This window comes from Streptomyces sp. NBC_01013, from assembly GCF_045162765.1.
Lineage (GTDB): Bacteria > Actinomycetota > Actinomycetes > Streptomycetales > Streptomycetaceae > Streptomyces.
The window spans coordinates 1,723,545-1,779,310 of the sequence record NZ_CP108687.1; the positions used below are offsets into that span (position 1 = coordinate 1,723,545).

The 55,766-nt window shown below is 69.5% G+C and carries 55 protein-coding genes and 6 pseudogenes (2 of these 61 cut by a window edge); 38 read left to right on the plus strand and 23 right to left on the minus strand.

Annotation, left to right across the window (positions count from 1 at the left end; genetic code table 11):
- The 24 genes and pseudogenes from OG538_RS07285 to OG538_RS07400 form a co-directional block, all read left to right on the plus strand.
- A protein-coding gene (locus tag OG538_RS07285; protein ID WP_164179986.1) for a DUF6112 family protein crosses the window boundary here: on the plus strand, positions 1-14 show its 3' portion. It extends 295 nt beyond the left edge of the window; 14 of the gene's 309 nt are visible here — the last part of the coding sequence; the start codon falls outside the window, past its left edge; its stop codon occupies positions 12-14.
- Positions 14-694: a hypothetical protein gene (locus OG538_RS07290; protein WP_329923416.1), complete on the plus strand. Its 681-nt coding sequence runs from the start codon at positions 14-16 to the stop codon at positions 692-694. The genes OG538_RS07285 and OG538_RS07290 overlap by 1 nt, the downstream gene beginning before the upstream one ends.
- Positions 695-722: 28 nt before the next feature.
- Positions 723-2,131 (plus strand): annotated as a pseudogene (locus OG538_RS07295) (ATP-binding protein).
- A 134-nt stretch (positions 2,132-2,265) separates the two neighbouring features.
- Entirely contained in the window at positions 2,266-3,732 is a 1,467-nt protein-coding gene (locus OG538_RS07300; RefSeq protein ID WP_406091315.1) for an SCO6880 family protein, read from the plus strand.
- A 25-nt stretch (positions 3,733-3,757) separates the two neighbouring features.
- Positions 3,758-4,210: a DUF6238 family protein gene (locus OG538_RS07305; protein ID WP_406091317.1), complete on the plus strand. Its 453-nt coding sequence runs from the start codon at positions 3,758-3,760 to the stop codon at positions 4,208-4,210.
- Between the two features lie 26 nt (positions 4,211-4,236).
- Positions 4,237-5,742, plus strand: a complete 1,506-nt coding sequence (locus OG538_RS07310) for an ATP-binding protein (protein ID WP_406091319.1) — start codon at positions 4,237-4,239, stop codon at positions 5,740-5,742.
- Positions 5,743-5,774: 32 nt separating this feature from the next.
- A complete protein-coding gene (locus OG538_RS07315; RefSeq protein WP_406091321.1) occupies positions 5,775-6,470 on the plus strand; it encodes a hypothetical protein in 696 nt (231 codons plus the stop codon).
- A gap of 130 nt (positions 6,471-6,600) precedes the next feature.
- Entirely contained in the window at positions 6,601-7,164 is a 564-nt protein-coding gene (locus OG538_RS07320) for a hypothetical protein (RefSeq protein WP_358872407.1), read from the plus strand.
- Positions 7,165-7,261: 97 nt separating this feature from the next.
- Positions 7,262-8,032, plus strand: a complete 771-nt coding sequence (locus tag OG538_RS07325; protein ID WP_406091323.1) for a hypothetical protein — start codon at positions 7,262-7,264, stop codon at positions 8,030-8,032.
- Positions 8,033-8,057: 25 nt separating this feature from the next.
- Positions 8,058-8,555: a hypothetical protein gene (locus OG538_RS07330; protein ID WP_406091325.1), complete on the plus strand. Its 498-nt coding sequence runs from the start codon at positions 8,058-8,060 to the stop codon at positions 8,553-8,555.
- A gap of 158 nt (positions 8,556-8,713) precedes the next feature.
- Positions 8,714-9,439: a hypothetical protein gene (locus tag OG538_RS07335; RefSeq protein ID WP_329923401.1), complete on the plus strand. Its 726-nt coding sequence runs from the start codon at positions 8,714-8,716 to the stop codon at positions 9,437-9,439.
- Positions 9,440-9,530: 91 nt separating this feature from the next.
- The gene (locus OG538_RS07340; RefSeq protein ID WP_406091327.1) at positions 9,531-10,133 is read left to right on the plus strand and encodes a hypothetical protein; all 603 of its coding nucleotides are present in this window, start codon (positions 9,531-9,533) and stop codon (positions 10,131-10,133) included.
- A gap of 152 nt (positions 10,134-10,285) precedes the next feature.
- A pseudogene (locus OG538_RS07345) lies at positions 10,286-12,074 on the plus strand (type IV secretory system conjugative DNA transfer family protein).
- 27 nt (positions 12,075-12,101) lie between these two features.
- Positions 12,102-12,302 carry a hypothetical protein gene (locus OG538_RS07350; RefSeq protein ID WP_406091329.1) on the plus strand — a complete coding sequence of 67 codons (201 nt, stop codon included), beginning with the start codon at positions 12,102-12,104 and terminating at the stop codon, positions 12,300-12,302.
- Positions 12,299-13,471 (plus strand): DnaB-like helicase N-terminal domain-containing protein, encoded by a 1,173-nt coding sequence (locus OG538_RS07355; protein ID WP_406091330.1) that lies wholly within the window; start codon positions 12,299-12,301, stop codon positions 13,469-13,471. Before OG538_RS07350 ends, OG538_RS07355 begins: the two co-directional genes overlap by 4 nt.
- Positions 13,472-13,633: 162 nt before the next feature.
- Positions 13,634-13,735 (plus strand): annotated as a pseudogene (locus OG538_RS07360) (DNA methyltransferase); the annotation flags it as partial.
- A gap of 121 nt (positions 13,736-13,856) precedes the next feature.
- Positions 13,857-14,762 (plus strand): annotated as a pseudogene (locus tag OG538_RS07365) (DNA cytosine methyltransferase); the annotation flags it as partial.
- Between the two features lie 93 nt (positions 14,763-14,855).
- The gene (locus OG538_RS07370) at positions 14,856-15,455 is read left to right on the plus strand and encodes a DUF4913 domain-containing protein (RefSeq protein WP_406091332.1); all 600 of its coding nucleotides are present in this window, start codon (positions 14,856-14,858) and stop codon (positions 15,453-15,455) included.
- Positions 15,452-16,243 carry a hypothetical protein gene (locus tag OG538_RS07375; RefSeq protein ID WP_406091334.1) on the plus strand — a complete coding sequence of 264 codons (792 nt, stop codon included), beginning with the start codon at positions 15,452-15,454 and terminating at the stop codon, positions 16,241-16,243. Before OG538_RS07370 ends, OG538_RS07375 begins: the two co-directional genes overlap by 4 nt.
- Entirely contained in the window at positions 16,206-16,682 is a 477-nt protein-coding gene (locus tag OG538_RS07380; protein ID WP_329923392.1) for a hypothetical protein, read from the plus strand. The genes OG538_RS07375 and OG538_RS07380 overlap by 38 nt, the downstream gene beginning before the upstream one ends.
- Positions 16,679-17,344: a hypothetical protein gene (locus tag OG538_RS07385; RefSeq protein WP_406091336.1), complete on the plus strand. Its 666-nt coding sequence runs from the start codon at positions 16,679-16,681 to the stop codon at positions 17,342-17,344. Before OG538_RS07380 ends, OG538_RS07385 begins: the two co-directional genes overlap by 4 nt.
- On the plus strand, positions 17,341-18,012 hold the full coding sequence (locus tag OG538_RS07390) for a GIY-YIG nuclease family protein (protein ID WP_329923388.1): 672 nt from the start codon (positions 17,341-17,343) through the stop codon (positions 18,010-18,012). Before OG538_RS07385 ends, OG538_RS07390 begins: the two co-directional genes overlap by 4 nt.
- Positions 18,013-18,340: 328 nt before the next feature.
- Positions 18,341-19,339 carry a hypothetical protein gene (locus OG538_RS07395; RefSeq protein WP_406091338.1) on the plus strand — a complete coding sequence of 333 codons (999 nt, stop codon included), beginning with the start codon at positions 18,341-18,343 and terminating at the stop codon, positions 19,337-19,339.
- The gene (locus OG538_RS07400; RefSeq protein WP_401811947.1) at positions 19,332-19,733 is read left to right on the plus strand and encodes a hypothetical protein; all 402 of its coding nucleotides are present in this window, start codon (positions 19,332-19,334) and stop codon (positions 19,731-19,733) included. The genes OG538_RS07395 and OG538_RS07400 overlap by 8 nt, the downstream gene beginning before the upstream one ends.
- 174 nt (positions 19,734-19,907) lie before the next feature.
- On the opposite strand, the gene OG538_RS07405 is transcribed toward OG538_RS07400, so the two are convergent.
- Entirely contained in the window at positions 19,908-20,798 is an 891-nt protein-coding gene (locus OG538_RS07405) for a hypothetical protein (RefSeq protein WP_406091340.1), read from the minus strand.
- Between the two features lie 81 nt (positions 20,799-20,879).
- On the minus strand, positions 20,880-21,911 hold the full coding sequence (locus OG538_RS07410; protein ID WP_406091342.1) for a hypothetical protein: 1,032 nt from the start codon (positions 21,909-21,911) through the stop codon (positions 20,880-20,882).
- Positions 21,912-22,580: 669 nt separating this feature from the next.
- Here OG538_RS07410 and OG538_RS07415 point away from each other — a divergent pair.
- From OG538_RS07415 to OG538_RS07425, 3 genes are all read left to right on the plus strand, one after another.
- Positions 22,581-22,925 carry a DUF317 domain-containing protein gene (locus OG538_RS07415; protein WP_406091344.1) on the plus strand — a complete coding sequence of 115 codons (345 nt, stop codon included), beginning with the start codon at positions 22,581-22,583 and terminating at the stop codon, positions 22,923-22,925.
- Positions 22,926-23,024: 99 nt separating this feature from the next.
- The gene (locus OG538_RS07420) at positions 23,025-23,237 is read left to right on the plus strand and encodes a hypothetical protein (protein ID WP_406091346.1); all 213 of its coding nucleotides are present in this window, start codon (positions 23,025-23,027) and stop codon (positions 23,235-23,237) included.
- 100 nt (positions 23,238-23,337) lie between these two features.
- A complete protein-coding gene (locus tag OG538_RS07425) occupies positions 23,338-23,655 on the plus strand; it encodes an esterase (RefSeq protein ID WP_255305910.1) in 318 nt (105 codons plus the stop codon).
- A 475-nt stretch (positions 23,656-24,130) separates the two neighbouring features.
- Here OG538_RS07425 and OG538_RS07430 read toward each other — a convergent pair whose 3' ends face one another.
- Positions 24,131-24,640, minus strand: a complete 510-nt coding sequence (locus OG538_RS07430; protein ID WP_329923380.1) for a hypothetical protein — start codon at positions 24,638-24,640, stop codon at positions 24,131-24,133.
- 389 nt (positions 24,641-25,029) lie between these two features.
- Here OG538_RS07430 and OG538_RS07435 point away from each other — a divergent pair, with 389 nt between their 5' ends.
- From OG538_RS07435 to OG538_RS07445, 3 genes are all read left to right on the plus strand, one after another.
- A complete protein-coding gene (locus OG538_RS07435) occupies positions 25,030-26,247 on the plus strand; it encodes an IS110 family transposase (protein WP_406091349.1) in 1,218 nt (405 codons plus the stop codon).
- A gap of 259 nt (positions 26,248-26,506) precedes the next feature.
- On the plus strand, positions 26,507-27,418 hold the full coding sequence (locus OG538_RS07440) for a nucleotidyltransferase (RefSeq protein ID WP_406091351.1): 912 nt from the start codon (positions 26,507-26,509) through the stop codon (positions 27,416-27,418).
- 2 nt (positions 27,419-27,420) lie between these two features.
- Positions 27,421-28,059 (plus strand): hypothetical protein, encoded by a 639-nt coding sequence (locus tag OG538_RS07445; RefSeq protein WP_406091353.1) that lies wholly within the window; start codon positions 27,421-27,423, stop codon positions 28,057-28,059.
- A 65-nt stretch (positions 28,060-28,124) separates the two neighbouring features.
- On the opposite strand, the gene OG538_RS07450 is transcribed toward OG538_RS07445, so the two are convergent.
- The 10 genes from OG538_RS07450 to OG538_RS07495 form a co-directional block, all read right to left on the minus strand.
- Positions 28,125-28,529: a hypothetical protein gene (locus OG538_RS07450; RefSeq protein WP_406091355.1), complete on the minus strand. Its 405-nt coding sequence runs from the start codon at positions 28,527-28,529 to the stop codon at positions 28,125-28,127.
- Between the two features lie 106 nt (positions 28,530-28,635).
- Positions 28,636-30,420 (minus strand): relaxase/mobilization nuclease domain-containing protein, encoded by a 1,785-nt coding sequence (locus tag OG538_RS07455; RefSeq protein ID WP_406091357.1) that lies wholly within the window; start codon positions 30,418-30,420, stop codon positions 28,636-28,638.
- The gene (locus OG538_RS07460; RefSeq protein ID WP_406091359.1) at positions 30,420-31,085 is read right to left on the minus strand and encodes a plasmid mobilization protein; all 666 of its coding nucleotides are present in this window, start codon (positions 31,083-31,085) and stop codon (positions 30,420-30,422) included. Before OG538_RS07460 ends, OG538_RS07455 begins: the two co-directional genes overlap by 1 nt.
- Positions 31,082-31,306 (minus strand): hypothetical protein, encoded by a 225-nt coding sequence (locus OG538_RS07465; protein ID WP_406091361.1) that lies wholly within the window; start codon positions 31,304-31,306, stop codon positions 31,082-31,084. Before OG538_RS07465 ends, OG538_RS07460 begins: the two co-directional genes overlap by 4 nt.
- Before the next feature lie 103 nt (positions 31,307-31,409).
- Positions 31,410-32,477: a DUF2637 domain-containing protein gene (locus OG538_RS07470; RefSeq protein ID WP_406091363.1), complete on the minus strand. Its 1,068-nt coding sequence runs from the start codon at positions 32,475-32,477 to the stop codon at positions 31,410-31,412.
- A complete protein-coding gene (locus OG538_RS07475) occupies positions 32,474-33,040 on the minus strand; it encodes a WhiB family transcriptional regulator (protein ID WP_406091365.1) in 567 nt (188 codons plus the stop codon). The genes OG538_RS07470 and OG538_RS07475 overlap by 4 nt, the downstream gene beginning before the upstream one ends.
- Positions 33,041-33,178: 138 nt before the next feature.
- On the minus strand, positions 33,179-34,396 hold the full coding sequence (locus tag OG538_RS07480; RefSeq protein WP_406099985.1) for an IS110 family transposase: 1,218 nt from the start codon (positions 34,394-34,396) through the stop codon (positions 33,179-33,181).
- 315 nt (positions 34,397-34,711) lie between these two features.
- Positions 34,712-35,416 (minus strand): ATP-binding protein, encoded by a 705-nt coding sequence (locus tag OG538_RS07485; protein WP_406091367.1) that lies wholly within the window; start codon positions 35,414-35,416, stop codon positions 34,712-34,714.
- Positions 35,416-36,435, minus strand: a complete 1,020-nt coding sequence (locus OG538_RS07490; protein WP_406091369.1) for a hypothetical protein — start codon at positions 36,433-36,435, stop codon at positions 35,416-35,418. Before OG538_RS07490 ends, OG538_RS07485 begins: the two co-directional genes overlap by 1 nt.
- 1 nt (position 36,436) lies before the next feature.
- Positions 36,437-36,763: a hypothetical protein gene (locus OG538_RS07495; protein WP_030881889.1), complete on the minus strand. Its 327-nt coding sequence runs from the start codon at positions 36,761-36,763 to the stop codon at positions 36,437-36,439.
- Between the two features lie 440 nt (positions 36,764-37,203).
- On the opposite strand from OG538_RS07495, the gene OG538_RS07500 reads away from it, so the two are divergent.
- Entirely contained in the window at positions 37,204-37,650 is a 447-nt protein-coding gene (locus OG538_RS07500) for a Secondary metabolite protein (RefSeq protein ID WP_406091371.1), read from the plus strand.
- Between the two features lie 42 nt (positions 37,651-37,692).
- On the opposite strand, the gene OG538_RS07505 is transcribed toward OG538_RS07500, so the two are convergent.
- Complete coding sequence (locus OG538_RS07505; RefSeq protein WP_406091373.1) at positions 37,693-38,535, minus strand: helix-turn-helix domain-containing protein; 843 nt, start codon at positions 38,533-38,535, stop codon at positions 37,693-37,695.
- 440 nt (positions 38,536-38,975) lie between these two features.
- Here OG538_RS07505 and OG538_RS07510 point away from each other — a divergent pair, with 440 nt between their 5' ends.
- The 4 genes from OG538_RS07510 to OG538_RS07525 all read left to right on the plus strand — a co-directional run bounded on the left by OG538_RS07510 (position 38,976) and on the right by OG538_RS07525 (position 42,348).
- Positions 38,976-39,422, plus strand: a complete 447-nt coding sequence (locus OG538_RS07510; RefSeq protein WP_406091375.1) for a regulator component — start codon at positions 38,976-38,978, stop codon at positions 39,420-39,422.
- Positions 39,419-40,579 carry an MAB_1171c family putative transporter gene (locus OG538_RS07515; RefSeq protein ID WP_406091377.1) on the plus strand — a complete coding sequence of 387 codons (1,161 nt, stop codon included), beginning with the start codon at positions 39,419-39,421 and terminating at the stop codon, positions 40,577-40,579. Before OG538_RS07510 ends, OG538_RS07515 begins: the two co-directional genes overlap by 4 nt.
- A gap of 19 nt (positions 40,580-40,598) precedes the next feature.
- A complete protein-coding gene (locus tag OG538_RS07520) occupies positions 40,599-41,777 on the plus strand; it encodes a cytochrome P450 (protein WP_371626554.1) in 1,179 nt (392 codons plus the stop codon).
- A gap of 67 nt (positions 41,778-41,844) precedes the next feature.
- Positions 41,845-42,348 (plus strand): DUF6924 domain-containing protein, encoded by a 504-nt coding sequence (locus OG538_RS07525; protein ID WP_371626553.1) that lies wholly within the window; start codon positions 41,845-41,847, stop codon positions 42,346-42,348.
- A gap of 83 nt (positions 42,349-42,431) precedes the next feature.
- Here the strand turns inward: OG538_RS07525 and OG538_RS07530 are convergent, their stop codons facing one another.
- From OG538_RS07530 to OG538_RS07570, 9 genes are all read right to left on the minus strand, one after another.
- Positions 42,432-42,941, minus strand: a complete 510-nt coding sequence (locus OG538_RS07530) for a topology modulation protein (RefSeq protein ID WP_371626552.1) — start codon at positions 42,939-42,941, stop codon at positions 42,432-42,434.
- A gap of 197 nt (positions 42,942-43,138) precedes the next feature.
- A complete protein-coding gene (locus tag OG538_RS07535) occupies positions 43,139-44,269 on the minus strand; it encodes a hypothetical protein (RefSeq protein ID WP_371626551.1) in 1,131 nt (376 codons plus the stop codon).
- Between the two features lie 90 nt (positions 44,270-44,359).
- Entirely contained in the window at positions 44,360-46,429 is a 2,070-nt protein-coding gene (gene fxlM / locus OG538_RS07540) for a methyltransferase, FxLD system (protein WP_406091380.1), read from the minus strand.
- Between the two features lie 21 nt (positions 46,430-46,450).
- The gene (locus OG538_RS07545; RefSeq protein WP_399560648.1) at positions 46,451-47,716 is read right to left on the minus strand and encodes a lanthionine synthetase C family protein; all 1,266 of its coding nucleotides are present in this window, start codon (positions 47,714-47,716) and stop codon (positions 46,451-46,453) included.
- The gene (locus tag OG538_RS07550; protein WP_406091382.1) at positions 47,713-50,808 is read right to left on the minus strand and encodes a lantibiotic dehydratase; all 3,096 of its coding nucleotides are present in this window, start codon (positions 50,806-50,808) and stop codon (positions 47,713-47,715) included. Before OG538_RS07550 ends, OG538_RS07545 begins: the two co-directional genes overlap by 4 nt.
- Before the next feature lie 110 nt (positions 50,809-50,918).
- On the minus strand, positions 50,919-51,098 hold the full coding sequence (locus OG538_RS07555) for an FxLD family lanthipeptide (protein ID WP_028444064.1): 180 nt from the start codon (positions 51,096-51,098) through the stop codon (positions 50,919-50,921).
- 188 nt (positions 51,099-51,286) lie between these two features.
- Entirely contained in the window at positions 51,287-51,940 is a 654-nt protein-coding gene (locus tag OG538_RS07560) for a hypothetical protein (RefSeq protein ID WP_097930521.1), read from the minus strand.
- Complete coding sequence (locus OG538_RS07565) at positions 51,937-52,140, minus strand: DUF5999 family protein (RefSeq protein ID WP_406091384.1); 204 nt, start codon at positions 52,138-52,140, stop codon at positions 51,937-51,939. Before OG538_RS07565 ends, OG538_RS07560 begins: the two co-directional genes overlap by 4 nt.
- A 507-nt stretch (positions 52,141-52,647) precedes the next feature.
- On the minus strand, positions 52,648-53,229 hold the full coding sequence (locus OG538_RS07570; RefSeq protein WP_406091386.1) for a hypothetical protein: 582 nt from the start codon (positions 53,227-53,229) through the stop codon (positions 52,648-52,650).
- Between the two features lie 317 nt (positions 53,230-53,546).
- Here OG538_RS07570 and OG538_RS07575 point away from each other — a divergent pair.
- From OG538_RS07575 to OG538_RS07585, 3 genes and pseudogenes are all read left to right on the plus strand, one after another.
- A pseudogene (locus tag OG538_RS07575) lies at positions 53,547-53,765 on the plus strand (helix-turn-helix domain-containing protein); the annotation flags it as partial.
- 135 nt (positions 53,766-53,900) lie between these two features.
- The gene (locus OG538_RS07580; protein WP_406100450.1) at positions 53,901-54,974 is read left to right on the plus strand and encodes a DNA-binding protein; all 1,074 of its coding nucleotides are present in this window, start codon (positions 53,901-53,903) and stop codon (positions 54,972-54,974) included.
- 29 nt (positions 54,975-55,003) lie between these two features.
- Positions 55,004-55,766: pseudogene (locus OG538_RS07585) on the plus strand (dihydrofolate reductase family protein) (it continues 424 nt past the right edge of the window).

A 55,766-nucleotide genomic window follows, 5' to 3' on the forward strand; every position in this document is an offset into this window, starting at 1 on the left:
CGCAGGTCCACTGATGGCTCAGCACTCCTCCCACCCCGGCGGCGCATCTCGCGTGCGCCGCCGGGCGCTGCTCGGCACCGCCGCCCTGGCAGTGCTCGTCGCCCTCGCCGGCCTGGCCGCCTACCTCACCCGCGAGGGCCGAAGCCCCTCCGATACTGCGACGCCACCGCCGAGTTCGCCCACGGCGTCCTCCTCGTCCGCGGCACCGTCCGGGCCGCACATCCGGCCCCGCACTCTCCCCGTTCCGCCGAAAACCCACGACCCGATCACGTACGGGAAGGCCGCCGCAGCAGCGCTGTGGTCGTACGACACCCGCGCGTACTCGCAGCCCGAGCTGCGCAAGGCGCTGCGCGGCTGGCTGACCACGGAGTCGAAGTACGCCGATCCGGCCTCCGTCGACCAGGTGGTCCCCTCGGCCGTGCTGTGGAAGGAGATGGCCGCCAACAAGCAGGTCGCCACCGCCAAGATCAACGAGGGGCACTTCCCGCACGCCTTCACTCAGGCCCTCCAGGACGACCCCGGGGCGATCACCCAGGCGTACGTCTACGCCGTCACTGTCTCCGGCAAGCAGTCGATTCGCTGGAAGGGCTCGGCCGCCGGCGGCGCGGAGAGCCGGTCCACCACCCTCGCGGTCCAGTGCCGGCCCAACCACTCCTGCGCCCTGGTCGGCGTCATGCCGTCCGTCGCGCCTTGACCCTCGCCCCAGAACGGAGGTACGACCCATGGGAGTCTGCGACTTCCCGCTGATGGACAAGGTGTGCGGCGCCGTCGACTTCGCCACCAACCCCGCGGCACCGTCACCGACGGTCTCGGCGCGTGGATCGCGAAGTCGGCGGGCGAGCTGGCATCCAGCGCGGCCGACCTGGCCGCCAAGGCCGTCAACAAGACGACGGCCATCGACCTCAACGCCGGGTGGTTCCGCGACAACTACGAGCTGCTGCTGCCCATCGGCCTCGTCCTGACCGTCGGCATCTTCTGCATCCAGCTCATGACCGCGGCCTGGCGCCGAGACGAACGTGCCCTCGCCAAGGCGGCGTTCGGCACCATGACCGGAGTCCTCTTCAGCTTCTCCGCCATCGCTTTCACGACCGTCGCCATCACCCTGGTGGACGCGCTGTCCGACGGCCTCTTCAAAGCCGCCAACACCTCGATCGACGACGCGATCCGTCGTGTGATCAAGGTTGATCAGATGGGGGCCATGTACGGCCTCGGCTGGGGTGTGCCCGCGCTGGTGGCCTTCGGGTGCGCGATCGGTGCCTTCCTCTACTGGGGCGTGATGGTGGCCCGCAAGGTCGGCGTCCTGATCATGGTCGCGCTCGCGGTGTTCGCCGGGGCGGGCGGCGGCTGGGAGGTCGCGAAGCGGTGGCGGCGCGGCTGGATCGAGGCCACCGGCACCCTGATCGTCTCCAAACTACTGATGACCGTCGTCTTCCTCATCGGCGTCTCCGCCATGGGCAAGACCGACGCCAGTGACGGAATGGCGGCCCTGTCCGATGCGATGGCCGGCATCGTCGTGATGGTCCTGGTGTTGCTCTGCCCCTACGCGACGTACAAGTTCGTCCACTGGGCCAGCGACGGCGGCGGCCACGACGACATGCACCGCACCGGTGTCGCCGGCATGGCGGTCGCCGCAGGAGCCGCAAAGACCGCAGGCAGCCTCGCGCTGCGGGCCGGTACCGGCGCCCCCGCTCCGCAGGGTCCGAACCAGGTCCCGGGCGCGGGCACCGATGGCGTCGCCTCCGGCATCAACCCCTCCGGCGGCAGCCTCAGCAAGGAGGGCATCGACGCCGGGCCGCCCAAGCAGCAGACCCGCTTCCGGTACGGCGAAGACCCGGACGCGAGCGGCGACAAGGGACGGGCTCTGATCCAGCGCCCCGGGATCCCGCCACTGATCACACGTCCTAGCGAGGACGAACCGGAAGGGCCCAAGTCGACTGCCTAAGGCGTTGCGGGCGGCTCCGGTCACCTCGCAGCCGCATCGGCTCCGGGCGGCGACATGACCTCCATGCCGCCAGCCGACCCCGGACCTTCGGCCTCGGGCACTCCAGCGTCCGCGTCCGGACCGTCGGCCACCGGCTCCGCGACGCCGACGAACTGGGTGTATCCCACCCAGCCGCCGTCGGGTTCCTGACCCACATCCCCGGGGGGGGCGGGCCGCACTCCACGGCCCGCCCCCGCCCCCCACCAGCAGGAAGGTTCCGCCATGACGTCCAGAAGAGCGCCGCGCGCCCCGTCCTCCGCCCGCTCCCACCGTCTGGAACCACCATGTCCGGCAAGCACCAGTCCTCCGCTCCCACCGTGAAGTTCCCGCACCGCAGCAGGCGCGGCGTCCTGCTCGGCCTGTCCGTCCCGCAGTTGGCCGTCGCCGGACTCACTGGCCTTCTCCTTCTCGCCGTGATCCTCGCCCGCGGTGTGGTCGGCGCCCTCCAGCTCATCCCGCTGTGGGCCGTGATCGCCCTGCTCGTCTTCGTCCGCCACCGAGGCCGTGCTCTGGCGGACTGGGCCCCGATCGTCGTCCGGTACGCGCTGCGCCGGATGCGAGGCCAGCTCGTCTGGCTCACCCGGCCCTCCCGCCGGCCGACCCGCGAGGGACTCCTTCACCTTCCCGGCACCGCTGCCAGCCTGCGCGTGACCACTGCTCCCGATGGCAAGTACGGCGCCGTCCACAACCCGCACACCGGGACGCTGACCGCGGTGGTCAAGGTCTCCTCCCGCGCCTACGCCCTGCTCGACCCCGGCACCCAGCAGGCCAACGTCGGCGGCTGGGGACGCGCGCTGGCGGCCCTCGCCCGTACCGGACAGATCGCCCGCATCCAGGTGATCGAGCGCACCATCCCCGACTCCGGCGACGCGCTGCGCCGCTACTGGGAAGAGCACGGCCGCCCCGACACCCCGATGGCCGGCGCGATCTACAACGAGCTGATCCAGAGCGCCGGTCCCGCAGCCGCCCCGCACGAGGCGTACGTCGCGGTGTCCCTGGACACCAAGGCGGCCCGTCGGCTGATCAACCAGGCCGGCGGCGGTCTCACCGGTGCCTTCAGTGTCCTCACCCAGCTCACCTCCACGTTCGACCAGGCGGCGCGAACCGCAGGGATCACCCCGACGGGCTGGCTCACCGCCCGCGAGATCGCCGCAGTGGTGCGCACCGCCTACGACCCGAGGGCGCTGGGGGCACTCGATCGCTGGTCCACGGCTGGCCGCCCCGAGGCCGAGCCCGCCGCCGCCGGACCTGTCGTGGTTGTCGAGAAGGCGGACCACATCGCCACCGACTCCGCCGTGCACGCCACCTACTGGGTGGAGAACTGGCCGCGCACCGAGACCAGCGCCGGCTTCCTGCACCAGCTCCTGTTCACCGGCGGCGTCCGGCGCACGCTGTCGCTCTCCTACGAGCCGAAGAACCTCGACGCGGCCCTGCGCGACGTGCAGCGCAAGAAGTCCAGCGTGATCGCCGACGCCGCCGAACGGGCCCGGCGCGGCCAGGTCGACTCCGAGGCGGACTCGATCGAGTACCAGGACATCAAGTCCCGCGAACGCCAGCTCATCGCCGGGCACGCCGACGTCGCCCTGACCGGTCTGCTGACCGTCTCGGCCGACACCGAGGACGAGCTGCGCACCGCCTGCGCCGTCGTGGAGACCGCCGCTGTCGGCGCCCAGCTCGATCTCCGGCCGCTGACCTGGCAGCAGGCCGAGGCGTTCACCGCCGCCGCCCTGCCGCTCGCGCTCGCCGCCTGACCCTTCCCTTCGAAAGAGCACCCTCATGTCCCGCACCGCCAGCCCGACCGCGCAGGACTTCGTGCCCTTCGCCACCGCCGCGCTCGACTTCCATCGGGCACTCAACATCCCGGGCGGCCCGCTGGTCACCACCCGGGCCGAGCTGGACACCCTGCACGCCCACCTGATCTCGCTGTACGGGCTGCTCGACGCCCACGCCGGTCGCACCGGGCAGCTCGTCGCGGTCGAGGGCGACCAGCTCCGTACCGCCCGCACCCGCATCTGGCAGGCCGCCGAGCACCTCCACGCCGCCTACCACGCGGCACCCCGGCCGGACTCCGGCGAGATCCCCGCACCGGAGGCGTGCCAGGCCGGCCTTCCCGAGGGAGCACCGGAACTGACCATCTGCCAGCGCCACCAGCGCACCGCTAATCTCGTGCGGCGGCGCACCACCCCGGCCGACCTGCACGCCCCGTTCACCGGCCTCGTCCGCCGCTGACCCACCCCTCACCTGGAGAATCGTTCATGCCCCGTATCCGCGCCAGCGCCTCCCCTCTGTTCGTGCCCCGTGAGACGACGCGCGCCGAGCAGCGAGCCTCCCGAGCCGGTTTCACCGAAGCCCGCCGCCAGGCACGCCTCGCCGGAAACCCGCCCAAGCACCGCGCCGAGCAGACCCTCGACCCGGATCTACGGCCCACCTACCCGCTCGCCGGTCGCCCCGGTCCGGCCTCCGCCCGCAGCGGCAAGCTCGCCCTGCCCGCCCACCGGATGACCACCGCCACAGCCAGCGGCGCCTACCCGTTCGTGGCCGAGGGCGGCCTGGGCGCCGAAGGGGTGTTCATCGGCCGCGATGTTCACGCGGAGGCGGCCTTCTGCTTCGACCCGTTCTCGCTCTACAACAGCGGCAGGGTGGAGGGCTTCACCAACCCCAACGCGGTCCTGGCCGGGATCATCGGCATGGGCAAGTCGGCGCTGGCGAAGTCGATCGCCACCCGGTCGATCGCCCACGGCTACCGGATCTACATCCCCTGCGATCCCAAGGGGGAGTGGACCGGTGTCTCGCAGGCCCTCGGCGGATACAGCATCGCCCTGGGCCCGGGGCTCCCTGGACGGTTGAATCCGCTGGACGCCCCGGCTCGCCCCGCCTCCGTGAGCGAGGAGGACTGGTTCACGGAGGTTCGCAAGCGCCGTCTGCTGCTGCTGGCCAGCCTCGCCCGCACCGTGCTGAAGCGAGACCTGCTGCCGATGGAGCACACCGCCCTCGACCTGGCCCTGGATCTGGTCGTCGCTGACGCCGCCGCCCGGGGCACGGTGCCGCTGCTCGGCGAGATCGCGCACGTACTCGGCTCCCCCGAACGCCTCGACCACGTCCTCGGCCACCAGGCGGGGCACCTCGGTTCAGCCGCCCAGGACCTCGCCCACGCCCTGCGACGTCTCGTGCACGGCGACTTGAGCGGCATGTTCGACGCGCCGAGCACCGTTTCGTTCGACCCGACCACACCGATGCTGTCCATCGACCTCTCCCGTCTCGGCGGCTCCGGTGACGACACGGCACTGGTACTCGCGATGACGTGCGCGAGCGCGTGGATGGAGTCAGCCCTCAGTGATCCCGATGGCGGTCGGCGCTGGGTGATCTACGACGAGGCGTGGCGGCTGATGCGGCACGTCGGGCTGCTGGAGCGGATGCAGAGCCAGTGGAAGCTCTCCCGAGGGCTGGGCATCGCGAACCTGATGGTGATCCACCGCCTCAGCGATCTGCTCTCGGCGGGCGACGCCGGGTCGCGCGGCCGGGTCCTTGCCGAGGGGCTCCTCGCGGACTGCAGCACGCGCATCATCTACCGCCAGGAGCCTGACCAGCTCGCCGCCGCTGCATCTCTACTCGGCCTGACCGGCGTCGAGACCCAGGCGGTGTCCGCTCTGACCAAGGGCCGAGGTCTGTGGAAGGTCGCCGGCCGCTCGTTCATCACCCAGCACATCCTCCACCCGGCTGAGCGGGAGCTGTTCGACACAGACGCCCGTATGGCGGCCTAGCCCAACGACCAGCACAGCAACGGGAATCGACCATGTCTGCTTCATCCACTCCTTCCTCCGGTGACAACCAGCCGTCGCAGGCCACCGTCCCTTTGGCGTGGCGACGGCACCTCCCGGCATTGGCCTCGGCCGCCGCCGGGATCAACGAGGCGTGCGACGCCTGGGACGCGGTTTCGGACTCGCTCTGCGACGCGGACGGCTGGCCGCTGGACGCCAAGGTCTACGGGGGCGGGAAGGTCAAGCGGGACGCCGAAGCGTGGAAGCACGCCGAGGTGTTCCTCGACCACGGACCCGAGGTGCTGGCCGGCGTCCGCGCCGCCGTCGACGGCCCCGACTACGTCGAGGGGCCGATCAGTGACGACCTCCGTCGGATACGCGGGATCGACACCATCCTGTTCCGGGCGGAGGAGCTGCGGCACGAATGGGACGGCGTCATGGCGCTCATGGACGGTTCGCAGCCGAGCGTGCTTCACCTCTACAAGGAGCGTGCCGAGGAGCACCGCAACACCGAGGGCTGGCACTACTCACATGAACTTGGTTCCAAGGGACCGGCGTTGGTGCGTGTCGGTGAATATCTAGCTCACCGAGCGGACACCGAACGGCCGGCGCAGACCGAGCGGGCTCGCGTCGCCCTGACCCGCTCGACGCACAACACCCCTGGGGTATCACCTGCTTTGCCCCAGGTCCCGCCGGCATCGCATCCGCCGGCTCCTGGTCGCTCGCGGTGATCCCTAGCACTCAGTCACGGCAGCGCCAAACTGCCCGATCACCGGATTCTCATGGACCACCGCACTCCTTCAAGCTCCACGCCCCCGTCGGCTCCCGCCGTGCGGCGGGGCGTTCGCAACGGAGAAGTCCATGCACCACAAAACCTCGCCCCCGACCGCCAGGTCCGATCCGCGTCGCCTTCAGGCTGCACTCTGTTCCGCGCTCGGGCAGCGCGGCCTGGAGGGCACCGTCGAGTACGGCCTGAGCGACTACATCGTCCACGCCGAGCTTCCCGACGGCAGTTCGCTGATCATCTCGCCGCCGCAGGAGCCGCCCTCCGAGCACCCCGAGTCCCCGGAAAGCTGGATGGTCACCCGCCACCGGTCCGTCGAGCCTGCCGTCTACGAGGTGATCTACGACTCCGAGCCGGACGGTCCGCATGCGCGCCACGGCGGTAGCGTGCCGGATCTCCTCTCCGCTGTCGACGCCCGCCTGGACCAGCTTGGCGTACCACCACGCCAGGAGCAGGAACGTTCCGGCAAGGCGCGCGCCGCCACCGTGCTCCCGCCCGACTCCGCTCCATCCCGGGCGAGTGTCGCTCTCGCCTCTTCGCCGTCGGTCGGCCAGCGCGTGCTCCCGACCGGTCCGCCGCCGGAGCCTTCCGCGCGGGCCGCGCCGCCGTCGGCCAGTTCCTCATCCGCCCCCCGGCTCTAACCGACCGTGATACAGGAGTCCTCCGTGCACGGCACCCTCAGAACTGATCCGCCCGTCGCCCGTACCTGTAACCGCACCCGCCTCGGATGGATCTGCCATGCCCAGCCACTACGACGTGCTGCCCGACCTGGCCTTCGGCCACAACCCCGCCCACGGCATCGTCGCCGCGAACCCGAAGAACCTCGCGGCCAGCACCTGGATGCTCAAGGGATTCGACTTCCATCCCGTCCCCGACCAGCCGACGTTGTACGCGCTGGCCGACCAGAACCGTGACGGACACGGCCGTACGAGCCGGGCCATCGAGCTGCTGCGCAAGGCCGGCTACCAGGTCGATGTGGACGTCGCACTTGACCCTGCGCTGGCGCCCGACACGGCACAGATACGCGACAGCGGTCCGCTCGGTGAACCAGACGTCGCCTTCGCCGATCACCCGCAGCTCGGCATCGTCGCAGCCCTCGACGACCGTGTCTCCGGCCTCAGCGGGCTCGCGCTGGTGGAGGACGGCTGGCGGCACAACTCGAGCCTGGACATCTACACGCTCCCTGCGACCACCGATCACGTCGAGGCGCTAGGGAAAGTCGCCGACGCCACGGTGGCCCTGCACCGTTCGGGGCTCCAGGTCGCAGTGCAGCCCCGCCTCGCTCAAGAGGTGACGGCTCGGCCCCGCCCTGCTGCCACGCCATCGGTCGGCCGTGAGCGCGGCCGTGGTCCCGCTCGCGCGTCTCCGTTGAGCGCCGCGGCGCTCGCCGCCAGCCCGGCCCGTGCCGGTATCCCTGGCAGGGCGCCGGTCCCCGCCGCCGCCGCCGCCGTCACCACACCGGCGGTCCGGCCGGTTGACCCCCGCATCGCGTACTCCCGCGACCGCTGATCCAACTCCTCAAGGAGGCCCTTCCATGGCCGTGAAGACGATCTGGCCTATCGACCACACCTGCGGTCACCATGCCGACCGCGATTTGTCCGACCGACCGGCCGACCGCCGCGCCGGCTTCGCCGAGTGGCTCGCCAGGCAGGAGTGCACGGACTGCTGGCGCGCCTCGAACGAGGGCGACGAGCAAGACAAGGCCGCCTGGCTCAAGGCGAAGCGCGCGGAGGAGCAGACGGCGTCCGAAGCCTGGTCCGAGCAGTACCGGATGCCTCCCCTGGAGGGGACGGAGCGGGCCGTTCCCTGGGGCGTGCGCTGTCGTCACCAGATCCTGACCAACGCCTACACCGCACTGGTCACCGAAGGCACGACCAGCGAAGCGGAATGGGCGGAGATCGAGGAGAACGCTCGTACTGTGACGCGTACCGGGTGGTGGATAGACCAGAGGTCGTCCGAGCCCGAAGACCTCACCGAACTGCTCCGAGCCGCCACCGAGGCGGACCGGCCGACAGAGAATCCCTTCTTCTGACCGACCGGGTGCCCTGCTGCGGCGGGGCACCCGGCTGACCGCCACGGTGCGGCCTCTACCCGCGATTCTCGGCCGGACCAAACCCCGGATTTGCCGGACGCTCTGCCCACTGGCCCACCTCCAACGGGTCCTTCGCTCCCTCTGCCCCGGAGACTTCCGTGCCTACCTCGATCACCATCACGTCCGAGTTCAGCGGCAGCGTCGTTGCCAAGGGCGCTACTGATGACCTCTCCGCGCAGCTCCTCCGTCACGCCGGTTTCAAGCAGATCGACGACTGGCACGGCCGACGCCATCGCCTGCCCACCACCACTCCGCTCGCCGACCAGGTCGCCATCGCCAGCCATGCGGCTGAGATGCTTCGAGCCGCTCGCTTTGACGTCACCCTTCCGCCGTCTCTGGACACGGCCCGGATGAGCCCTCCGGTGCATGTGCTGGGGCCCTACGCCGCCGGAGCCGAACTTCTCACCATCACGGACCAGATCCGTGCGGCCGAAGACGGGGCCAGCCTTCAGCGGGCAGTTGACCACCTCCTTCACCCCGAGCACGGTGCGCTGGAGCGTGTCCGGGAGGCGCTGGAAGCAGCGGGAGAACAGGTCAACGACCTGGACGACGACGCGTATGCGCTCGCCGACCGGTTCGGCTTCGCCTCGGAGTTCGTCAGCTCGGCCCAGTCCGAACTCGTCGATTCCGAGGCCGAGCTACGCCGCGTCGGCGCCGCTTCGACGAGTTACTCGGCAGCACGGACCGTCCGTGATCACCGTGGTGCCGCTCTGGCCACTTCTCCTGCGGCGAACCAGGCCAAGGTCTCCTCGGCGTCCAGTTCCCAGACGGCGCCGCTCACTACGACGGGTCACCCGCCGCGCGCCGCAACGCCCCGACGGTGACCCCGGCGGCTCTCTTCGCCGTCGGCCACCAGTACGTCCCGCGTCCCCGCTCGACTCACCCGTCAAAGACCACTCACCCGAAGAGGCAGACGTGCCCGAGTACTACTCCAGCATCGGCGAGGCCGTCGGTGCGGCCATGCAGCACAACATCCGGCTCGCCCACGGAAGCGCGGCACTGGGCTCCGACAAGCCGCTGCAGGTCAGGCGCCTGCCCAGCGCTTCCGCCGATCCGTACTCGGTCCGCGGGATGATTTCTCGCCTCCACGAGGACGCCTCGCCCGATGAGGTGGCGGGCATCATCGAGGAGGTCAACGGCGCACTGGTCGGGGCTCTGCCCGAGCTGACCGAACTCGTCGCCTCTGCCGCCGACTGGACTCGCGCCCGTCTCGACTTCGACGACCCGCATCACAATCCGACTTTCGAGACGTGGACACGACTGGCAGCCGCGTACGGGATGCTCCAGGACGTCCGTGAACAGTTGGAAGTCGCGGAGGACGGTCTCACTGCCTGTCCCGCAGAGCGCACGGACCCCCGGCACCACCAGATGGTCAACGTCCTGCGCAGCCGGGAGTTGCTCGACGATGGCCTCGGTGCCGCAGCTGCTCCTGCGCCGTCCGCTGCCAGGAACTTCAGACCGGCAGCGGGCCGCCCGCGCCTCCTCGCCGTGCGCCGGACCGTCGCCGTCGACTGGTAGTCCGCCGGCCAGCGCAGCGCCTCCGCCCGCGTCGCGTCCTGCTGACCGACCTCGCTGAAACGTTCCGCTTCACACTCCCTGGAGTATCCCGATGAGCTGTACGAGAGCCGAGCGCGCCCCGCCCCCGCCCGCTCGCACACCAAGGAACCGCCGTGCCTTCCCCGCGCACCAGCGCGCCCTCGACCACCACCGGGTCGGACGCGCTCCTCTACCTCCTGTTCGGCGTCCTCGGCGCCGTCATGGCCTTCGGATCTCTCGCCTGGCTGACCGGAAATCTCACCAATACCCTTCTGGGGAGCGGGACATGGGCCCCCTTCCGCGCCATGGACGCGCTGCTGCACCCGGACGTGTTGTGGCCGACCTTGAGCACCACCATGCTGATGGTCGGTGCGCGAGTCGTCCCGGGCCTGTTCACCGTGACCCTGGTCGTCACCGTTGCGGTGCTGTGGATGCGCTGGCGTGCCGGGTCCAAGTCCGGCCTCGCCCGCAAGGCGGACCTGGCGCCGCTGCTGGACAAGGAGATCGTCGCCAAGGCGAGGAGCTTGCGCCCGAGCTTGAGCGGCCGGGAGAGTAAAAGAGGTCCTGCGCTCTGACCGTGGCATCCTGCTCGGCACCCTCGATCCCGGTAGTGCGGAGGTCCGCGCGTCCTGGGAGGACGTGATCGTCGCGATCATGGCCCCGCGTTCCGGCAAGACGTCCGGGCTGGCGATCCCCGCGATCCTCTCGGCACCTGGTCCAGTCCTGCTCACCAGTAACAAGGCCGCGAACGACGCCTTCACCACCACGGTGGACGCCCGCGCCGAGGTCGGCACGATCTGGACCCTCGACTCGCAGCAGATCGCCCATCACCCGCGCGAGATGTGGTGGGACATCCTCGCTGACGCCCGTGATCTCGCCGGGGCCAAGAGGTTGGCAGGGCACTTCGTCACCGCGAGCGTGGACGAGTCCAGCGGCTCCGACTTCTGGTCCACCGCCGCGAGCAACACCCTCGGCGCCCTCTTCCTCGCCGCCGCGTCCCACCGGCGGCCGATCACCGACGTCCTGGCCTGGCTCGCGATGCCGGCCGACCGCACCCCGGTGGACCTGCTCACCGACGCCGGCCACCATGCGGTCGCCGCCCAGCTCCAGGGCACCGTCTCCGGCGCGACCGAAACGCGCGACGGAATCTACGAGACAGCGAGGCAGTACGCGAGCTGCCTGCTCGACCCGGGCGTTGCCGCCTGGGTCACCCCGAACGAGGACCTCCCCGAGTTCCAGCCGTTCGCCTTCGCCACGTCTCGCGACACCCTGTACCTGCTGAGCAAGGACGGCGGCGGCAGCGCGTCCGCGATCATCGCGGCGGCGGCCGACGCGGTAATGCGTTCGGCCGTGATCGTCGCCGAGCGCTCCGGCGGGCGACTGGACCCGCCCGCCCTGTGTGTCCTCGACGAGGCGGCGAACGTGTGCCGCATCAGCGACCTCCCCGACCTGTACTCGCACCTGGGCAGCCGGGGCGTCATCCCGATGACGATCCTGCAGTCCTACCGGCAGGGCCAGCGGTGCTGGGGCGAGGCCGGTATGGACGCTCTGTACTCCGCCGCCACCATCAAGATCATCGGTTCGGGCATCGACGACGCGGACTTCGCCGACCGGCTCAGCCGTCAGGTCGGCGACCACGACGTCCAGACCACCTCGGTGTCGACGAGCGAGGGCGGCAAGTCCACCTCGGTGAGCATGCGCACCGAGCGGATCCTGCCGCCGGACGCCATCCGCGCCCTGCCCAAGGGCAAGGTGCTGCTGCTGGCCACCGGCATCCGGGTCGCCATGCTCAACCTCAAGCCCTGGTACAAGGAGCCCTCCGCCAAGGTGGTCGGCCCAGCGTCCGCTCGCGCTACGAAGGCGATCACCGAGCGTGCCCTCGCGAAGAACATCGACCAGGACGATCTTGGACTGTCGGCATGAGCGCGCCCACACCACGGCACGGGCGGGTTGGCCCACGCTCCGGTCGCTCTGCGCGGTGGCCGGTGGTGGCTTGACGGCGGGGCCGGCTCGATCCCTGCCTCCGATCCCGCCTTCACCGCCGCCCTGGACGACTTCGCCCTGTCGATAGCCGCTGCCGACCGGGCAGTCGCCAACCTCCTTATCCGGCAGGACGAGGCATCCGTCGTTGATCCCGGCGGCCAGCAATGAACCCGCTGATGAGTGCCGAGCAGGCGGTCCTCGGCGCCGTGCTCCTCGACCCCGAGCAGCTCACGCACCTGGAGTGGCTCGCTCCGGATCACTTCTACCGTCCTGTCCACCAGGCGCTGTTCGGCGCGCTCCGTAAGCTCCGCAGCGATGGGCATCCCGCGCTCTCGGCCGATGGCCCGTTGCCGCTGTCGTGGGTGACCGATGCGGTCGACGAGGCCAGCCTGCACGTGCGGGGGCTGACCGCGGTGTACGCCCACACCCTGATCCAGGTGTGTCCGCGCACCGAGCACGCTCCTGTGTACGGCCGCATGGTGCTCGAGGGGGCGATTCACCGCACGATCGCCCAGCATGCGATCCGTCTCCACCAGGCGGCTCGGGCCGACGCCGTCCAGGGCGAGGTCGAGGGAGCGTTGCGTACGGCGGACGTCCTGACCGGCGTACTCACCGACCTTGCGCGACTCTGGGGAACCGATCCTCGTCCGGTCCCACCCACCGCTGGGCCCTCTGGCGCCGCCGGCATCCCGCCTCCGGCACAGACCGGCCAGGTCGCCGAGGACGAGCGGTTCCTCCTGGCCGTCCTCGCCGAACAGCCGGGGGCCATGGGCGAGGTGGTGGCCTGGCTGCGGCCGGGAGACTTCGCCGACCCGACCCACGGGCAGCTCTACCGGTGCCTGGGCGCGCTGCACCACCGGGGCGAACCCATCGACCGGATCACCCTGCTCTGGGAGGCCCAGCGACGCGGTCTGTTGGCCGACGGCACTCTGTCGAGCGAGCAGCTGACCGCCGTCTGCGAAGGCATGGTCCCCGGCAGCGCTGACTGGTTCGGGCAGCGGGTGATGCGCTCCTCCGTCACCCGCACCGCCGCCGCCTCCGCGCGAGCCATCCGGACCCTGGCCCAGGACGAGGTTCTGGGGCCCGGTCGGCTGATCAACCACGCCCTGCACGCGCTCGGTCCGCTCGACGAGGTACGTGCCCGCTGGACCACCGCGAACAGCAGTCCGGCTCCGAAGGCCACGGCATCCACTCCGCCGGCGGGCGAGCCGCCGCCCGACCGAGTGAAGGCCGCCCGCGCCCGCAGCACACCCCGCTCAGGCGCGTCACCCCCAGCCCCGGCCAGCCGTCTCCCCACGCTGTCAGCAGCCCGACCACCCTCGCGCGGCCACTCGTGAGACTCCTCCCCACCCGCCCTCTTCTGCCCCTGGAACTCGCCTTGATCTACCCCATCTCCTCAGCCGCGCCGGACCTACGCACCACGGACCCCGAGCCTCGACGCCCCGTTGTCTCCGTTGATCGGGTCTCTCTGCTCGGGGTACGGCGGCCTCGACCTGGGCGTGCAGGCCGCCCTCGGCGGCGCGCTGGCCTGGCACACCGAGGTCGACCCGAACGCCTCACGCATCCTGGCCCGCCACTGGCCCAGCGTCCCGAACCTGGGCGATATCACCGCCGTCGACTGGACCGCCGTCCCCCGGGTGTGCGCCCTGACGGCCGGCTTCCCCTGTCAAAGACGTCTCCGTTGCCGGCCGCCGGGCCGGACTCAACGCCCAGACCCGCTCCGGGCTCTGGCTGCACGTCGCCCGTGCGGTCGCAGCCCTCCGACCCTGCCTGGTTGTGATCGAGAATGTGCGCGGCCTCCTCACCTCCCCCGCCGGTTCCCCTGCCGACGTGGAACCCTGCCCGTGGTGTCTGGGAGACACCGCAGGTCAGCCTGCTCTGCGGGCACTCGGTGCCGTACTCGGATCCCTGGCCGACCTCGGGTACGACGCGAAGTGGCTCGTGCTTCGCGCCTCCGACGTCGGGGCCCCGCACCGCCGCGAGCGGACCTTCCTCGCCGCATGGCCCGCCGAACACCCTGCTGAAGACGCCGACCAGCAACATCGGGAAGAACGGCGGCTCGCAGCATCCGTCGAAGCGGAAGAGCGGGGGGCACGGTCCGAACCTGGCCGACGAGGTCGAGTGGCTGCTGCTCCCGACCCCGAAGGCGTCGGACGGAACCAAGGGTTCGCCGAACCAGCGGCACGGCAATCGCGAAATGACCCTGCCCAGTGCGGCGGCGTCTCTGTTGCCCACACCGAGGGCCAGCGACACGGGCACCCCGGGCCGCCGACCCGGGAAGGGATGGCGGCCTCCCTTGTCGGCGGTGGTCCTGCCCCTCTGGGCGGAGGAGACGCCGGAGGCGGGGGCGCGGACCGGCGATGGGGAGCGTACGGATCCGCCATCACCCGATGGGAGAGGCTCACCCGTCCTGCTCCGGCTCCCACGGACGCGGCCGGTCGGCTCCGCGCGGACTTCGTGGAGTGGATGCAGGGCCTCGACGCCGGCTGGGTCACCGCGACTCCGGGGCTCGGCCGTCCAGCGCAGCTCACCGCGCTCGGCAACGGCGTCGTCCCACAACAGGCTGCGCGGGCCTTGCAGTTGCTGGCACCACCCTTTCCCCGCTGTCCCCGCTGCGCCGACCGATAGCGCTCCACTACCGCGTTCTTCCGGCCGGACCAAACCGCTGACTCTCCGGATCCTCTCGGGCATGTCGCCGTCTCACAGATGGAGCACATCCCCATGGCCGACACCAGCCCGACCTCCCCCGGCCCCGAGCCGTACCGCGTCCCCGACGCAGACCTTGACGACCTCGCCAGCACCCTCGCCAAGACCATGGCCGAGGTCAGGCAGCACGGCGTCATCCTCGACCGCCTCGGCTCCGAGCCCGAATCAGCTGCCATCCAGCCGCCAGACGGCGCTCCGGAAGCCGAGGTGGCTGACGGCAAGGAGGCCGACGGTCCCGCCTCGGTGTTCATCCTCGCCCTGGGCGGCGAGTCATACGCCGTCGAACTCGCTGCCCTCAGCGACTGGGTGAACTACCTCTTCCTGCCGGTGTACGGCCGGGAGATCAGCACGAGCCGTCCCTGGTGCGCGCACTGGCACGAACACCCCGAGGCCGTCGCCCGGCTCCACGCACTCTGGCTCGCCTGGCAGCAGTTCACCGACGCGGAGGCCGGCCTGTCTGGCCCGTCGACCTGGCACCGCGACCACCTGGACCAGACCCTGGCGCACCTGCGTGCACCCGACGGACCCTTCGCGGCCTGCACGACCAGCGCAACTCGCCCCAACCATCGGGTGCTGGCCACCCCGGAGCCGGAGCAGGCGGGGGTGGCGGCGTGAACGACGTTCTCGACTCCGACCTCGACGATCTCTCGCCAGTCGACGACGACTCCAAGGAGTCGATGGAGGCTCTCCGGGCTGGCGACTTGACGGTGCTGTCCCAACACCACACCAAGTCCAACGGTTCGCACAGCTTCATCCTCGCCCACGACCGATCGGTCACGTGGGGGGTACCCGGCGAGCCCCAGCTCGTTGCGATCACGGTCGCACGGGATCTGCGGCAGTCCACGTTCACGTTCGAGACGAGTCACCACGCCACGGCGTCCTTCGCCCAGAACTGGCTGGCAAAACGCGGCTGCCCGCTCGAACGGATCGCACTGCGCGGTGGCGAGTACATCGAGCCCGCCGACGACCTCACCGTCCAGGTGGAACAGCAGATCCAAAAGTCGGGCACCCGCCACGAGGCCCTCGACACCTACACCTCCGACTACGACCCCAGCGAAGCGTGGACACTCGTCATCGACTCCCAGGCCACCCAGGCGCCGGTTCGCCTCTACTACGAGGAGTGGAACCACGATGCCGGCACGTACACGACGTCGACGTCGCTCAGACCTGGCTGGACGAGCGCAGCGAACCGCTGCCCAAGCCTCCGGAGTACGGCGACCACAACGGTGCTGTCGTCCGGGCCCGCATCGCCCGCATCGCTCTCTCCCGGTCAGCCGGTACCTCTCCGACACCGCAGACCGGTCTCCACGCGCCCCGCACGACAGCGGCGGTTCCGGTCCAGCGCCCGGTCCAGGGGAGGCGGCTGTGAGCCGCGCCCGCTTCACCTTCGCCGCGCACCCTGACGCCATCGCCGACCTACGGGAACTTCCCGATGGAATTCGCGACTTGGCACTCCTGGAGCTGCAGAACCTGGTCCACGGAAGCGATGACTGCCTGCCTTTGAAGGGCCGTCTCGCCGGCTTCCACAAGGTGTACGTCGACCCCTCCGTCGCCTACCGGATGGTCATCCAGTTCCGCCCGGCCCCGCTGACCTCGACTCACGAGCGCGAGATCTACCTCGTCGCCGCCGGAAGCCGGAAGGAGTATGCGGTCTACCGCGCGGCCTACCTGCGCACAGGCCCCCAACAGAACGTCGGGCCGGACTCCGCCACAGAGGCCCGCGTGCAGGCCGCCCGGTCCCGGTCGTCGCTCACCGCCGACCGACCGACGGCAGGCCAAGGAGCCCCTCTACCGACAGCATCGTCCCCGGCTACTGCTCCCCGAAAGGTTCCCCAGCGATGACCACCGACCGCAATGCGCTTACCCGTTTCGAGCTGGCGGACCTCCTCACCGATGCCGCGCAGAGCATCTCTGGCATCCTCACCGCCGAGTACCCGACGGCCGCCGCCCCCTCCTACCTGCACCCCGTCATGGGCGCGCTGGCCGTCGGGCCCCGGGTGGTCAGTGAGCTGAACGACCGGCTCGAAGGGTTCCTGGCCGCCGAGCCGCGCCCCGCCACGTCGGTGGGTCTTTTCGCCCTGGCGTCCTACGCATCAGGGCTGGGGTGGCTCACCGAGTCATTCGCGGAGCTGACCGCCTCGGTCGACGAGATCTGCACCCGCGGGGGCATCCCCACGGAGCCCAAGGCCCCGCTCACTGCCGCGCCCCACGCCACTGAGCCGGACGACGAGTTCGACTTCGCATTCAGCGCACTTGAGCTGGAGGCGATCCGCACCGCGGCCGAGGCCGCCGGCCTCGCGCCGGACGACTACGTCGAGGTCCTCTCCCAGTCGCTGCTCGCCGCCTCTCGAATCACCGACGCCTGCCTGGAGATCTCCAGCGGCCTGCTCGAGGACGCTGGCCTCCTCCGCCAGGCGACCGACCACCTCCGGCTCAACGACGATCCCGGCAGCCTGCCTTCCCTGGTCCGCTCCCTGCTCGCCCGGATGGAGACAGCGGCGTGAACCCGTACGACGCGACCACGCACGTCACCGAGTCACCGCCCCCAACACCACACAGCCTCGGTGATCCGCCGTATCCAACCCCTAAGCTCGTCGCCGTGGAAGAAGCCAGGGTGTGTGCTGCTCTCGCTGCCTTGGCCGATGGCCCGCAGTACAGAGCGAAGGAAGCCCTTGAGGTGGTGCCGAACGAGGCAGGCCTCTATGCGGTCCATGGTGACCTGCTGGCGGTCGGCGATCTCGCAGCAGGTGCGGCTGGCCATCCCCTCTACGTGGGGAAGGCAGAGCGCAGCTTGCTAGGCCGCGATCTGCGTACACACTTCGCGACGGGCAAGACTGGCTCCTCCACCCTACGACGGACGCTCTCTGCGCTCCTGCGGGAACCACTTGAACTACGAGCAGTGCCCCGCAACCTTGCTCGGCCTGATGGCAGCGCCAACTACTCTCTGGAGAGCAGCGGCGATGAGCGGCTGACGGAATGGATGCACGCGAGGTTGAGGCTCTCTGTGTGGGTAAGGCATGACGGCGTGGTCCTCGATGAGGTTGAGACTGCCATGCTCAATGCGCTACGGCCGCCTCTCAACTTGGTCAAGATGGGAAGCCTGGGTGACCGCAGGATCAAGGCAGCTCGCGCAGCGATGGCAGAGGAGGCAAGGGCCTGGCGAGAGGCGTGACGGAATCTACGGTCGCGCCTGAGCTGGGTGCGGCTGGTTTCGAGGGAAGCCGTGATCAAGGGCTCAGCAGGCACCGACTCTTATGTATCACCCGCCAGCACAGCCCTGGGCTGCGAGACCACCCCGCGACGACCACTCTCAACGTGGACACGCGGCTACAAACCGCTACGCTCTCCCATCTGAAGCGTGCAGAAACCCTTGACGACGTCCGGGATCCTCGACAAGACCAACTAGACCTGTGCTGCGCTCTCTTGACCGCTACCCAGACGGCAGTGCGGCACGTGAAAAACCGGGACCCAGTCGCTGCGTACATCACTCGGAGGCCACAATGCAGTTCCCGGTCATCCCCGTCGCCGTCGCCGCTGGCACGTCTGCCGTCGGCATGATTGGAAGCAAGGTCATCTCGGATCGGGCAAAGAAGAAGATCGCAGACCTTCAGGCTCGCCACGATGCTGAGCACGCAAAGCACCGAGCCATCGCCGACTCCACCATCGCGCAGTTGAGAGGCCTGGGAGTTCGACAACAGTCCGCTCTCGATACCGTGACGCCTCGAATGCGGGCCTTTGCTGAACGCAACGAGCGGCAGCTGCGGATGCGTGGACGCCAAGTCATCGAGGGCGGAGAGGCGCCGGCGAGTCGTGAAATCGATACGTCGCCCGAGGTCTCCGGCGGCAGCGGAACTGCGACCGCGATGAGGGGCATCGCGTCTGCGGCCGCCGGAATCGGACTGAGCGGTGCCACCTATGCAACTGTCGCGAAGGTCGCCACCGCGTCTACTGGTACTGCGATCAACACGCTGAGCGGCGCAGCAAAGAGAAATGCCACCCTGGCGGTCATCGGAGGCGGCACGAAGGCTGCTGGAGGCGGGGGTATCGCAGCAGGCGTTCGTCGGCTCAGCATCGTCACGGCGGTACCGGCGGTCGCGTTGACCGTCGGGTTCCTGATCAAGCGAAAGTCCGACGAGGACCAGGCTGTCGCGCAGTTCGACGCAGACGTCAGGAAGGCAGTCGCCACTTACCACCGGAGCTCGGTGCTCCTTCAAGGCGTGGGCAGCCGAATCGACGAGTTGCTCGCCGTGCTGGCTGGAATGGTTCGGCGGGCCGGTGACGCTCTTGACCGCCTGGAAGAGATTGAGCGCGCGCCAGGCGGGTTCGACCTCGACAGCAATAACCACGCACACCGGCTCCATGCGGCGCTTCAGCTGGTGAAGGGCGTCGTCGAACTCGCCGAAGCACCTGTGATGAACCCAGATCTGACGCTCGACCCGAGCGGCGAATTCCTTGTGGTCAAGTACCGCAACTACAGCCCGGAGTCCACCAATGCCTGACGCCCGTGTGAGTACCGTCGTCGAAACGGTCGGCCGTGTGGCCACCAGTGCGGATGCCGCCCAGTACCTCATGGCGATCATCGACGTCGCCAAAGGCATTGACACCAGCCTGACGGAGCGCGCACGGATTGCCGCGGACCGGGACAAGGAGGTCGCCAGAATCAACGCCGCGAGCCAAGGCCTGCGGGACTACTTGGACCGCGTTTTCGACGAGCGTCGCGACCTGCACCGAGGCTTCCTCGCTCGACTCGACAGGGCGATCGAGGACCGCGACTCGGAGACCGTGCAGGCTTGCGTCGCCGGGATCGTCGAGGTCACAAAGCACTCTCCGCTGAACGACATCGCCGAACTTCGCGCAATCTGGGCAGACCCGAGGGCAGTGATCGAGCTTTAGGGTCTGAACCCGCGCGTTCCGCGAGGTGACCGGTGCCTGCCACGCGAGAACTGGGTGGCAACTGAAGGGTTAGCCGGACCTGCGCATCGGGTTGCTGCCCGAACACCTCGAAGCGGTGGAGTGCTGGCTCGCATCGGCCGGGCTCCGCGGTCGGCGCGGCCTAACGTCGCGCCGCTACCGCTCTGCCTCCGCCAGCGCGACCAACCGCTCAACGGACACGGTCGTCGCGTCGAACGTCTCCTTGTAGCCGCCGATCGGCATTTGCCCGTCGCCGAGGAACACCCCGTGTCCTTCGATCCTGAGACGGCGAATCACGCTCTGCTCCACCCGATAGGCATCCGCGCCCGTCGCAAAGTCGATCTGGGCGAACTGCACCCAGCCGTGGCCCCGGAATCGGGCAACACGGTCCTCGCGGGTCCGTAGCCCACTGACCCCGATCTTCACGGCGCCGTACTCGGCGTGAGAGAGGACGTACACGCGGGCTGGGGCGCCCGGGTCCAGTCCGTAGCGCGCACAGTGCTGGCAGCACTCGCCCCTGGCCCGGACGTTGTTCAACCGGGGCGTGGAGGTCTTCGTGCACCGCTCGCATAGCGAGAGCCAGGGCGAGGCGATGTTCTTGAACGGCTCCAGGGGGCGGAAGCCGACGGCCCGCATATCGGCGACCGCCTCGTGCGGGTCGCCAGGGCCATAGCGCTTGCAGAACCGGCAGCCGCCGTTGCGGCCGGTGACGTTGTCGTACCGGGGCGCCACGATGTGCCCGGCCGCTACACAATGCGAGAGCCACGGCTTGCCCGTCCCGAGGAAGTCCACCAGCACGATGAAGCCGCGCTCCAGCATCGCCTCCTTGGCCTCTTCCGGGTTCTTCGGGGCGTTAGGCGCGCACCAGATGCAGGCCCCCTGACCGCTCATCACGTTATTGCGGTTCGGATAGACGACCTGCTGGCACGGGATGTGACGGCACATCCAAGGTTCGCGGGCACGGCCTGGGTAAGGCTCCAGGGGCTCGGCCTTGCCCAGCCGACGCATCTCAGCAGCCGCGACGTTGGCGGGGATCGAAGGGGGCACGGCCGTCCTCAATCTGGGGGCTGACGTGGTCTTGATCGACGGCGAGGAAGCACGCCGCCGGGGATCGCGCTCTGGCCTGGTCTACTGCTCTGGGTACGTGGTGAGGTACTGCAGCGCGGCAGAGAACGCGGTCACCATGTCGTTCAAGTCGACCGTGCTTTGGAGCACGGCCGAGCTTCCCTGGCCACCGCCTTTGTATCCGTAGTACCGCGGGTGGCCTTTCCCTCTCGACTTCTGCGTCTTGAATCCGTCGTCTTCCGGTGCCGCCACCATCGCCTGGACGGTCGGGCCCGCGTACTGCACGAAGCTACGGCGGGCGAGCCAGCTTCGATATTGGTCCGCGAGTTCTCCATCGGCCCCGGGCGTCGCCCCTGGGATCCCAACCATGATGCGGATCTCGAAGGGCGTGCCCGTGCCGCCTCTCGGACTCCTCGGGTTTAGGCGCTGGATCTCGGCGACAACGTAGCCGTCCGCCGTCTTTCGCCAGGCGCAGATGTTCGCGGCTCCGGCCTCAGAGCGTTGCTTGGGCTCGAAGATCGTGCCGGGTGGGGCGGCAGCCTGCGTCATGCTCGCCAGTCGCCGCAGACGCAGTGCGTCGCTCAGCGCGATGGAGGCCTGGCTCGCTGGACCCGTTGCCTCGGCCTCCAGTTGTGTGAACTGCTGGAGCGCTCGGACGGATAGGAGTCGGGCGAAGTCATCCGGCGAGCGGTTCCAGCTAGCGAGGAGGCCGGCGACTGTGAGCTGACGCGACCAATGTCTCGGCTCGTTGGGGATGGGATCAGCGTTCGGGCCCACCAGATAGCGGGCTGATACCGGTATGTCCTTCGAGTCCGCCCAGACGTCGTACGCCGCGAACTGATCGCCGTGAGCACCAGCACCGAGCTTCACCTCCATCACCGCGCGCTCGATGTCGTCCAGTAGGACGATGACGTCGGCCCGGCCTGCGGGGGCCCCTCTGCCTGCCTTCACCGAGACCTCCCGCCAAACGGTGATCCTGCCCGGTGCAAGGAGCAAGGCAGACCCGAGCGGCTCAGGATCCAGCTCGGCGAGGAGGCACAGCAAGTCCGACCAGTCGTCCTCGGTACGCAGCAGGCGCGTCAGTCCGTAAGTCACGGCCGGACGCTACACGCCGCCTCTGACAACTGGTCCTGGCGCTGGCGCCGTTGTCGGAGGCGGCTACCACGCTCGGACACCTCGCCGTCCGACAAGGCGCCAACGCCCACTTCGTCAAGACCAACCGGATCCTGGCGGAACAATGCCGGCGGCCACGCAGACCGCACCTGGGAGAAGCGGATCTGCGAGCTGTCCGTCCCAACATCCGCATCCCCTCCAAGCGATCAGACGCGTGGTCGAGGCTCGTGAGGCCGCCGCGCCCGTGGTCGAGGCCCCGGCGGCTCGTCTGATCCAGGGCCGCCGCCGCCAGCTCTGAGTAGACGCCACATACCCCGGGCCGCGTGCCCGAAGCGCCCACTCCGGCGGCCGTCGTCGGGCCACCGGTGCCCACCACTGGGCCACGTCGCTGGACGGTTAGCGCGTGTCCTCGTCGCGGAGGGGGCGTCCTCAGCGCGGGGGCCTACCGCGACGGCCAGTTCCTCCATCGTCACCTCGACGCACCGGCCTTCGGCGACCCGGCGCTTCACCCGGTCTCCCGTCACCTGCCGACCCCCGAGTTCGCCGACGGCAGACGTCACTCCCGGGGAAACGACTACGCACTTCGGCATGTCTCATGCCAACGTACGGACATCGGGAAAACCGCAGCTCAACGAAGGGATCCATCTAACCGTGAGCACCTCTGCCACCCTCCTGCCTGCCGTTGTCAGCCCCAAGGCGGATGCTCGCCACTGGCTCTCAGCCGACCACGGTGCGGGTCCGGTGCTCGACCTGGGCGCTCTCGGATGGGCGTTCGTCGACACCCCCGACGCCAACGTCCACGCGACCAGCCCCGACGGCGGTGTCTACGTCGGCTGGCTCCCGGAAGACCCGTCGGCCTGGCAGCGCAACATCGTCTGGCACGTCCAGGTGCAGCCCGCCAACGGCGACGCACGGGTCCAGGAGTTCGGTCTCTCTCCCCCCTCAGAGGCCGTTGCCGGGTTCCTCGCCGCCTTGGTCACCAGCTCCTCGTGCTGACTGCCCATCAGGCTCTGCTCATACATGCACCGATGGCCCGACGACTGCGTGTCGTCGGGCCGACCAGCCCGTCAGTGTCCACTGTTCACGGAGACTCCCTTGCCCCAATACCTGACCGTCGGCCACCTGCTCCGCCAGTTCCAGGAATTCGACCCCAACCTGCCGGTCCGTCTCGCCATCAATCCGGATTTCCCCTTCGCCCACTTTGTGGGAGCCGAGGTCGTCGTACGCGACGGCAAGGCGTACATCGCCGACGACGGACAGGAGGACTACCTCCCGGTGGGGGCGCGCGACGCCCTCACCTGGGCCTGATCGCTTCCCCACCACCACGGAGGCTTCCATCTCGTCACTGTCGCGCCCCGCGCCTCACCTCGCGCTGCACGATGTTGCGGCGCGCCCCATGCCGAACGGCGTGCACAGCGCGCTTGTCCAGCGCATCTCCGCCCGCCCCGACGGCTCCTTCGACGTCACCTGGCTCGCTGCCGAAACTCCCAGACTTCCCCTCGGGCGCATCCGACTGCGCTGGGAGCCCGCATCGCTCAGCGGCTGGGACGTCACGGTGCATCTCGGCCTGACCACTGCCGAGGTGCTCCTCGGTTCCTGGCCCGCCGCCCCGAACGACTGGCCGCGCCTGGTCCGTCCGACCCTGTACGAGGTGACCGGCCTGTGCGCCGCCCTCGCTTTCGCCACCGACGCCCTCGATCTCTCGAACCGTCTCACCGGAATCTGATCGAGAGCCGCAGGCCACCCCACGCTGTTCAGGCGAGGAACGGCCTTGCTATGCATGCATCCGGTAGAGCTCGGACAGGTCCCGCACGGTGCCGAGGAGCCGCCAGTCGTCAGCATGGCGCTGAACTGCTTCCAGCGATCGGCCTCGCAGCCGCTCCGGCACCTCCTCGTAGTCCCACTCTTCATCCGGCCAGGAGAACAAGAGGGGGCCATCGAAGTCGCCACCAAGCATGTTCCAGTGCCCGTGATTGTCAAGATTCCGTGCGCCAGGTCGTCCAGGGAGCCGGTGAAGTCGGGCTGGCTCTCGGTCCCGATCAGCATGGTCAGGGGAAACCCTGGCAGGACATGCTCCCAGCCCGAGGGCCACCGGTCGTTGTGCATCGCCAGGTCCCGGCGCGGGCCGGGTACAGGCGCGTTCTCATTCATCCGCAGCTCTTCGAAAAACACTCGGCGTTCGCAGCGGACGCAGTTAGCCCTCACGACCGCCCCACCCACGCCTGGTGCTCGGGGGCGACGTGCAGCTGCTCGCGGAGGCGGCCACGCAGGACGCCGACACGAGTTCGGCCCTCCAGGACCTGCAGCCCGCCGCTCACCGGAGCCAAGAGGCCCCGGTCGATGAGGAGCGGCGGGCGCAACCACGTCCCGTGATCTTCCCAGTGCCTGCCGACTTCCGGGGCTCGCGCTGCGACCCAGTGCACCGGGTTCTTGGCGAAGTGTTCGATCAGTCCGACTTCGCTCTCACCGGTCGGCATGGTGAGGAAGTCCGCGGACGGAATCGTCTCCAGCGTCCAAGTGATCGCGGTCAGGTCGAGGGCTCCGTATTCGTCCACGAAGGGACCGTTGTCGCCATGGTCGAACAGGAAGTCCCTCAGCACGTCGTCCGGCCACCGCAGTGCGGTCAATGCCGGATCGGATCGGAAGCGTTCGAAGCTGAGGCCGCCGTCCTGACGACGCTTCATCAGCGAGCTGAGGTCGTTGAGGTTCATGCCTCACATCTTCCGGAGTTCTCCGACCGTGTTCACCCTGACCACGGTCTCCTGTCACTGCGGACATCGGGTCGATGAGAGGGGCGACTCCAAAGAGCCGGGCCGCGGGGATGTGATGAGCCTATTCCCCGTTATCTTTTTCGCGGTCCTGCAACGGGATCGCTGGCCTCTGGGCCCGGCATGACTGTGTCCCCCTGTCGAGCGGATGACCTGGGGGGTGGTGTCACCGGGTCCGGGGGTGTTCGTCGGAGACGCTGATCAGAGGTCCGGCCACCGTCCGGTCCGGCGCAATGCCGGACAGTTCGCGGGCGGCAGGTCTGCATAACGTGGATGCGCGAGCACGACACCCGAGCCGAGGCCGGCACCGTCAAACCCCCTGGAAGGGCGCGATGTTCGAGATCGAAGACGTCGGCGTGTTCCTCGGCCTGGACGTCGGAAAGTCCGCCCACCACGGGCACGGGCTCACCCCGGCCGGGAAGAAGGTCTTCGACAAGCCACTGCCCAACAGTGAGCCGAAGCTGCGGGCCGTGTTCGACAAGCTGACCGCGAAGTTCGGCACCGTCCTGGTCATCGTGGACCAGCCCGCCTCCATCGGCGCCCTGCCCCTGGCCGTCGCCCGGGACACCGGCTGCCGCGTCGCCTACCTGCCCGGCCTGGCCATGCGACGGATCGCCGACCTCTACCCCGGAGAGGCCAAGACCGACGCCAAGGACGCGGCCGTCATCGCGGACGCTGCGCGAACCATGCCGCACACCCTGCGCTCGCTGGAACTGACCGACGAGATCACTGCCGAGCCGACCGTGCTGACCGGCTTCGACCAGGACCTCGCCGCCGAGGCCACCCGCACCAGCAACCGAATTCGCGGCCTGCTCACCCAGTTCCACCCAAGCCTGGAGCGCGTCCTGGGGCCTCGCCTTGACCACCAGGCCGTCACCTGGCTCCTGGAACGCCACGGCTCCCCGGCCGCCCTGCGCAAAGCCGGCCGACGCCGCCTCGTCGAGCTGATCCGGCCCAAGGCCCCGCGCATGGCCGCACGGCTGATCGACGACATCTTCGACGCCCTGGACGAGCAGACCGTGACCGTTCCCGGCACCGGCACCCTCGACATTGTGGTCCCGTCCCTGGCCCGCTCGCTCGCCGCCGTCCACGAACAGCGCCGGGCCCTGGAAGCCCAGATCAGCACCCTGCTGGAGGCCCACCCTCTTTCCCAGGTCCTGACCTCGATGCCCGGCGTCGGCGTCAGGACCGCCGCAGTCCTGCTGACCACCGTCGGCGACGGCACCAGCTTCCCCACCGCCGCCCACCTCGCCTCCTACGCCGGCCTCGCACCGACGACAAAGACCTCGGGCACCTCGATCCATGGCGAACACGCGCCCCGCGGCGGCAACCGGCAGCTCAAACGGGCCATGTTCCTCTCCGCCTTCGCCTGCATGAACGCCGATCCGGCCTCCCGGACCTACTACGACAAACAGCGAGCCCGCGGCAAAACCCACACCCAAGCGCTCCTCCGCCTCGCCCGCCAGCGCATCAGCGTCCTGTTCGCCATGCTCCGCGACGGCACCTTCTACGAAGCGCGGGTGCCCAAGAACGTCGAGCTCGCCGCATAACCCCAGCAACACCGAACCACCCCAAACCCGACAGGGCGCCTTGACGAACGACATAGAGGCACCCCCCCGGGGCGCGTGGCGTGCTGAACGGTGGCGCGTCAGTTCTCGGCGGCGTCTGGCTCTGTCGCTACCCGGAAAAAGAGCCAGTCGTCCGGTCGGTGAGCCATTTGACGCCGTCGGCGTCGGCCATCCAGCGTCGCTGTCAGTGCCCGCTCGTACGCTATTGACGGCGCAGGCGCGCCGGAGCCTGGAGGCTTTCGTGGCACGACAGCTGACGTATGAACAGCGGATCGCTTTGATCAACAAATGGAAGAACCCCCCGGGTGCTTCCGAACAGCTCCGGCTGGAGCGCGCCGAGCGCATGGTGAAACAGGCGGTGCTCCGGCACCAACCGTTCCAGGGGCTCGACATCACGGTGGCGTCGAAGGGCTCGTACCCCAACAACACCAACGTCCGCGGTGACAGCGACGTCGACATCATGGTGAAGCTCAACGACCCCATCCATACGGAGGGGCTGGCGGCTTGGTGGTTTGGGCAGCCAGCCAGGTACGCGGGGCCGTGGACCCGGCAGAAGCTCCGCCAGGAGGTTGAAGACGCGCTTACCAACCAATTTGGCTGGGTGGACACGGACCACAACCTCGCCGTGTACGTTCCGGAGGTTGTGGGCAGCCGTCCCAGCATCGACGTGGTGCCGTGCTTCAAGTGGGTGGCCTACGACACCACGGTTCCCGGCGGCGAGTACGTGGGCAGCGTCGTCTACGGGCGCAACGGCAAGCGTGTCATCAATTGGCCCGAGCTCCAGCTGGCCAACGGCCGCACGAAGAACACCAACACCAAGTACCGGTACAAGTTCGTGGTGCGGGTGCTGAAGAACGTCGAGAACGACCTCGCCTCCGAGGGCGTGATCAAGGCCCTTCCGTCTTACTTCTCCGAGTGCCTGATCTACAACGTCCCGGACAACGTCCTGCTCCTCGACGGCAGCCTGGACTCTGTGGTCCGCGAAAGCCTGCGGGAGGTCTATCAGCAACTCACGGGAGCCTGGTTCAGCTATCTGCGCATGGTGGAGCCGAACGGGATCAAGAAGGTGTTCGGCGAGGGCCAGAAGTGGACGGAGAAGGACGCGCGCGAGCTGATCGAGCGCGCGTGGTACTACCTCAACTACGAGAGCTGACGATGAACACCGCGACCACCATCCGAGCCGGCGCCACCATCGCCGCCACCCTCTACACGGTCGTCCTGGTCGTCCTGGGCCTGTACCCGTCCGAGTTCCGGTACCTCTTCGCGTACATTCCGGCGCTCGTGGGCTACGGCACTGTCGTGTTCGACAAGTGGGCCTGGCACTGGCCCGTTATCCACCGCTTCACCGGCCGTGCCTGGGTCACAGGCACCTGGCGGGTAGTGCTTGTCCCGAGCTCGGAAAGCCACATTCCGGAGGGAGGGAACCGGGGTCCGATCATCACGTACATGACGATCGAGCAGACCTTCTGGAGCCTGCACGCCACACTCCGCACGAAGGAAAGCACCTCGCGGTCGAGCAACGCCACCATCGGCGCCCCCGAGAACTCGGGAACTGCCGAGATCGGATTCCTGTACGACAACACGCCCCGCGTGGAGCACCAGCATCGAAGCCCGCGGCACGAAGGGGCCTGTCGAATCGCGGTCACCGGTCTCCAGCCCAAGACTGCGACCGGGCACTACTACACCAGCCGGTTCACCGCCGGTGACATGGACTTCAGTCTGCTCGACCGATCGACCGACTACGGCACCTTCGCAGAGGCTCAGGCTGCCGACCCGGCGCACGCCATTAGCTGAAGATCAGAAGCGGCGAACCCGGAGGCTGGTGCCCCAAGTCCCCGCGTATTCGTCCCGGTGCTCGCCTACTCCATATACATACCGGCGAAGACACCATCGAACCCGAGCGCGGCCAAGCCCGCCTCGACACTCGGGTAAGTCGTCCCGTGCGGGCCGCCGACGAGGGCGTCGAAGCCGGCGCGGCTGATCTCGGGCTCGAGCCACTGGTTGCCGCACCGGCAGCGCACCCAGACGTTGCGACCGTGGTTGATGAGCAGCCAGTCGCGTCGGGCACGACAGGCGGAGCACATCACGGGGATGCCCCCGAGAGCGAGTTCGCGTGAGTGGCCGACGCAGCGAATCGCCCCGGGGCCATCGGCCGGCCGCGTCTCGGCCTGGAGCCGCAGCAGGGGGTCGATACCAGCGGGGAGGACGGGCAGCGCGGATGCCGGCTCCGTGGTGCGGGTGGTGGTTCTGAGCACGAGCGTCATCTCCCGGTTGTCGGTCCTGTCTTCATCCGTAACAGCCGGTGAAACCGGCTGTCCATACATTTCGCGGCGTCCGCTCGGTCGGTGGTCGACTACCGGTCCGACCTGGTCAGCGACGTGACGAGCGACGGTTGGGGTCTTGAACAGTCCCGAGCGGCGCGGCTGCCGTCGCGTTTCGTTCACTGGTGCGGCTGCTCGGCGCAGGGGCCTGGCGGGTGGCGGCCTGCGGACGACGGGCACCTTCGCCCGGGTGTGCCGGGAGCTGGGCGATGCGCCGCAGACGCCAGACCAGGACGTCGCTCACGTCATCGGCGCTGTCGAGTTCGCGCATGTCGATGGCCTGGCGCAGGAGGGCTTCGGAGTCGTGGCCCGCCCGCTCGGCCTCGGCGAGGGTGGCGATCAAGGCGTCGGTCCTCGCTTCCATGCCCTCTGCCCGTACGACCTTCTCCGGCAGGACGGCGCGCAGGGTGGCTTCGTGCGTGCGGCGCTGGGCTTCTGGAAGGGTCCGGCCTTGGTCGTGCAGCATTCGCATCGGCATGGCGGCGGCTTGCCGGTAGGCGGTGCGCAGGTGCGCGGCGGCTTGTTGGGAGGCGTGGGCCTGCTGGGCGTGTCCGCGCGCGGAGTGCCAGCGGGCGGCGGCGAGGGTGACCAGGACGAGGGTGGAGACGAGCATGGCGGTGGTGCCGCCGTCCTCGCCTCGGCCGAGCGCCCCGCCGGCCTGGACAATGCCCCGGGCAGCTGAGCGGAGAGCCCGGGTGTCGGCGCGTTCGGCGCGGACATGACTGCGAGTCGCCCGCTCGAAGGCACGGGCTGCGGCGGCCAGTTCGGCGCGGGTGGTGGCCGGTGAGGTCTGGGCCACCGCGTCGAGGAGTTCTCCGACGCCGACAAGCTGGGCGGCGGCCTCGCCGCCGTCGTCGCGTTCCAGGAGCGTGGCCGAGCGCTCGGCGATGACGACTGCGTTGCGTCGTTGACGGGCGGGCGGTGACCAGTTCGTCCGGTCAGCGCCGACCGCGGGCGGGCTTGGCTCGGCGGCCCCGTCGGTGAGGCGTAGGCGGATCTTCGGAAGGGAGAGGTCGGGGGCCAGTTTGGAGCCGGGGTACCAGACCGGGTCTCCGTCGCGGTTGCGGTCGCCGGGCAGGGCCACGTTGTAGCCGAGCGCGTCACCGGAGGGAGCGTGCCGCAGCTTCACCCGCACCCCCGCCTCTCGGAGCCGCGTGAAGAACTCCTCTTCCGAATCCGCTCCCGCCACGGCTCGACGAACGGCCTCACGGAGCGTCTCGCGCGAGGTCTCCGGGCGGCCGGTGCGCTCGGCCTTGAACTTCTCGGCGCTGCTGGGATTCTTCGCTGCGGTTCCGTCGCCGGCGTTCAGGCGCCGCAAGCCCATCTCCTTCTCGATGCGGCGGCATTCGGCCTGGGCCTTGTTGAAGTCGTAGTTCAGGCGCGGGTTGCGCAGGTCGCCGCGTACGAGGGTGGCGACGATGTGGATGTGGTCCTCTGCGTGGCGGACGGCGATCCACCGGCAGCCGTCGGGGTCTCCGGCCGGGGCGATGCCGGTGGCGTGGACGATGCGCTGGGCGACGGCGTTCCACTCCTCGTCATCCAGCCGCCGGTCCCCGGGGGCGGTGCGGACCGAGCAGTGCCAGACGTGCTCGGCGGGCGCGCGGTCGCCGGCCTGCTTGACCCGCAGGTCCAGGGCGGCGGTGAGCCGGGCGAGAGTGACCCTCGGGTCGGGGTCGAGGCCGGTGCCCCGGCCGGTGTCGCGGCCGGGGTCGGGGGCGAAGCCGTCCCAGGAGCCGACGAGGTGCGCGTCGGTGTGCTCCTCGCGCCGTCCGGGGCCGTACAGGTAGACGAGGAGGCCGTGGGTGCGGGAGCCGCGTCCGATGTCGGGAACCATCACAGCCGCCGGGTCACCAGGTCGTTCGCCGCGTCATCGACGCGGGCGAGAAGTCCGGTCAGCGTGCCCAGCGCGTGTTCGAGTTCACCGGCGCGCGGGTGGCCACCGCTGTTGAGGACGAAGGCGATCTGGTTGATGTTGTTGCCGATCCGGGCCAGCGCGGTGCGTAGGGCGGCGAGTTCGTCGATGGCGGTGTCGAGCTGGTCGTTGCTGTGCACGGCGGCGCGTCCGCGGGCGGCGCTCAGGCCGGCGGTGGCGAGGAAGCGGGCGACGGTGACGCCGCGCTGGGTGGCGGCGTCGGTGATCTCGGCTTTCTCGGTGTCGGAGAGGCGGGTGGTTGTCTTGCGGGCGCGCTCGCTCGGGTTGCGGCTACGGCGGCGCGGGGTGCGGTCGGGGAAGGCGGGCGTGCTCGGGCTCGGCTGCTCGCGGTCGGCAGGGTCATCTGCTTCTCCCCCGATGACCGGCGCCCCCTGGTGCCGGTTGCCCGGCTGGTCCCCGTGCGCCCTCGCTCGGGGACCAGCCGGGCTTCCCCCGCCCTCCTGGGCGGGGGCAAGTGCGTACGACGGGCCGTAGGACCGTCGTACGCGATAGCTTGCTCCGCCAGGAGCCGTGGTGGGGTCACGCTGCTGTCCAGCGGGGGTGGCCACCGGGTCGTTGATGTTCACCGACTCGTCTCCGGGTCCTGTTGCTGGATTTCGCGGACGAGTTCCTCGATACAGTCCATGGCCAGGACGGGGTGGTGCAGGGTCCAGGGCGGGTCGTGCTGCTCGCGTTGCACGATCCAGGTGGTGTCCGGGCCGGACTGGGCGCGGTGGAGGTGTCCGTGCTGGTGCAGGACGGTCAGCCAGGAGTCGACTTCGGCGGGCGTGGCCGGGTGAGTGCGCATCGGGTGCTCTCCGTTTCTGCTGTGGCGGGGTGTCTCGGAGACACGCGGAGCGGGTGACCGGCCGGGGTGACCGGCTTGGTCACCCACTCCGTGGAGGGTTCGGTCAGGGCCGAGAGGAGGTGACCGGTTGGCGGTGCTGCTCGCGCAGCTGGGCCATCAGCGCGGTCAGGGTGTCGCTGGACAGCGGGATCTGCTGACCTCGGATCGCCTGGGCGACCACCTTGCGGGTCAGTTTGTCCTCGGCCCTGACCGCCGACCGGGCGATCTTCAACAGCTCCTCGGTGTCCGGGTCAGGACGCCGGTCACCAGTCGGCCGAGCGGCCCGGTCAGTGACCGGCGGGGAGGTGACCGGCGGGGCACTGACCCCCGCCGGGCTGCCCTGGCCATCACCGGCCGGGGCCGCACTGTCGGGGCGGTCAGCACCCGTCCGCCCCTTGTCCGCCTGTCCCGGCAAGTCAGGGGCACCTGCGCTCCGGTTGCGGTGGTCGGTGACCGACTGGCCGCTGGTGGCCGGGGTCGAGTCTCCGGTCACTGACCGGGTGGCGGTGTCCCCGTCGGTCGGGGACAGCGGCAGCCGGTCGTTCAGAGCGGTGACCGACTGACCGGACTTGACCTGACCGGCCGCTGACCGCTGCTGACCGGCTCGGTCGGTCCGGGTGACCTCGATGGCGTCGCCCCGATCGGTCTGACCGAGGTGACCGGGCTGACCGAGGTTCTGCCGGTCACTGTCCTTGACGGGGCCCCGGGCAATGAGGATGTAGAGGTGGACCGCTCCGGCCAAGGCCAGCGGGGCGATGGTGGACAGCACCGCGACCACCGCGTCACCGAGCCGGAGGCCGGCGCCAGCGACCGTGTCCTGGTTGATGCGCACCGCGTGGAGCGCGTTGGCCCAGATGCTGGCGGCGGTGGCCGTGCCGAAGAGCGTCCAGACGTAGAGCCGGGCGCGCAGGGGCGCGTTGCGCAGGACCAGGAGGGCTCGGATGCCGTACGCGATGAACCCGTCGATCACCAGGGGGAACAGGTAGGTAAGGAAGCCTCGGATATGGACGGCGACGGCCATCTGCTGCAGGGCGTCGTACGACAGCGCGCATCCCGCGCCCCCGAGGGCCACGACAGCCGCGCGGTCCCACCCGGATATGTGCACCGTCTTCGGCGCGCTTGCGGTGTTCATGCCGCCGTCCCGAAGTCGTCGCGGATCAGGCGCTCGCCGCTGGTCTCGGGGGATGGGATGTTCGTGGTGGGCTGGTTCAGGGTTCGGTTGCGCTCGGCCCGGCGGATCTCGCGGTATCGCTTCTTGGCGTGCTCCTCGGTGACCTTCAGAAGCCAGGCCAGGCGCTGCTCGCTCACCCCGTGGCGGTAGGCCGCGTACTCGACCGCCCGGCGCTCCGCATGGGTGAGGTGCACGTCGCGCCCGGCGATGGTGGCATTGACGCGGCTGTAGTCGAGGCGGCTGGCGAGCTTGTCGTGCAACGGCCCACGCTCCTCCTCCGTCAGGCCACCACGGATCCCGTCGGTGTCACCCCCTTCGAGAGCGGCGTCCAGGCAGGTTCGGCGGACCGGGCACTGGCCGCACAGCGCCTTGGCCGTGGCGATCTTGGTGGTCTCGTCGGGCTCGGGGAAGAAGACTTCGGGGTCCACCGGGTTGTACTCGGTGCTCTGGCAGACGGCGTCGGCCTGCCAGGTCTGGTCGCCGAGCTGACGGTGGCGGGCAGAGCTTTTCATCGTGCTGGTCATGCGGGGTGCTCCGATCGCTCTCCGCGCGCAGGGGCGTCGGCGGAGAGGTGCGCTGTCGGTAGGTGCCTGCGGGGGGGGGTGCCTCTATGTCGTTCGTCAAGGCATCCCTGTCGGGTTTGGGGTGGTTCGGGTGGGGGGCTATGCGGCGAGTTCGACGTCCTTCGGTGTCCGAGATTCGTAGAAGGTGCCGTCTCGGAGCATGGCGAACAGGACGCTGATGCGCTGGCGGGCGAGTCGGAGGAGGGCTTGGGTGTGGGTTTTGCCGCGGGCTCGCTGTTTGTCGTAGTAGGTCCGGGAGGCCGGATCGGCGTTCATGCAGGCGAAGGCGGAGAGGAACATGGCCCGTTTGAGCTGCCGGTTGCCGCCTCGGGGCGCGTGTTCGCCGTGGATCGAGGTTCCGGATTGCCGGGTGTTCGGGGCAAGGCCGGCGTAGGAGGCGAGGTGGGCGGCGGTGGGGAAGTTGGTGCCGTCGCCGACGGTGGTCAGCAGGACTGCGGCGGTCCTGACGCCGACGCCGGGCATCGAGGTCAGGACCTGGGAAAGAGGGTGGGCCTCCAGCAGGGTGCTGATCTGGGTTTCCAGGGCCCGGCGCTGTTCGTGGACGGCGCCGAGGGAGCGGGCCAGGGAGGGAATGACGGTGCCGAGGGTGCTGGTTCCAGGCACGATCACGGTCTGCTCGTCCAGGGCGTCGAAGACCTCGTCGATCAGCCGTGCGGCCATGCGCGGGGCCTTGGGGCGGATGAGCTCGACGAGTTTGCGGCGGCCGGCTTTCCGCAAGGCGGCTGGGGATCCGTGGCGTTCCAGCAGCCAGGTGACGGCCCGGTGGTCCAGGCGCGGGCCAAGGACACGTTCCAGGCTGGGGTGAAACTGGGTGAGAAGGCCGCGTATGCGGTTGCTGGTGCGGGTGGCCTCGGCGGCGAGGTCCTGGTCGAAGCCGACCAGGACGTTCAGCTCGGCGGTGATCTCGTCGGTCAGTTCCAGCGAGCGCAGGGTGTGGGGCAGGGTGCGGGCGGCGTCCGCGATGACTGCGGCGTCCTTCGCGTCGGTCTTCGCCTCGCCCGGGTAGAGATCGGCGATCCGGCGCATCGCCAGGCCGGGCAGGTAAGCGACCCGGCAGCCGGCGTCCCGGGCCACGGTCAGGGGCAGAGCCCCGATGGAGGCGGGCTGGTCCACGATCACCAGCACTGTGCCGAACTTCGCGGCCAGCTTCTCGAAGACGGCCCGCAGCTTCGGCTCGCTGTTGGGCAGCTGCTTGTCGAAGACCTTCTTCCCGACCGGGGTCAGCCCGTGGCCGTGATGGGCACTCTTGCCGACATCCAGGCCCAGGAAGACGCCCACCTCAGTGGTGTCGAACATCGATACTCCCTCTCCCCAAAGGGTGTTCACGGTGCCGGCCTCGGCGTTGGTGTCGTACGCGCGCATCCACGTTATGCAGACCTGCCGCCCGCGAGCCGTCCGGCATTGCGCCGGACCGGGCAGTGGCCGGACCTCTCATCAGCGTCTCCGACGGCACCTCCCGGGCCCGGTGACACCACCCCCCAGGTCATGCCTTCGACAGGGGGACACAGTCATGCCGGGCCCGGAGGCCAGCGGTCCCATTGCAGGACCGCCAAGAACATAACGGGGGACGGCGCTGCGAGGGCGCGGTCCGGCGGGGTGGCCTGTGCAGGGTCAGGCGGCGGCACTGTGGCGTCTGCGGTCGACGGCCTCGAACTCGACTCGGGTGGTCATCTGCGCGAGCCTGCTGGCGACGCGATCCCCGAGGTACGAGCGCAGGTCCTTGATCGCCAGGTTGGTCGTGATCAGCGTGGGGAGTTCGTAGTTGTACCGCCGGTTGATCAGCCGGTACGTCACTTCCTCCACCCACTCGCTCGCCTTAGCCGCGCCGAGGTCGTCGATGATCAGCAGCGGGCAGCGGCCGACCGCCGCCAGTTCCCGCTCGCTGTCGACCCCGGGCCGGGGGCGGAGATCGGCGTAGAGGTCGGCAGCGGTGGTCGCGCGCCAGCGAACACCGACCCCGCTGTTGACCAGCGCTCGGACTGCGCCGTACGCCTGGTGTGTCTTGCCCGCGCCGACGACCCCGGCCATCAGCAGGCTAGGTCCGGTGGTGACCTGTAGCCGGGCTCCTCTGCTGGGTGCGACGGCCGCGTCGGTGACCTTTCGGACCCACTCCAGGACCGTGGGGTGGTCGGCGACAGCCGCTTGGTAGCGAGGGGGCATCCCGGCCAGCAGGGCGTCCAGCGGTGAGAAGTGCTCGGCGTCGTCCGGCAGCGCGGCGTCGGCCGGGTCGATGTTGCGGGCGGCCAGGATCCTGGCCATACGCTCCAGGGTGGCTTCGTTGCCGAGGAGCTGCGGTTCGCGGTGACGGGTGTGCATCACAGCTCCTCGGCGTAGGCGGCAGACGCGTTAGCCGGGTTGGTCCACGCCTGGTGGGCGGGCACGTTAGGCCGGATTCCCGGCCGCGCCAAACCGCCGGGGCAAGCGTTCATCGCCTCGTTGACCATGCTGGTCAGCACGCTCGGGTGCTTCGGGTTGGCCGTGAAATTCGCCAGCCCGGCTCGGATGTGCGCCGGTGCGATGCCCTCGTCCAGGAGCTTCTTGATGATCCGCCCCAGGTGCCCGATCACGTCGCTCGGGGGGCGCTGGTCGCACCCGGCGACGTACTCCCCGACCAGATCCTTAGCGGAGATGCCGGCTGCGGGCGCTGTGCGCCCCGTAGGGAGAGAAGATCCAGGATCCAAGATCCTAGATCCAGGCGCCGAGCCTTCGGGCAGGCTTCGGGGAAGGTTCGAGGAGTCCTCGAGGAATGCCTCCTGACCTGGGGCTTCCGATCGGGAGCCGCCAGGGACGTCGACCAAGTGATCGGTGGCTGCCTGCCGGTCGGCCGGGGACACAATCACGTGTCCGGAAGACGTCGAGGTGGCCTGGGCGGGCAGATCGAGGGGTCGGGGAGCGTTCGGCGAGGTCTCGGCGAGTCCTCCGGGAGTGGTGGGCGAGCACCCGGTCTGCTTGGTGCAGTTGCCCTTGCAGGGGCCGCACCGGCGGGCAGCCTGGTGCTGCCAGCAGGACGGCAGGCGGGACTGGCTCGGCTTGTCGATCTTCTGGTGTTCGGACCAGGTCACGATGTGGAGGTAGCGGCGGCCGTCGCAGCCGGTGTACCGGCAGATCAGGCCGGCGCTCGCGAGCTGGTGGAGATCGTCCTCGACGTGGACCGAGGTGTGCTCGGCGCGCAGGGGCCACAGGAGCCCAGCGATGATCGCGGCGTTGTCGCGGTGCCGTCCGTGGTCGTCGGCCTGCGTGAGGAGGCCGAAGAAGGTCCGCTCGGCCTCGACGCTCACTTCGGCGAGCGACTCGGAGAAGAACGCCTCCGGCTTGATGGTGCGTATCCGGGCCATGTCAGCGGCTCCGACCGGCGGCGACCAGGTCGCTGCAGGTGAGGGCGGCGCGCTGGATGTCGAGGGTGTGTGGCCGGGTCCAGTCCGCCTCCGGCCAGACCCGCAGGATCCAACGGGCGGCGACCGTCGCCGTCGTCCGGCTCACCTTCAGGGCCTTCCCACCCTCGTCCCGGATAGCGGCACGCGGGTGGGGCCACGCCCGGCTCGGGTCGGTGAGGCTGACTCGGATCGTGGCCGCGCCCGGGATCATCTCTGCGAGCTGAGCAGCGAGACGGTGCTGTCGTTCGGTATCCGGGCAGGCTGGGTTGACGCTCGGCGTGGCGAGCATGTGATACTCCGTTGTTCGTAGGAACGCGGTGCGGCGGTTCTCGTGCAAAAGCCCCGCCGCCCGCGAGATGTGGATCGGTACCCCTCGGGGTGTCGGCCCGGTGCTCGGGAGTTGGTAGCTCCCGGGCGCCGGTCTCATCCACCCCTGTGCACCCTGCGGTCGTCATGACCCGCCCGCGCTCATCTCCCTCCCCTCCTGACTGTTACGTCAGCCAGTGATCTCCGCCTGTGGGCACCAGGACCATATGGCGACCCTCGGCCCAAGTCCAGCTTCTATAGACCAGCCCTCACCAGCGGCGGAACACTGCAATGGATACTGACAACGCACAAAGTACATTGCAGTTACGCCCTTTCGTCAACTGCAATGGCGAGGTACTGAACCTGACCGACCATGATCACCACTGAGGTGGATATGATGGCCGCCATGACGGAGATCTGGAGATGACCGAATCGCGCGAGCGCACCTTCTCGGAGTTGCTCGACTACCTGTTCCGAGAGGTGCACCCGAAGGGACGCGGCCCTTACACCTACGCGGAGGTCTCGCAGGGCATCCGTGACACCTCCGACGTCACCATCTCCGCGAGCGCCATCCAGCAGCTTCGCACCGGCACCAACTCGAACCCGAAGATGCAGACCATCCGTGCGCTGGCCGGTTTCTTCGGCGTGAACCCGGGCTATTTCTTCGACGAGGAGGAGGCGGAGCGCCAGCGTGCCGAGATCCAGCTGGTCGCCGCCATGCGCGACCAGGAGGTGCGCCGGGTCGCCCTGCGCGCGAACGGTCTCAGCGCTTCGAGCCTGAGCATGGTGAACACCGTGATCGACCAGGCCCGACGACTGGAAGGAATGCCCGACGAGGCGGAAGCGTCGGGACTGCTCGACGACAAGTAAGGACTTGGCCGCACACAGAGCAGCGCGCACCGCTCCCGTCGATCACGTCTCGGCAGGTTCAGAGTCGGCTTCCATCAGCACGATCACCCGGAGAAGGTCGCTGCGTATGGGCCGCAGGGCCATGATCCGCACGCCGACTTCTCGACCCCGATGGTGGGGAAGTCGAAGCTTGCGCAGGTCTCCGTCGGCGTGTTCGACCACCTCGCGGCGGTCCCACATCTGCCGTGCGGCCGGGGAACTCGTGAGGATGTCGCGCTCCAGCTGTCGCAGCGCTTCGTGGTCCGGATGGCGGGCGCGCTCGTAGCGGATCTGCCCTAGGTAGGAGCGAGCCCAGTCCTGCTCCCAGTTCACGAGCTGCTCGCGGGCCTCCGGACTCAGGAACGCCCACCGCATCTGATTCGCCTGGTGAGCCGCCCACGGAAACCAGTCCAGCAGCGGTTCGTTGTAGCCGATCACGTTCCAGGCGAGGTCCGTCACGAAGGCGGGATCGGGGGCCTGGCCGTCCAGAAACCGCTGCAGCACCTCGTCCATTTCCGCCGCCGCACCGGCCTCCGGAACCGCGGCGACCACCGGCGGATGGCCCACCGCCATCAGGTACAGGGCATCGCGCTCAGCGCGACTCAGCCCCAGCACCGACGAGAGTCGATCGAGAAAGTCAGCGGAGTACTTGGCCTCCATGCCCCGCTCCAGCGCCCCGTACCAGCGTTCACTCACCCCGGTCAATCGAGCCACGTCACGCTGCGTCAGGCCCTTTGCCCTACGGCCCGCAGAGGTCAGCCCGGGGATCTCATCGGGATTCACCCGCCGCCGCCACGATTGCAGCAACTCAGGCAGCGACTCGCCGCCACCTTCGCCACCCGCGACCCGCCCGCCCCGCACGTCCATAAGGGCGAGCCTAGGATGCGCTCACTGGGTGACATGCGCCATAGGGCGCCCAAACTCCCATCCGGTCGATCATGGTTCAGTCATTCAGCGTAGTCAGACATAACGGATAATCAAGTAATCAACTACTCAGAGTGCGAACCGCCTCGCGCCCGAATCACCGGCCTCCTACGTTTCCGCCCAACGGCGAGGAGTTGGCGACCGGGAAGGTTCGCCCCCTCCGTCAGTGACCAACCGTAATCGGAACTGCCACTTCCAGGAAGCGTGAGTTCCTGCCTTCTCTTGGCATCCTCGGGGCTTCCGTCCACCCACAAGTTGACGCACCGCCGAGGCCGAAGGGGAGCACCGTGTCCTTGCCAGAAGTCGACACGCGTCGACTACGCGCATCGTGCGAAGAGCAGATCAACCTCCTACGTCTGCCGCACCGATTCACCACCCGCCAATTGAGCGAGGCCATAGCCGAGCTTCGCGGGAAGCCCATCGTCCTGCAGCCGCTGAGCACGCTCGGCGCGGTCGATGCGCCGTGCGGAATGAGAATCGAGACCCCGGACGCCGATCTCCTCTTCTACGAGGAGGGCACGTCCGCCCACCACCAGCGGCACATCCTCACGCACGAGCTGTGCCATGTGTACTGCGATCATCCGGGAAGCCTGGAGGTCAACGCGGACACGGCCCGCTCCCTGGGGGTCAACCCGACGCTGGTGATGCGTATGTCCGGGCGGACGAGTTACTCGACTGCTGACGAGCGCGAGGCGGAGATGATGGCGACGGTCGTCCGCCAACGCATCTACCGCGAACGCGAGGCCCCTTCGCACCGCCCCGAGAGGGGCCCGGACAGCTGGGAAGCTCTCTTCGCCCAACCCATCAGGAGAGGCCGCATCCGCGCATGACGAATGCTGTCTTCCTCGGGATGGCGTTGCTGCTCGCGTCGATAGCTGGCTACTGGGTGCTCGGACGCGGAACGCCCCGTCCGACCGGTACCTGGGCCATGGGCGCGCTTCTCGGCTCCTTCGCCATGGCCTTCGCCTCCTATGCGCCGCTGTTCAGAAACGTCGCGGAGTCGATCGTGCCGCACGTCGGCCGACTGCTGAGCAACTGCGCTTCTCTGGGTGCCGCCACAGCGGTTCTGGCCGTTTCCTTCCAGCTCAACCTCGAACCCTACGAGGCGCGGCGGCGCATCAGGGTCCGTCTCGCCCTGCTCACCGCGTCGGTCGTCACCATGACCGCGCTGTTCGCCTACGAGCAGCTGACAGCTCGTTCTCCGCAGGTCTACGCGCTCTATCTACTCCCCTACATTTCGTTCCTCGGGTTCTCCGTGGTCGACTTCCTGATGCAGGCCGTACGCCAGTCGAAGGCGACTCGGCGCGACAGCATCCGGGGCGGGCTGCGGGTGGCCGCGGCAGGCTGCGTGTTCGCTCTCGTCTACGTCGTCTACAAGCTGACACGCATCGTCGGCCTCGGTCTGGGACTGGGCGACGAAACGCACGCGCAGTGCTCATCGCTCGTGACCTCGACGTGCGCCTTCAGCGTCACCTCCCCGGCACTCGCCGTCCTGCTGATCTGCCTCGGCCTCACGTGGCCCGCTGTCCTCTACCCGATCAACCAAGCCCGCCGTCGCCGCTGGGAAACCCGGTCCTTCGAGTCGCTCCGCCCCCTCTGGCAGGACCTGTCAGCCGCGATGCCGCAGATCGTCCTATCGTCGGCCGAGGACGTCGACGGCATCTCCGACGACTCCGACTTCCGGCTGCAGCGGCGCGTCATCGAGATCAGCGACGGCATCCTCGCCCTCCGGCCGTATCGGTCGCGCAGGGTGCAGGAGAGCGCGGCGTCGAACTTCCACACCGCTACCGAGCAGGGCGCCGCCGCCGTGGAGGCGGCTGTCGTACGAGCTGCACTGGCAGACTCGAAGGCTGGCCGGTACGCAGACGAAGTCGCACCTCCGTCGGTAGACGCCGCCGCCCGCGAGGATCTACGCGCCGACACACAGTGGCTCCTCCTGGTGGCCGACGCCTACGTCGAGCGTGTCCGCGACGACGGCCGGCCATGAGTGATTGGAACCTGAAGAAATGACCGACCCAACTCAGGACCCCGGCTTCCTCCAGAACCCCTACCCCACTTACGCGGCCATGCGCTCGGCATGCCCCGTACAAGCCGTAGCCAGCGGATCCGGCGGTCGCCTCAGCTACCTGGTCACCGGATACTCCGAAGCCAGGGAAGCGCTCGCCGACGCCCGGCTCTCGAAGGACACCTCCGCGTTCTTCGCGGGCAAGGAATCAAAGCGGCGCCTCCACCCCGCAGTGGCGCACAACATGCTGTCGAGCGACCCGCCTGAGCACACCCGGCTGCGCAAGCTGGTCACCAAGGCGTTCACGACCGGGGCGGTCGCGGAACTGCGCCCGTTCATCGCCACGGTCACCGACGACCTGCTGGACCAGTGGCCTGTCGGTGAGCCCTTCGACTTCGTGACCGGCTTGGCCGTCCCGCTACCCGTCATCGTGATCTGCGAACTGCTCGGAGTACCGGAGGAAGACCGGCCCGACATCCAGCGCTGGTCCGGCGAACTGTTCGCGGCCGGACAGCCACAGGTCATCGACGCGTCCTCGCACTCCCTGGCCGACTACATGACAGACCTCATCGCCGCCAAGCGCCGACACCCCGGCAACTCGCTCCTCGACCGCCTCATCTCGGCCCGCGACGGCCACGACCGGCTCAGTGAGGAGGAACTGGTCTCCCTCGCGGTGCTCCTACTCGTGGCCGGTCACGAGACCACCACCAACTTCCTCGGCAACGCGACCTTCTCCCTGCTCCAGCACCCGGCCGAACTCGACCGCCTCCACCAGAACCCAAACGACATCCCTGCGGTGCTGGACGAACTACTTCGATTCGACTCCCCCGTCAGCACGGCCACCTTCCGGTACACCACGGAGGCCATCACGCTCGGCGGCACCGACATCCCGGCAGGCGCACCGGTGCTGGTCTCCCTCGGAGCCGCCAACCGCGACCCGGAACGGTTCCCGTCACCGGACCAGCTCGATGCGAACCGGGACGCTGCCGGCCACCTCGCCTTCGGGCACGGTATCCACCGCTGCGTCGGCGCTCCCCTGGCCAAGGCCGAGGCGGAAATCGCGCTGCGCGCGGTACTGACACGGTTCCCTGGCCTCCGGCTCGCCGTACCGCCCGACCAGCTTCAGTGGCGGCACGCCCGTCTTGTACGCGGTCTGACCTCGCTTCCCGTCCTGAACTAGCTAGGACGTTTCTCTGGATCACTTCCGCAGGGCCTGGGTGTCAGTGCGGCGTGTGAGAGTGCTGGGCATGACGATGCCGGAGGGCCCTGCGCGAGTGCTGCCTGAGATTGGACGAGACTTGTTCGACGTTCTCGTCATCAGGACCGACTTCAGCGACGACGAGTCGTGGAATGCGGTGGTTGGGGAGTTGCGCCGCCCGTGGGGGCCAGGCGGTGAGATTGCCGCACCAGTGCAGTTGGTCGAAGCGCCCGCTTGGTCAGGGGCAACGCCCGACGAGGTTCTTGCCGCCGTGGTGGATGGGGACCTGATGGTCGTCTTCCTCGCTGACCACGGCACGATGAAGTCGCCGGCGCGGGCGTTGCTGGCTCTGTCGACAGTCTGGGAGGACGTAAGTGGCCTCGACCCCGTCTATTACATGGAACTCATCGAGTCGCCGGAGCCCCGTGAATTTCGAGCCGTGCCCGCCGCGGTACACGGCGTCCAGGCGGACCTGGCGCTCGGAAACGTGGACTTCGCAGAGTACGCTGCGGCTGCTTCCGCAGAGCCTGATCAGGTACTGCGGCCCATCTGACCGCAACAGCGGTCAGCCGTTTCCTCGGTAGAGGACGGGTTGGGCCCGTGCATCCAGCACCCCCTGACCGGGGCGCGAGCCGGTCAGGACTGCTCGGCGGCCACCTTCCGCAGCCAACGGAGCGTCTGACGCCGGTTGGCCAGCAGCACCATGTCGGCACCGGAGCCGAACTCCTCGATCTTCGCCATCACGCGGGGTCGCATCTTGCGCCGATACGTGGCGACGTACTTGATCACGCCCCAGTGGATGCGGTTGTGCACTCCGTTGCCCTTGTGCCCGGCCCCGTGCCGGAGCTGGCGGGAGAAAATCCCGTACAGGGCCGCCACGGTCGACACGTCCATCAGGACCACCGTGTCGCAGGCTTCGAGCCGTACCTGCAGCGTCGAGTTGTAGTTGCCGTCGATCACCCACCGCGGCTGCGAGACCAGCTCGCGCTGCACGTCGGTGAACTTGTCCCTGGGCAAAACGTTCCACTCGTCGTCGTAGAACGCGGCGTCCAGGTGCGTCACCGGGGCGTCGAGGATCCTGCCCAGCTCGCGGGCCACGTGGGACTTGCCACTGCCTCCGCAGCCGACGATGGCGACCTTCCTCATGGTGCTCCAGCGTAGAGAGGTTGAGGTGATGGGCGAGCCAACTCGCGGGACGTGCTGTGTCTGGCCTCTCTCCTGCCTGTTCAGTTCGGCGCTCAGAGAGCCCTCTACCGACGATGAGCGTTGCCACGCGCCCCTGGGCTCCCCTGGTGCTCGACGCCGTGCAGGATGGGCTGCTCTGGCTGCCCAAGCGCTACACCTCAAACCTGTGCACCAGTCCCTTCCTGCTGAGAGTGGGATCGCCCGACGCTGGCACGGATCACCTCGTCGCTGCCCCGCAGCGCCTCTGTCATCCTTGCGAGCCAGGGCGCGGGGAGGTTGCCGCTGCCCAGCGCGCATGCACGGACGAGCTGTCGGGCCGCCTCGACCTGGCGCGGCTCGGCGAGGCTGGTGAACCGGTGGTCAGCCAGGCACTCGCGGGCGGCATAGCCGTCGGTCGCCACGACGGCCCGGCGGTGGAGCTCTGCAACCATCCGGTGCGCTTCGTCTTCCTGGTGCGGCTCCAGCAGGTCCAGAATCGTCAGGCCGAGGCGCGTATCGAAGACGGTCATGCCTTGGTCGGGTTGGTGCTCGACGTAGTCCTCGACCAGCGTGTCGAGGAGGGGTACGGCCGGGCCGCGAAGGGCCTTTTTGCACATCACGTCGAGGCAGCCGGTGACGGCGTTCTCCCAGCGTTCTCCGGGTGTGGTCATGGTGATGAGCGCGGCGGCGTCGGTGGGGGTGTGGCTGAGTGCGGCCAGGAAGGCGACCTGGCGGCCGTCCAGCATGCGCTGCCCGATGCCCCGGTGTTCCTCGATGTGGGCCAGCGCCTCCGCCCAGCGGCCGGCCGTGGTCAGGGTGCGCGTGCCGTCGGCCAGGACTACCTTCCAAAGCCAGGTGCGCACCTCGTGGCGGTCGGTGTCGGTGAGGGTGAGGTCGGCCGGGACGTGGACTCCCTCGAACTGAGCGCTGGTGCCGTTGGTGACGGCGTCGAAGAGGTGCAGCAGACGGTGACGCCCGTCGTCGGCGGCGCCCGCGCGGATCTGGAGGCGGGCGAGGTTCACCACGGGTTCGAGGGCGCGGATCGCGGTCATGCCGGGCAAGGGGGTGGCGTGGAGGTAGGCGGCGGCGTGCTGGTGGCACATCTTCCGCGCGAGGTCGGGCAGCCCGAGGTCGGAGGCGATGAGGGCGGCCTGGTTGTAGACGGCCGAGGCGAGGCCCTGGTCAGCCTTTGCGGCTGCGGCGTCGGCGAGTTCGGCCAAGCCGTGCACGCGCCGGGGCAGGGGCAGGCACGCGGGTCGGAATCGGTAGATGAGCGGGAAGCGCTGCGCTATAGGTCCGTTCGGGTCCATGTGATCCCCCGGGGGTGAAGACGACGAGGAGCGGGGAAGGGCCGCGTGGTGCCCGCCGGCCGGTCGGCGGGCACCACGCAGGCGGATCAGCTACTGCCAGGTGACGCGGACGCGGTTCAGCGGGGTGTCGAGGACGAAGACACCGGGCTGCTCGTCCGCGGGCGCGTCGAGCGGCAGAATCTCGAAGGCGGCATCCCGGCCGCGGTACCCGCGGTCCCAGGTGCGGACCGCGTCGGCGACCTTGGCGGCCAGCTCATCGCTCCCGGGGCCGTGGCCGATGACGCCGAACTCCCAGAGCTTGTCGCCCTCGGGGGTCTTCTGCTCCGAGGGACGCCGCGCGAGGTAGGTGAGGGCGCCCTTCTCGACGGCGGCCGTGGCCGAGGGGTAGGGGTCCTCGGTAAGCACCGTGCCCTTGGCGGTCTGGGGGAAGAGCATCCGGATGAGCCCGGACGGCATGACGCAGGAGACGAACAGCTCCATCCATTCCGGGGACTCCCCCGCGCGGACCGTCATCCCGGTCCACTCCTCGACGCGCGGCTCATCAAGGACACTGGCAAGGGCGTCGGCGTCGAGCGCCAGGCCGGCCGGGGCCTGGAGGCGCACGGCGCCGTCCGTGCTGAGCGGCACGGCGCGGCGGTCGTCGTCGGCGATGCCCCGGCGCAGCGGCATGAAGGTGTTCATCTCCGAGCCGACCGAATGCCACCGGCCTTCGCGCGCCACGTAGATGATGGAGCGCGAGACGCTGCCCGTGAGTCGCTGCGGGGTGACGAGTCGGCCGCCCTCGGCGAGCTGGTCGAGCCAGGCGTGGGGGATGCCGTGCGCGCCGACGGTGGCGATGATCCGGTCGTACGGGGCACCTTCGGCGTGGCCGAGGGCGCCGTCGCGCGTCAGGGCCTCGACGTTGGTGGCTCCAGCGGCGGCGAGGTGGGCTCGGGCGCCTTCGACCAGGTCGTCATCGACGTCGATGGTGGTGACGTGTCCGCTCGGGCCGACGAGGTGGCCGATCAGGGCGGCGTTGTAGCCGGTGCCGGCGCCGAGTTCGAGGATGTGCTCGCCCGGCTGGGCTTCGAGCTGGTCCAGCATGAGGGCGACGACGGCTGGCTGGGAGGCGCAGGAGATCGAGGTGCCCTCGGGGTCGTACTTCACGTTGACCGGGCTGTTGTCGTAGGCGTCTGCCAGCGAGGTGTCAGGGACGAACAGGTGCCGGGGCACGGTGCGCAGGGCGGCTTCGACCGCGGGGGTGCGGGCGTGGCCGTCGGCCTTGATCTGGTCGACCAGGGCGTTGCGGAGCTGTTCGGCGTTGGCCCCGGGGGCGGCGAGTGTGTCGGTGTTCACCGTGCTGACGCTATGGGCCGCAAAGCCTGATTCTGTTGCTGACGCGGTGTTTTCACTCGAACCCATGATTGCCTCTCGTGCGATGTTGAACAGGGTGTGCTGGTCGGCGGACGGCAGACCGGCACGGTTGGCGTGGAAGATGGCGTGGTGCGCGATGACGGCGCGCAGTCCGCGGGTCAGGTCGCCCTGGGCGGCAAGGTAGGCGAGCGTGGTGCCGACACGCTCGAAGGCGGCGACCCAGTCGCCGTGGCCGTCCAGCGGCCCGCGCTCGCGGCACAGGCTGCGGGCTTCGGTGGTCATCAGGGTGCGCATTGCCGAGGTAAGGCGCGGGGACCCGGGCGTGCCGGTACCGGGGCGCAGTGCGGAGACCTTCGCCCACACGTCGCCCTGCTCGAACCAGTCGAGACCCGAGGCACGCATCAGGCTGCTCATCAGCAGGATGGCGGTCTCGCGCCGCCCCAGGTGCCCGTCCTTGACGGGATAGGTGAGCAGGTGGCGGCTGTCCTCGTGGAAGAGGGCGTGCGCGGCCGTCATGGCGTCCGCCCCGCCGAACGCCTCGGTCTCCGGCTCGTAGATCCCGGTCGTGCAGGACTGCGCCTTGCCGTCCGCCACCCACTCGTCCAGCAGAGTCAGCACGGTCGGTGACGGCTGGTCGGCGACGTACCGAAGGCGCCAGGGCTGCTTGTTCATGAACCACCAGCCGCTGAGCTGCCCGTCGGCCTCGGCGGCGAGCAGAACGGGGGCGAGGCGTTCCGTGACAGCCCGTCGCCCGGTGTCCCGGTCGGGGAAGGTGATGTTGTGCTGCTGCCAGCGAGCGGGACACATCGAGAAGTCCTTCGGTCGGGTTCAGGCGGTGAGCAGGCAGGCGTCCCAGGCGGTGCGGGGCGGCTCCGCGCTGTCTGCGGTGATCAGTCCCAGCGCGGTTCCGGCGGCACCGTCGAGGAGCCCAGGGCCCGCCGCGTCCTTCAGCAGCAGGGCGGCGGCGTCGTACGGGTCGGTGCCGGGCGGGACCAGCACGGCGAGAAGGGCGGGGACGGTGGCGCGGAGCTGACCGGCGGTGGCACGGTCTGCGTCGGCGGCAACGCGTGCCGCGATGTGGACGAGACCGGCGAAGCCGTGGCACAGGCCGCTGTCCGTGGTGGCGCGAAGCTGCGCGCGGTCGCTCAGTGCGTTCAGCAGGGCGGCCTCGGCCTCGGCCTGGAGGTCGCTGTCGCCGAGGGCGAGCGCGGCGAGCTGCTGTGCGCGGGCAAGGCCCGCGGTGCCGTAGCACCAGCTCGGCCGCCGTGATGCCGAGGCCGCGGGCCGGCCGCTGCGCAGTTCCTCGCGGGTGGTCCAGTACGGCCAGGCCGTGCCGCGCCCGGTGGGCGCCTTCCACTGCTCCAGCCAGGCCAGGATGGTGCGCATCGCCTGATGGTGGCCGGTGACGGTGGTGCCGCGGCGGGCGGCAAGCGCCAGCAGCGCGAGGACCGCGCCGACGCCGTGCGCCATGCCGTGGTTGGCGTGCCCACCGGGGAAGCGGTCGTCCGGCCTGCCGGACGGCCCGGTCGGTACCCACCAGCCCGGCAGGCGTTCGCCGCTGTCGGTGACCGGGTCGGTCAGACGCACGCAGTAGTCGAGAACGGCCCGGGTCACCGGGCCCGCCGGGTCGCGGCGCAGCAGGTAGGCGCCGTACCCGGTCAGGCCCCGGATGGCGTCGAACTCGGCGAGCACCGGAAGCTGCCCGGCCTCGACCCGGCGGTGCGCGGCGTCCAGCCGCCGCCGGGCGTCTGCCGTCACCTGCCGGTCCAGCACATCGAGGCCACGCCGGTAGGAGTCCGGAAGCTGGTCGGCGGCGCACGCCACGGCATGGGCGAGCGCCGGGGCGCCGTAGAAGGGGTGGCTGTCCGGGCCGCTGGTGAAGGGCTCGCGGGTCGAGGCGGCCAGCCAGTCGTGGGCGCGCTGCCAGGGGGCAAGCCCGGCCGCGGCGCGTTCGATGTGCAACAGGGCGATGCCTGTCGGGCCGTAGGCGAGGTGCTGCCGGTTGGCGTCGTCAGTGGCCGCCGTCGGCGCCTGGTCGGGGTGGGCGAGCCGGTCGGCGATGGCGGCGGCCACCGCGGCTGCTGTGTGGGTCACGGTCGCCTCCCGGCGCGGGCGGTGAAGGCCAGGGCGGCGGCGCGGGCCAGGTACAGGCAGACCTCTTCCTCAGGGAAGTCCACCGCGACATGCCGCACGAAGTGGACGTGCAGTAGGGAGGTCAGCACGCTGTCCACGGCGATGCCGTCGGCGTGCGGGCCGGACAGGTGCGGCCCGTACGCGGCGAGCGCAGCGGTGCGCTCGGCCCAGGCGTCCACGATCGCGGCGCCGCCGGGCGCTGACCGAAGGGCCGCCCAGTCACCGCGCGGGTCTGCCAGCCGCACGGCGTCGGTGAACTGCGAGCGGGGTACCGGGTTCGGCGAGGTCGGCTCGATGTGGTCGATCAGCCAGCGCGCGCCGGCGTCCGGGCCGCCGAGAAGGGCGGAGGCGATGGCGAAGAAGTGCGCGGCCACGAGCGTGCGCTGCGCCGGCCGGACAGGCTGGGCGAGCTGCACCAGCGTGGCCAGTGAGTCCGCGCGGAACACGGCCTCGGCCGCGTCCCACGCCGGTCCGGAGCCCCACCGGCCCGTCTCGCGGTAGGAGGTGGGGTAGCGCAGGTCCGCCAGCAGCCCGGCGGTCCGCAGTTCGTCGGCCCAGGCGCTGACCGTGTGGGTGGTGTCGGCGAAGTCGTCCGGGTCGGGCAGCGCGATCCGCAGGCGAAGGTGCTGCTGGGGGTCGCGGAAGCGGACGTACCACCAGCGGGGAGAGCCGAGGCGCCGCATCAGGTCGGGCACGTGCCGGGTCAGCAGGGCGTCTTGACGCCGCGAGTCGCCGTACAAGGCTACGAGGATCACCGGGGAGGTGGCGGGGGTCTGGATCTGGGCTGGGGAGAGCGTGCGGGCGGTGGTCGGAGTGGGCAGCGCAGGCCAGGCCGGAGGCCGGACCGCTTTGAGGGGGACCGCGATCTCGTGGGCCCGGCCCCCGCTCCAGCCGTCCGCCCCAGGAGGAGCGGCTTCCGTCAGCAGCGCCGTACCGGCGCGGTCGAGGTGTTGGCGCAGCAGGCTCCGGTGGCCGGGCTCATCGAGGTCGAGCGGCAGTCGCCGGTCGTCCTGGACGAGGAGCACGTGCTGCGGCAGGCGGCGGCGCTCCCGCCAGCCGGACAGTGCGGCGTCCCAGTCCGCGCCGGGCCGGTGGCGGTCGGGGAGGTCGTCGGCCTCCAGCCTCCAGCGGGCTGCTACCAGCACGATGCGGCCGTACCGCAGGCGGGGGAGGAACGGCATCGCTGCGGCGGCGCCCCAGTCGAACCTGGTGACCTGGGCGTTCTGCGCCCGGGACACCTCGGTGATCAGCCGCGCCAGGGGCGGGGTGTGCTCGGCAAGGTTGAGCGCATGCATGCCGACGGCCTCGACGCGCAGCCCGCGGTCCGGAGCAGCCAGGTACATCCGGCGCCCGTCGCACGCCACCGCCAGATCCGCCGGCGTGAGCACCGCGGCGTCGGGGGCGCGGTGCTCCTGCAGGCTGATCACCAGCGGCAGCACACGCGGGGCTCGGGTGACGTGGGCGGTGTCGGGCAACAGCGCGGGGAAGGAGAGCTGCGCGGCCACCGTGCCGGCGTCGGCCGTGGGCAGGTCAGCCAGCTCCGCTTGTAGGCGCTCGCGTTGCGCAGTGGGGAGGACGCCGAGGAAGCGTCCGACGGTCACCCCCGCTCCGCGGGCCACGCTGGTCATTTCCACGGTGAACCGACCGCGGCGGGCATCGGCAAGGCTGGCCGCGTGCAGTCGCACGCCCACCTCCAAGTGGGGCGGTACCCGTGGCTCTTGTGGTCCCCGCTCCAGGGCGGTCACGGTCTCGTCGGTCAGCACGACTTCGTCGCGGCCGTCGAGCGCGGCGGCCTGGGCGAGGCCGAGCAGCACGTCGTCCCGCGGCGACAGGCGCCGGCGGCTCGCTCCGGTCGGCCCGCCCGGGTATCCGTCGGGGTAGCCGATGCCGCTGTCCGCGACGACCTCCAGCAGCGGCACCATCGTGCCGACGCCGAACCGTTCGTAGAACCGCTGGTGGTACTCGTTCCACGGCTCGGTGCCGTACGGGCGGGCGCAGATCCTGGTGAGGATCGTGGCGGCGCGCTCGACCTCGCGGGCGACCAGATCAGGGAGCACCACGGTGGCGTCCAGGCACAGGTCCAGGGCGAGCGGGTGACGCCGGAGGCCCGGCACCAGATCACGCATCCGGGTCGCTACGGCGTCCCGGCCCTCTGTGGTGCCGCACTGCTCCAGCCCGGCGTGGACGGCGCGCAGCTCCCGGACGACGGGTGCCAGGAGACGAATGTCCTCGGCACGGACCCCGTCGAGCTGGGTGACCAGGTGACCGAGCGCGTCGGTCTCGGTCGCCGGCGCGTGGAGGTTGGTGATCAGCACGCGCCGCCGCACCAGGCCCGCGAGGAGCCGCTTGACGCGCTCCGGGGCCACCGCCGGGAACTCGGCCATCAGCTTCTCGGCGAGTTCCCCGATCCGGATCGGCGCGTCAGCCGCGCGGAGGATAAGCCGGACCGGCGCCGACAGCTCGACGGACACCTCGACCGCTCGCCGCTGACCGGTCGGCCCGTCGTCCTGGTAGGGAACGACGAGACTGCCGTCGCGCTCGAAGGTGGTGTTGTTGACGACGACCGACAGGAGCGGCAGCAGCTCTCCGCTTCTTTCTAACTGCTCGGTCAGCCTCCCCACCCACTCCGCACCGGCGCGGGCCACGACCAGGTGGTTCTGGCCCCAGCGGGAGTGGGGCTCGGCGTCGAAGGTGGCCGTGGTGACTCCGGCGAACAGTCCGAACGGTGTGGGCCGGTGCAGCGCGCGCAGGAGGTAGCGCGCCACCGACACTCCAACGCGGCGGACTTCGCGGGTAGAAGGGGAGTTAGCACCCTCCAGGACCTCGACTTCGGCGGCGAGAACCGGGCTGGCATGGCGGAGGGCCTGTGCGATGCCCGGGTCGTGCCAGATGCTGCGAATCCAGGCGAGGCGTCCGGTGGTGACCTCCTCCAACTCCTCGGCTCGGAAGGACCGGTCGTCGAAGTCCGGTAGGGGAAGCTGGGTCACCGACGGTCGAGCGGCTGCGCGCACCAGGGCGGTCGTGCCCGCCTTGAACGCTGGGGGTATAGCCACGTGACGTGTCCCTTCGTGCGTCTGGAGGGGCGGTCGGAGCCGACGCGCCGAGTAGCGCGACAGCACCGACCGCGGTTCATGACCTGATGGCCGGGTTCAGACGGTCAGGGTCAGTCAGTGAAGGTGACGCAGGCACCGCAGGAGCTGCCGCACCCGTCGTCGGTCAGGACGGTCAGCCCGGCCGCATCGGACACCTCCAGGAGGGAGACGTTCAGGTCGAACCCGTCCGACTGGCCGCCGGCCGTCGGCTCCTGGACCTGGGTGGTGCTCTTGGTGACGATTCGCGTCATAACAACTCCAGGTGATTCGTTGGTGTGTAGGACAGGTGGTGCTTGCCAGCGCACTGAGGACCGTGGCGTAGCGACGGGGCTACGCCATGGGGTCAGGTTCTGGCCATCCCGGTCCGATGGTCGGGCCGGGAAGCTCTGGGGTGCTGCTCGACGGTCCGGTCCTTTGCCCAGGACCGTCGAGCAGCCGTCTATGCGGCGGGCACAAGATCGTCCAGGCTGACGACCTCGTAGTCCCGCAGTTCGCGTACGAGCTGAGAGGCGAGGAACCAGTCGATCTGGGGGTGGTTGTAGGGCAGTGGAGCGTCCGAGGCGGCGAGGGGCTGGATGCCATCGGCGGTGTACTGGTACGGGGTGCCGATGACGCCGTAGAGCGGGAACCGCGTGGCCAGCAGGGCGACGTGGCCCTGGCTCCTGAGCCGGGGGCACCGCCGGGCCGCCATCCGGGCGTGCTCCAGACACACCGGCGGCTGCGCGGTCTTCACCGGCCCGGTGTAGTCGTCGCCGTCGTCGGCCGTCTCCACGAAGAGGATGCCGTCGCTACGCTTCAGCGGGACCGTGCACACCTGGCAGCGCAGGAGCGCCATCGTGATGCGCTGGCGGAGCGGGTGCACCAGCCGCCACCTCGGGTTCCCGGTGGGCTGTCCCGCGAAGCCGAGTGACATGGAGTACCGGGCCCACAGCACGCCGCGGAGATCTCGGTCGGGCCCTGCCTCGTCCTTGTACCCGAGCCGCGGGCGCCGGTCAGGACCGATGCGTACGTTCAGGTTGAGGAGGGAGTCCGCCTCTTCGCCTTCACGGGCGGTGATGTACGGAACGACCAGGTCGGCTGCGGTGATCGTCATGCCGCGCTTCCGACCGTGAGCGCGAGCGGCCGGTGGGGGGCGACGATACGGCCGTCGGGGAGGAGTTCTCCGGTGTCCTCGAAGACAAGCACTCCGTTGCACAGCAGGCTCCAGCCCTGCTCAGGGCGGTGCGAGTCGGGTCGCGCGGCCTCCCTGTCGGGAGCCATGGCCGTGGGGCACGGCGGGTTGTGCGCACACATGGTGCTCGTCCTCTCGGGTGGGAAGTTGGGCCCTCTTCGGCCAGCTACGGTGCCGTGGGGGAACACGGTTCGGTCACGGCCGAAGAGGGGGACTTGTGGCACCGCCCCATGAGGGCCGCTATGGCTGCTTCGCTGTAGCCGTACAAGCGCCCCAGGGTGGTGGCAGTGCGGTCGCCCTCGAGCGTGAGTGGTCTCCCTCCCCCCACTCGACAACGAAGCAGGGATCCGGGTGAGACGACCACTGCACGCGCAGGTCTCTTTAATCGCGGTCATGCCGCGCCCTGCGGGTCACCTGCAGGCACGATGCAAAGCTCGAGTCCCACCTCACGGAGCGGCAGGAAATGTGTTGCCTGGTTGGTGTATCCCTCGAACGTCAAAACGGCCCTCCGATCAGGCGGATTGGTAGACGGTGACGAGCACTGCGAACACGGTGACGACGAGGAGAACCTGAGCGCTGGCCTGTCTCCAGCCCCAGCCCTTCGCATCCATCCACCGCAACGGTCGCCTTCAAGTCGGACCGGACAGCTCCTCGGGGATCACGAGGTGAATGAATGCCTGGTACCGCTCACCCAGCTCCTTGATCACAGCGCGATACTCGTCGTCATCGGAGCTGATGTTGTGCCGGTCGAGGACGATCACGCCGTCCGCGAAGCCGCCTCGGATCAGTCGCTCGACCTCCCCCCAGCCAGGGCGCTTCCAGGGCGGCGTGTAGACGCCACAGCCGGCACCCGAGCCGGGGAGGCACGTCGTGGTCACGGGAACGGCTACGTCGTGAAACCTCGCTCCCATTGCGTAGCCACGCTGCTCAGCCTCGGTCTGGAGGGTGTTCCAGTCCTCATCCGGCCTGGCACGCCTGCTAAGCACCAAGCTGTACGCCAACACACGGAGACGGCGATCACCGGAGCGGCGGTCGCACCTTTCGGTCGCCTCGCGACGGAACTGCTGACGGAGCCGGACGAGCTCGCCCCTGCGCGCCGGACGCTCCAGCGGGGCGGGTTCGCGGTGCCACTCCTGGGTTCGAGCAGTGTCGGTGTCCGTTCGGTCCCGGGATCCCATCAGGCTGATCCGTGGACTGGAGACGGCGATCATGTCGCCCAGGCTTCTACGTGTCTTCATGGTCGCCTTCCCCTAGATCGCGCTCAGCCCGCGCAGGGCTCATCCGACGGTTGCGCAATGCGTTCGGTCCGACCGACCACTACGTTCGCTACTGACGTGAATCAGGTCCGTGCCAGGCGCCGTTCGGATACCGTGTGATCAGCTCGTACCGACGATGAAAGCGGTACGGAACCCCGGTGGGCAGGCCCTAGATGGAGCCTCACACGCTGGCTCCGCAGGCCCCATGGAGAGCCGCCCCTGTCGCTGACATCGACCGCGGGTGAACGAAAGTCCACGGTGGAGGAGGAAGCGTGGGGCAGCAGCCGAACGAGCTGACTCCGGACGCCGGCCCATGGCACCGCTGGGGTTACGAGCTACGCCAGTTCCGCGAGGCCCGTCAGCTGTCGCAGCAGGCTCTGGCTCGCCGGGCGTTGATCGACCGTTCACATCTCGGGCGCTTCGAGCGCGCTGAACGTCCCGTCCCGAAACATGCGGCCATCACTCTCGACGACATCCTCGATGCCGCCGGTGCACTGGTTCGTGGCTGGGACAGCGCGGAGCGCGAGGCCCCCCAGGATTGCTCTGTCCCGATGTCCAGAGCCGGGACAGCGACTCATGGGGCCAGTACACGGGGTCATGGGGCCAGCGCCCCGGAGACCCTGGCCATGAACGCGGTCGTGCGGGCAGGCTCGCTTGGAGACGACACGGACACGGTCGTCGTCCCCGCCCGCATCCACGGAAGGATCCTCTTCGTGCCCGTGCCCCGCCGCGTTGTTCTCGCATCAGGGATCGCCGGGCTGGCTGCGACAGCCATGCCGGCCGCGACGCCGGCGGCTGCCACCGAACTCGCCGACATGGGGTCTCCCTTCGAGCACTTCGCGCAACTCCGCCGGGTCATGATCCAGACCGACAACCTCATCGGCCCCCGGCACGTGTTGCCCGCCCTGCAACAACACCTCGTCTCCCTTGCCACAAGACGTCGATCCGCTCGTGGCACCGACGCCATCGAGCTTCTCGCCTTGGAGACGCGGTACGAAGAGCTGGCAGGCTGGTTCGCCCAGGACATCGGCGACGAGCGCACCGCCCACGGCCACACCGCGAAAGCACTGGACGCTTCCCACATCACCGGCGACACCGATCTCACCGCGTACATCCTCGGCCGTAAGGCAAAGCTCGCGGTCGACACCGGTCATCCTGCCGACGCTCTCGGCCTCGCCGCAGCCGCCCGACGCACCGCCCGGCCCGGGAGCCGCCTCGAAGTCATCGCCGTTCTGCACGAGGCCCACGCGCATGCCGTACTCGGTGCAGGCGGTGAGGCCCACAGGGCGTACGACACCGCGCTTGCTCTTCTCGTTCGCGCGGGCTCCGATGGCGTCTGGGGTTCCTGGCTCGATGCGGCGTACATCAGCACCGCCCGAGCTCGCTCCCTCGCCGCCCTCGGCGAGTATGAGCAGGCCGCGGCAGGCTTTGACAGCGCCCTCGCAGTGCTCCCGTCCGCATATCGCCGGGACCGCGGTGTCTACCTCGCTCGCGCTGCACGTGCCCATGCGGGCACAGGCAACGTGACCCTCGCTGCCCGAATCGGTGGGCAGGCCGTCGGGATCGCCGCCGAGACCGGATCTGCCCGCATCTTCGGACAGCTCGACCGGCTCGACCAGGCACTGGCCCCCGCAACCGGCGAGGACGGCGTCGCCAAGTTCCGCGCCTCACTCGACCGCATCGTTCTGCACCCAGCCTGACTCACCCACGCACACTGCCTGGAGATACCGTGCCCCGCCCGTACGTCCTACTGTCCGCAGCTGTATCGATCGACGGCCACCTCGACACCCGCCCGGGCGAGGACCGGCTCCTGCTCTCCAACAAGCAGGACTTCGAGCGCGTCGACTCCGTACGAGCCAGTGTCGACGCGATCCTTGTCGGCGCCGGCACACTCCGCGCCGACAACCCCCGCCTCCTCGTCAACTCGGCGGAACGCAGGGCGTCCCGAGTCGCCGCCGGTGAGCCCGAGTATCCGCTGAAGGTCACCATCACAGGAACGGGCGACCTCGACCCCAGCTGGAAGTTCTGGCACCACGGCGGAGACAAGCTCGTCCTCGCCGTGGGCCACAAGGCCACCACGAAAGCTCGCGCCAACCTCGGTGACCTGGCTACCGTTCAGGGCGTCCCCGCCGAGGCCGTATGGCCGGCCGCGCTCGACATCCTCGGCGACGCGTACGCCGTCAAGCGGCTCATGGTCGAAGGGGGTGGCACCGTTCACACACAGCTCCTCGAAGCCGCTCTTGCCGACGAACTCCAACTCGTCATCGCCCCGCTCCTGGTCGGCCAGTTCGATGCGGTAAGGATGCTCGGCTCCGCGAGCTACCCTGGCGGCCCCGCCGCCCGCCTCCGGCTCCTGGAGACCCGCCAGATCGGTGACGTGGTACTCCTGAGGTACGCCCCCAAGGACACCTCGACGGAGCCCCGATGAGCACCACCTCTTCAGCCAGCGCCCCCGGGACCGGCCGCGAGCCCAACACCGCAGACCGGAACTG

Excerpts from the sequence above, each read along its gene's own strand:
- OG538_RS07290 (WP_329923416.1), top strand. The coding sequence starts at position 14 with ATGGCTCAGCACTCCTCCCACCCCGGCGGCGCATCTCGCGTGCGCCGC.
- OG538_RS07300 (WP_406091315.1), top strand. The coding sequence starts at position 2,266 with ATGTCCGGCAAGCACCAGTCCTCCGCTCCCACCGTGAAGTTCCCGCAC.
- OG538_RS07305 (WP_406091317.1), top strand. The coding sequence starts at position 3,758 with ATGTCCCGCACCGCCAGCCCGACCGCGCAGGACTTCGTGCCCTTCGCC.
- OG538_RS07310 (WP_406091319.1), top strand. The coding sequence starts at position 4,237 with ATGCCCCGTATCCGCGCCAGCGCCTCCCCTCTGTTCGTGCCCCGTGAG.
- OG538_RS07315 (WP_406091321.1), top strand. The coding sequence starts at position 5,775 with ATGTCTGCTTCATCCACTCCTTCCTCCGGTGACAACCAGCCGTCGCAG.
- OG538_RS07320 (WP_358872407.1), top strand. The coding sequence starts at position 6,601 with ATGCACCACAAAACCTCGCCCCCGACCGCCAGGTCCGATCCGCGTCGC.
- OG538_RS07325 (WP_406091323.1), top strand. The coding sequence starts at position 7,262 with ATGCCCAGCCACTACGACGTGCTGCCCGACCTGGCCTTCGGCCACAAC.
- OG538_RS07330 (WP_406091325.1), top strand. The coding sequence starts at position 8,058 with ATGGCCGTGAAGACGATCTGGCCTATCGACCACACCTGCGGTCACCAT.
- OG538_RS07355 (WP_406091330.1), top strand. The coding sequence starts at position 12,299 with ATGAACCCGCTGATGAGTGCCGAGCAGGCGGTCCTCGGCGCCGTGCTC.
- OG538_RS07370 (WP_406091332.1), top strand. The coding sequence starts at position 14,856 with ATGGCCGACACCAGCCCGACCTCCCCCGGCCCCGAGCCGTACCGCGTC.
- OG538_RS07385 (WP_406091336.1), top strand. The coding sequence starts at position 16,679 with ATGACCACCGACCGCAATGCGCTTACCCGTTTCGAGCTGGCGGACCTC.
- OG538_RS07395 (WP_406091338.1), top strand. The coding sequence starts at position 18,341 with ATGCAGTTCCCGGTCATCCCCGTCGCCGTCGCCGCTGGCACGTCTGCC.
- OG538_RS07400 (WP_401811947.1), top strand. The coding sequence starts at position 19,332 with ATGCCTGACGCCCGTGTGAGTACCGTCGTCGAAACGGTCGGCCGTGTG.
- OG538_RS07430 (WP_329923380.1), bottom strand. The coding sequence starts at position 24,640 with ATGAACCTCAACGACCTCAGCTCGCTGATGAAGCGTCGTCAGGACGGC.
- OG538_RS07435 (WP_406091349.1), top strand. The coding sequence starts at position 25,030 with ATGTTCGAGATCGAAGACGTCGGCGTGTTCCTCGGCCTGGACGTCGGA.
- OG538_RS07445 (WP_406091353.1), top strand. The coding sequence starts at position 27,421 with ATGAACACCGCGACCACCATCCGAGCCGGCGCCACCATCGCCGCCACC.
- OG538_RS07450 (WP_406091355.1), bottom strand. The coding sequence starts at position 28,529 with ATGACGCTCGTGCTCAGAACCACCACCCGCACCACGGAGCCGGCATCC.
- OG538_RS07455 (WP_406091357.1), bottom strand. The coding sequence starts at position 30,420 with ATGGTTCCCGACATCGGACGCGGCTCCCGCACCCACGGCCTCCTCGTC.
- OG538_RS07465 (WP_406091361.1), bottom strand. The coding sequence starts at position 31,306 with ATGCGCACTCACCCGGCCACGCCCGCCGAAGTCGACTCCTGGCTGACC.
- OG538_RS07470 (WP_406091363.1), bottom strand. The coding sequence starts at position 32,477 with ATGAACACCGCAAGCGCGCCGAAGACGGTGCACATATCCGGGTGGGAC.
- OG538_RS07475 (WP_406091365.1), bottom strand. The coding sequence starts at position 33,040 with ATGACCAGCACGATGAAAAGCTCTGCCCGCCACCGTCAGCTCGGCGAC.
- OG538_RS07480 (WP_406099985.1), bottom strand. The coding sequence starts at position 34,396 with ATGTTCGACACCACTGAGGTGGGCGTCTTCCTGGGCCTGGATGTCGGC.
- OG538_RS07485 (WP_406091367.1), bottom strand. The coding sequence starts at position 35,416 with ATGCACACCCGTCACCGCGAACCGCAGCTCCTCGGCAACGAAGCCACC.
- OG538_RS07490 (WP_406091369.1), bottom strand. The coding sequence starts at position 36,435 with ATGGCCCGGATACGCACCATCAAGCCGGAGGCGTTCTTCTCCGAGTCG.
- OG538_RS07495 (WP_030881889.1), bottom strand. The coding sequence starts at position 36,763 with ATGCTCGCCACGCCGAGCGTCAACCCAGCCTGCCCGGATACCGAACGA.
- OG538_RS07500 (WP_406091371.1), top strand. The coding sequence starts at position 37,204 with ATGACCGAATCGCGCGAGCGCACCTTCTCGGAGTTGCTCGACTACCTG.
- OG538_RS07505 (WP_406091373.1), bottom strand. The coding sequence starts at position 38,535 with ATGGACGTGCGGGGCGGGCGGGTCGCGGGTGGCGAAGGTGGCGGCGAG.
- OG538_RS07515 (WP_406091377.1), top strand. The coding sequence starts at position 39,419 with ATGACGAATGCTGTCTTCCTCGGGATGGCGTTGCTGCTCGCGTCGATA.
- OG538_RS07520 (WP_371626554.1), top strand. The coding sequence starts at position 40,599 with ATGACCGACCCAACTCAGGACCCCGGCTTCCTCCAGAACCCCTACCCC.
- OG538_RS07525 (WP_371626553.1), top strand. The coding sequence starts at position 41,845 with ATGACGATGCCGGAGGGCCCTGCGCGAGTGCTGCCTGAGATTGGACGA.
- OG538_RS07530 (WP_371626552.1), bottom strand. The coding sequence starts at position 42,941 with ATGAGGAAGGTCGCCATCGTCGGCTGCGGAGGCAGTGGCAAGTCCCAC.
- OG538_RS07535 (WP_371626551.1), bottom strand. The coding sequence starts at position 44,269 with ATGGACCCGAACGGACCTATAGCGCAGCGCTTCCCGCTCATCTACCGA.
- fxlM (WP_406091380.1), bottom strand. The coding sequence starts at position 46,429 with ATGTGTCCCGCTCGCTGGCAGCAGCACAACATCACCTTCCCCGACCGG.
- OG538_RS07555 (WP_028444064.1), bottom strand. The coding sequence starts at position 51,098 with ATGACGCGAATCGTCACCAAGAGCACCACCCAGGTCCAGGAGCCGACG.
- OG538_RS07560 (WP_097930521.1), bottom strand. The coding sequence starts at position 51,940 with ATGACGATCACCGCAGCCGACCTGGTCGTTCCGTACATCACCGCCCGT.
- OG538_RS07565 (WP_406091384.1), bottom strand. The coding sequence starts at position 52,140 with ATGTGTGCGCACAACCCGCCGTGCCCCACGGCCATGGCTCCCGACAGG.
- OG538_RS07570 (WP_406091386.1), bottom strand. The coding sequence starts at position 53,229 with ATGATCGCCGTCTCCAGTCCACGGATCAGCCTGATGGGATCCCGGGAC.
- OG538_RS07580 (WP_406100450.1), top strand. The coding sequence starts at position 53,901 with ATGAACGCGGTCGTGCGGGCAGGCTCGCTTGGAGACGACACGGACACG.